This is a genomic window from Streptomyces sp. NPDC041784, assembly GCF_055591025.1.
Genome location: NZ_JBVJAB010000003.1, coordinates 470,321 through 527,991, shown reverse-complemented (window position 1 = coordinate 527,991; position 57,671 = coordinate 470,321). Strand labels below are relative to the sequence as shown.

Genomic DNA, 57,671 nt, shown 5'->3' with positions numbered 1-57,671 from the left:
GGGGCGGAACCGACCCTGATCCGGTCCAGCGCGCCGGGCATCTCAGGAGGTCCCTTCGGCCGGGGTCGCCACCGGAGCCTTGAGGTCCTTCTCCTCCGGCAGCTCCTCGACGTCGACGCCGCGTACCTGGGCCAGTTCGTGCTTGAGCGCGGCGAGTTCGGCGCCGCCGGCCATGTGGTTGGTGAGTTCCTCGAGGCTGACCTCGGTGCGGGAGGCGGAGAGTTCGAGGGTGCCCAGGCGCAGGACGCTGAAGTGGTCGCCGACCATGTAGGCGTGGTGGGGGTTGTGGGTGATGAAGATGACGCCGAGGCCGCGGTCGCGGGCGGCGGCGATGTACTTCAGCACCACGCCGGACTGCTTGACGCCGAGGGCGGCGGTGGGCTCGTCGAGGATGAGGACGCGGGCGCCGAAGTAGACGGCGCGGGCGATGGCCACGCACTGCCGCTGGCCGCCCGACAGCGTCCCGATGGGCTGTTCGAGGTCGTCCAGGACGATCCCCATGTTGCGCAGTTCCTCGTCGGCGGTCTTCTTCATCGCGGCGATGTCGAGGCGGCGGATCGGCCAGGGGCCCTTGGTCATCTCGGAGCCGAGGAAGAAGTTGCGCCACACCGGCATCAGGGGGACCGTCGCCAGGTCCTGGTAGACGGTGGCGATGCCCTTGTCGAGCGCCTCGCGGGGGCTGGAGAAGCGGACGGGCCGGCCGTCGACGAGGAACTCGCCCTCGGTGTGCTGGTGCAGCCCGGAGACGATCTTGATGAGGGTGGACTTGCCGGCGCCGTTGTCGCCGAGGACGCAGGTCACCTTGCCGGGGTACACCTTCAGGTCGACGCCGTGCAGGGCGCGGATGTTGCCGTAGGACTTGCCGGCGTTGCGCAGTTCGACGAGGGGGCTCTCCCCCGCCTCGGGGACGGTGTCCGCGAGGATCGCGCCGTGCGTTCCGGTTCCGTTGCTGGTGGTCATCGGGTCGGTCACCTCCGGGTCGCCGTGCGCTGGACCCACAGATTGATGAGGACGGCGCCCAGGAGCATGACGCCGAGGAAGGCCTTGAACCAGTCGGGGTTCCAGCCGGCGTAGACGATGCCCTGCTGCACCATGCCGAACATGAAGGCGCCGAAGACCGGGCCGATGGCCGAGCCGGCGCCGCCGGTGAGCAGACAGCCGCCGATGACGGCCGCGGAGATGTAGATCAGCTCCTGGCCGACGCCCTCGCCCGACTGCACGGTGTTGAAGGAGAACAGCTGGTGCATGCCGATGAACCAGGCGCCGAAGCCGACCAGCATGAACAGCGAGATCTTGGTGAAGGTGACCGGGACACCGACGGCCCGCGCGGACTCCTTGTTGCCGCCGACCGCGAAGATCCAGTTGCCGTACTTCGTACGGATCAGGACCCAGGTGGCCAGGGCCGCGAAGACCAGCCAGTAGATGATGGTGATCTTCACCTGGACGCCGCCGACGTCGAAGGAGGAGGCGAAGACCTTCTTCGCCTGGCTGAAGCCGTCCATGTCGCTGATGTCGTCGGTGGCGACGTTGGTGGTGACCAGCTTGGTCACCGCGAGGTTGACGCCCTGGAGGATCAGGAAGGTGCCCAGAGTGATCAGGAAGCTGGGCAGCCCGGTCTTGACCACCATCCAGCCGTTGAGGAAGCCGATCCCGAGGGACACCAGGAGGGCGGCGACGATGCCCACCCAGACGTTCATGGTCAGTTGATAGCTGAGCATGCTCGCGGTCAGCGCCGAGGTGATCACCGCGACACCGGACGAGAGGTCGAACTCGCCGCCGATCATCAGCAGGGCCACGGGCAGGGCCATGATCCCGATGGTCGAGGACTGGTACAGGATGTTGGCCATCGCGCTGGCCTCGCGCACCGGCGGGGCCGCGATCAGGAAGAACACGTACACCGCGACGGCGCCGAGGAAGACACCCACCTCGGGGCGGGCCAGCAGCCGGAGCGCGAGGGGACGTTGCGTGGTCCGGCCGTCCGTCTCCTTCGGGCCGGAGGCCGGCGGTGTGGTCACCGCCGGCTCAGCCTTCTGGGTCATGCTCATCACCGGGTGCCCTTCGCGGCGAACGCGGCGACCGCGTCGACGTTGGACTTGTCGACGAAGGCCGGACCGGTCAGGACGGGAGCCTCGCCGCCGCCCATGTAGTTGCCGTTGTTCTTGTAGAGCCACAGCGAGTCCACGGCGAGGTAGCCCTGGAGGTACGGCTGCTGGTCGACCGCGAACTCGACGGTGCCCTTGCTGATGGCGCTGGTCAGGTCCTTGTTGAGGTCGAAGGTGGCGACCTTCGCCTTGCTGCCGGCGTCGGTCACCGACTGACCGGCCGTCAGCGCGAAGGGGGCGCCGAGGGTCACGACGTAGTCGATGGCCTTGTCCTGGCTCAGCTTGGCGGTGATGGTCGACTTCACCGACGGCATGTCGGTGCCGTTGACGTACAGCACCTCGGTGGAGCCGGAGAAGGTCTTCTTCACACCGTCACACCGCTGGGTGAGGCCGATGTTGCCCTGCTCCTGGATGACACAGACGGCCTTCTTGGCGCCGGCCTCGTTGAGCCGCTTGCCGAGCGCCTCGCCCGCGACGGTCTCGTCCTGGCCGAAGAACTCCATCAGTCCGAGCTTCTGCCATTCGCTCACACCGGAGTTGAGGCCGACCACGGGTATCTTCGCGGCCGTCGCCTTGGCCACGACATCCTTGAGGGCGTCCGGCTTGGCGAGCGTGACCGCGATGCCGTCGACCTTCTGGTCGATGGCGTTCTGCACCAGGTTGGCCTGACCGCCCGCGCTCGGGTCGGCGGAGTAGATGAGCTTGACGTTGTCCTTGGCCGCGGCGGCCTCGGCGCCCTTGCGGACGATGTCCCAGAAGGTGTCGCCGGGCGACTGGTGGGTCACCAGCGCCACCGTCATCTGCGGGGTGCTCGCCTTGCCCGCGGAGGCGCCGTCCGCGCTCTCCTCGGACTTCTTCCCGCCCGAGCTGCTGGAGCAGCCCGCGAGGGTCAGGGCCACCGCTGCGGCCATGGCCACGACCGGGGCAATTCTGCGGGAACGGGGCGAAGAGCTGTCCATCTTTCCTGCACCTCACTGTGCGACGGGGGAAACCACGGGGAAAGGGGAGGCGATCTCGAGGATCAGTGGCCCGCTACTGCTCAGGGTGGGGCCATGGGGCCGGGTCCGCGACTGTTCGGGTGACGTGGACTCGGTTTGTGCGCTGTTGGGACGGGATCCAATCCCGTGGCGAGCCCACTGTCAATACTTTGTTAAGACATCATTTCACGAGCAGGTCCGAATGTAAGAACAAACCATTGACACAGAGGGCCGCGGGGACCTACACCTGAGAGACGCCACGGGTCGTACCGGGGCCGAAATCTACCCGCTGCGCACGGGCGTACCCCTCGTACGCGTGGACGATTCGGGGATGTTGGATCACAGCTCCGCTACGCGGCCGACGCAGGAGGTTCCCTCGATGGCGAAGACCGGTGAACGGACCCGCGCGGTGGCCGGTTCGGCGCTGGACGGCCTGCACTTCGGGCTCGACCGCTCCAGTCCGGTGCCGCTGTACTACCAGCTCGCCCAGCAGCTGGAGTCGGCCATCGAGCACGGGGCGCTCGCCCCCGGCAACCTGCTCGGCAACGAGATCGACCTGTCGACCCGGCTCGGCCTGTCCCGGCCGACGGTCCGCCAGGCGATCCAGTCCCTGGTCGACAAGGGCCTGCTGGTGCGCCGCCGCGGAGTGGGCACGCAGGTCGTGCACAGCCAGGTGAAACGGCCGCTGGAACTCAGCAGCCTCTACGACGACCTGGAGGCGGCCGGACAGGGGCCCGCCACGCAGGTCGTCCGCAACGAACGCGTCCCCGCCACCGCCGACGTGGCGGCCGCCCTGGGGATCGCGGAGGGCGCCGAGGTCACCCTCCTGGAGCGGCTGCGCTCGGCGCACGGGCAGCCGGTGGCGTTCCTGTGCAACTACCTGCCCCCGGCCCTGCTGGACCTCGACACGGCCCGGCTGGAGGCGACCGGCCTCTACCACCTGATGCGGCTGACCGGCATCACCCTGCACAGCGCCCGCCAGACCATCGGCGCCCGCGCGGCGAGCGCCGAGGAGGCCGCGCTCCTCGCCGAGCGGGAGGGCGCGGCCCTGCTGACCATGCAGCGCACGGCGTACGACGACACCGGTCGCCCGGTCGAGTACGGGACGCACATCTACCGCGCGTCCCGGTACGCGTTCGACTTCCAGCTGCTGGTCAGGACCTGAAGGCTGCCCGAGGGCTACCTCGGGGCCATCCGCAGCGCGCCGTCCATGCGGATCGTCTCGCCGTTGAGGTAGTCGTGGTCGACGATGGCCAGGGCGAGCTTGGCGTACTCCTCGGGGAGGGCCAGCCGGCGCGGGAAGGGCACGCCCGCCGCGAGCCCGGCGCGGAACTCGTCCGAGACGGTCGCCAGCATCGGCGTCTCCACGATGCCCGGGGCGATGGTGCACACCCGGATGCCGTACTGCGCCAGGTCGCGGGCGGCGGGCAGGGTCAGGCCGACGACGCCGCCCTTGGAGGAGGAGTAGGCGGCCTGTCCGATCTGGCCGTCGTAGGCGGCGATGGACGCGGTGTTGACGATCACGCCGCGCTGGCCGTTCTCGTCGGCCTCGGTCTCGGCGATGGCCTCGGAGGCGAGCGCGAGCACGTTGAAGGTGCCGATCAGGTTGATCTGGATCACCTTGGCGTACAGACCCAGGTCGTGGACGCCCTTCTTGCCGAGGATCCGGGCGGACGGACCGATTCCGGCGCAGTTGACGACCGTACGCAGCGGCACGCCCGAGCCGGCCGCGACGGCGACGGCGGCGCGGACCTGCTCGGGGTCGGTGACGTCGGCCGGGACATAGGTGACGCCGTCGACCTCGGGCGCCTTGTCGATGCCGTCCTTGAGGTCGAGGGCGAAGACCTTGGCGCCACCGGCGGCGAGGGCCTTCGCGGTGGCCGCGCCGAGGCCGGACGCACCGCCGGTGACAAGGGCGGCGGTGTGGGCGAGCTGCATCATCACTCCTTGCCGAGGACGGTGAGCACACCGCCCTCGTTACGGTCCAGCGCACGGGAGATGATCATGCGCTGGATCTGATTGGTTCCTTCGAAGATCTGCATGACCTTGGCCTCGCGCATATAGCGCTCGACGGGGAAGTCGCGCGTGTATCCGTACCCGCCGAGGACCTGCACCGCGTCCGTGGTCACCTTCATGGCATTGTCCGTGGCCACGAGTTTGGCGATCGAGGCCTCCCGTGTGAAGGGCAGGCCGAGATCCTTCAGCCGCGCGGCCGCGAGCGCGGTGGCCCGCGCCGACTCGATCGCCGCGCCCATGTCGGCCAGCACGAACGCCAGCCCCTGGTGCTCGATGATCGGCTTGCCGAAGGTCTCCCGCTCGCGGGCGTAGCGCACCGCGTGGTCGAGGGCGCCCTGGGCGAGGCCGCAGGCCACGGCGGCGATACCGAGCCGGCCGTGGTCGAGGGAGGCGAGCGCGATCTTCAGACCCTGCCCCTCCTCCCCGATGAGCCGCTCGGCCGGCACCCGGACGTCGTCCAGCCGCATGGTGGCGGTCGCCGAACCGGTCAGGCCCATCTTCCGCTCCGGCGGGTCGGCGCTGAGCCCCGGGGTGTCCGCCGGGACCAGGAAGCAGGAGATGCCGCGCGCCCGGTCGTCGGAGGTGCGGGCCATGACCGTGTAGAAGTCGGCGTACCCGCCGTGCGTCGTCCACGCCTTGGCGCCGTTGAGGACGTAGTGGTCGCCGTCGCGGACCGCGCGGGTCAGCATGGCCGCCGGGTCGGAGCCGGCGTGCGGCTCGGACAGGCAGTACGCGCCGAGCTGCTCACCGGCGAGCATGTCCGGCAGCCAGCGGCGCCGCTGCTCCTGGGTGCCGAACCGGGCCAGCGGGAAGCAGGACAGGGCGTGCACCGAGATGCCGACGGCGACGCTCGACCAGACCGCGGCGACCTCCTCCAGGACCTGGAGATAGACCTCGTACGGCTGGCCCGCTCCGCCGTCCTCCTCGGCGAACGGCAGTCCGAGCAGGCCGCTGCGCCCGAGGGTGCGGAAGACATCCCGGGGGAAGGCCCCGTCCGCCTCCGCGTCGGCCACTCGGGGTGCGAGTTCCTTGGCGGCGAAGGTGCGCGTGAGCTGGATGAGCTCGACGGCTTCCTCGGTCGGCAGGGCACGAGTGGCAGGCATGGTGACCTCCACGGTCAGTACTGGAAGTGATACTGGAGTGCGTACGCACGTATCATTCACAGTACTGCACCCAGGCGTGCCACAGCCAGCCGGGGAGCCCCGGCGGGAATCAGGCGGGAATCAGGCAGGGACGAGTCGGGGGTCGGGCGGGACGGTCAGGACGAGACGGCGTGCACGATCAGCGAGGCGAGCTGCTCGTAGGCCTCGGCGTCGGTCAGCCCGGTGCGGGCCTTCAGCTCGCCCTGCTGGATCTGGCGCATGGTCGCGGCGGCGACCTCGCCGACGAACGCGGTGTGCACGTCCCGGAAGGCGCCGCCGGACACACCCTCGGCGATCAGCTGGCGGACCCGCTCCGCGGCCATCCGCGTGTTGGCCTCGTAGACCTCGCGGGCGGGCGGGAAGTCCGCCACGTCGTCGAGGAAGCGGCGGGAGAGCGGGCGCAACTGCTCGGCGACGGCCGTGAGGTAGACACGGACGCGGTCGGACGGCTCGACGGTCTGCGCCACCCGCTTCTCGACGGCCTCGGTCGCCCCGCGGAAGTAGTGCTTGACCGCCTCCACGACCAGCCCCTGCTTGCTGCGGGCGAGCTGGTACAGCGTGGTCTTGGAACAGCGCAGCCGTACGGCGAGGTCGTCCAGGGTGAGGTCCGAGAACCCCTCCGCCGTGAGCAGCGCGACGAGTCGTTCCAGCAGGTCGGCCTGTCGGGCGGTACGGCGGGTGGACGGCATGGGCCCAGCGTAACCGCCCCCGCCGCACCCCGAGGGCCTTCGCCCCGGGCCGGTGCGCACCGTCGGTGGACGGAGTCCGGCCGGGCCACCGACGACGCCCCCGCCGGCGGGCCGATCGGCGCCCCGCCGCCCAACTGCCGGGCCAGGACGGCGTGCCGGGTTTCGTGAGCCGCCGGCAGGAGCCGGTCCCGGCGGGCGTACGCGCCCTGGGTGGTGGCGAGTACGCGACCGGGGTCAGGGCCAGGTCGGCCCGCAGACAGCCGCGGAGTTCGGCTCCGGTGTGCCGGACGCTGCCGTCCGGAAGGGTTCGCAGGGATGCCGCACGCCGAACACAGCGTCGGGTCCGACGGTTCTTCACCGTCGGACCCGACGCCCGGCACCGAGACCGCGAGGTCAGGCCGGCCGGTGAGGCACCGGCAGTCCCGTACGGCTCGTCAGGTCGGCGTCGGGCGATGAGCCGTCGTTCAGACGGTGCTCACACAACCGTTGACCTGGAGTTGCGCGGATGTGGCGAGCACCGCGTTCAACGCCAGGCTGACCTGAAGCGGGTTGGTCGGGAAGGTGGTCAGCGCGGCGCTCAGGGCCTGCAGGTTCTGCTGGAGCTGGAGAGTGAGCGCTACGCAGATCGGCGACGGTACGGGCCCCGTCGGGAGACACAGCTGAGCCTGGAGCTGTGCGACCGTGGCCTGGGCCGCGGTGATGGACGCCTGGGCCGCGACGACATTGGGCGGCGTGGCGACCAGAGCCGTCTGGGCGGCCTGGAGTTGCGTGGAGAGCTGAACGTTCAACTCGGCGCAGGTCAGCGCCGCGGCCCCGTCGGGCTTCGCGTCCTGAACGACACGCTTGGTGCTCTGCGGGGCCGTGGCCGCAGTGGCTGCCGGGGCGATGGCCAGGGCCAGGGAGGTCAGGGCCGCGGCCGCAGCGACAGCGGACCCGAAGCGCTTGAGAGATGGCATTCCGCGCCTTTCCTTGTGCGTGGGTGAGAAACCTGGTGGGGGTGTCCCCGTGTTCAAAAGGCCACGCAACGTGATCGACGGCAAGTCCAGCCGTCCTGCTCACTCCTGGCCGCGGCAGACTCCAGGAACCCATGATCGACGGAAAAGCCCAGTTCAGAAACGTGCGGAGCAGGCAATTCGAACCGACGCCGCCCGCTACGGTGGACGAGTGGCCCGAAGGGCACCATCACGGTCGGTCACATGACACCAGGCTGGTGACCGAATGTGACACGACAGCCCGGGAAATGACCAAGAGCCCTGTCTCACCGAAGTGAGACAGGGCTCTTGATCTGCGACCGTGAATGAACCACCAGTCGGGACGACAGGATTTGAACCTGCGACCCCTTGACCCCCAGTCAAGTGCGCTACCAAGCTGCGCCACGTCCCGGTGCGCTGTCGTCGCGGTGTTCGCCGCGTGATCGCGCGGACAGCACTTTACCCCACACCGGGCGCTGCCCCGAAGAGGGCCTCGGGGCGGGACAATCGTCGTATGGGCAGTGCAGCGGGCAAGGACAGTGGCCGGGCCGTCGGGACGCGGGACCGGGACGGCGAGGGGCGGGCGCGCAGCGCGCGGCCCCGGGACGGGCTGGGCCGGCCCCTGCCGTACGGCGCGGCGGGGGTGGAACGGCAGCCGGAGGGCGTCGTACGGCCCCCCGAGGAGACCGTCACGGAGGCACAGGCGCTGCTGGACTCGGGGAAGCCGTTCCACGCGCACGAGGTGTTCGAGGACGCCTGGAAGTCGGGGCCCGAGGCCGAGCGCACGCTGTGGCGGGGGCTCGCGCAGCTCGCGGTCGGTCTCACGCACGCGGCCCGGGGCAATGCCACGGGCGGTGCGCGGCTGCTGCGCCGGGGCGCCGGGGCGGTGACGGAGTGGGCGAAGACGGACGCGGGCCGTGCGCGGCCCCACGGGCTGGACCTCGCGGGGCTGGCCCGGTGGGCGCGGGAGCTGGCCGCGGAGGTGGAGCGGACGGCCGCGCCGGTGGACGCGGGGGCACGGGCGCCACTGCTGCGCGGCGACTCCTGACCCCGCCGCGCCACCTCCCTCGGCCGCCCTCCGCGGTCCTGGCGCGGTACCTGGCGCGGTCACTGTCAGTGGCGTAGGGCAGACTCGTGGTCGTGCGAAGGATTCATGTCATCGGTATCGGCGCGGGCGACCCGGAGCAGCTGACCCTCCAGGCGGTCGGAGCGCTGCGGAGCACGGACGTGTTCTTCGTCCTGGACAAGGGCGAGGTGAAGAGCGACCTGACGCGGCTGCGCCGGGACATGCTGGACACGCACCTGCCCGAGGGCGGGTACCGGGTCGTCGAGGCCCGGGATCCGGAGCGGGACCGGCGGGCGGGCGGCGCGGCCTACTCCCCCGCCGTCGACGACTGGCGCAGCGCCCGCGCCGGCATCTACGAGCGGCTGATCCGCGAGGAGCTGGGCGAGGACGAGAGCGGCGCGTTCCTGGTCTGGGGCGACCCGGCGCTGTACGACAGCACGCTGGGGATCCTGGAGGAGGTGCTGGCCCGGGGCACGGTCGCCTTCGAGTACGACGTCATACCGGGCGTCAGCAGCGTCTCGGCGCTCGTCGCCCGGCACCGCACGGGCCTGAACCGGGTGGCGCGGCCGGTGCAGATCACCACCGGCCGGCGGCTCGCCGAGGGCTTCCCGGAGGGGGTGGACGACGTGGTGGTGATGCTGGACGCACACCAGACCTTCCGGCAGTACGCCGGGGAGGACCTCGACATCTACTGGGGCGCCTACATCGGCACGCCGGACGAGATCCTGGTCGCGGGCCCGATCGCCGAGGCCGGCCCCCGGATCGAGCGGCTGCGCGCCGAGGCGCGCGAGCGCAAGGGCTGGATCATGGACACGTATCTGCTGCGCCGGCACCCGAAGGAGCGGTAGCCCCGAGGAGCGATGACCCCGAGGAGCAGCGGCCCCGAGGAGCGGTAGCCCGAGCGGCCCGCCGGGCATGCGGGCCCGGCCCGCCGGTGTGATCGTGACGTCGTGACAGTCGTCGAGGAGACCGCCCCGGCCGCCCCGCAGCCGCCGGTCCTGGACACGCGCCGCCGCAACATCGTCTTCGCGACGATCGTGCTGGGGATGCTGCTGGCGGCCCTGGACCAGACGATCGTGGGCACGGCGCTGCCGACGATCGTGTCGGACCTCGGCGGGGCCGCCCACATGTCGTGGGTGGTCACGTCGTACCTCCTCGCGGAGACCGTCGCGACGGTGCTGGTCGGCAAGTTCGGTGACCTGTTCGGCCGCAAGGTGGTCTTCCAGGTGTCGGCGATCGTGTTCATCACGGGGTCGTTCCTGTGCGGTCTGGCCACCAACATGTCGCTGCTGATCGCCTGGCGGGCCATGCAGGGCATCGGCGCGGGCGGGCTGATGGTGACGGCGATGGCGCTGATCGCGGACGTCATCCCGCTGCGCGAGCGCGGCAAGTACCAGGGCGCGATCGGGGCCGTGTTCGGCGTGGCGACGGTCATCGGGCCGCTCCTGGGCGGCCTGTTCACCGACCATCTGTCCTGGCGTTGGGCGTTCTACGTCAACGTGCCGATCGCGATCCTCGTCGTCTTCGCGGCGGCCCGCACCATCCCGGCGGTGAAGTCGGCGTCCCGGCCGGTCATCGACTACCTGGGCATCGCCCTGGTCGCTGTCGGCGCGAGCGCGCTGATCCTGGCGACGAGCTGGGGCGGCAACGAGTACGCGTGGGGCTCGGCCGTCATCGTCGGCCTGTTCGTGAGCGGGACGCTGGCCCTCGGCCTGTTCTGCGTGGTGGAGACGCGGGCGAAGGAACCGATGCTGCCGATGCGGCTGTTCGGCAACCCGGTCTTCACGGTCTGCTCGATCCTCAGCTTCATCGTCGGCTTCGCGATGCTCGGCGCGCTGACGTACCTGCCGACCTATCTCCAGTACGTCGACGGCGACTCGGCCACGGTGTCGGGTGTGCGCACGCTGCCGATGGTGGCCGGCCTGCTCATCGCGTCGATCTTCAGCGGCAACGTGGTCAGCCAGACCGGCCGCTACCGTCTCTTCCCGATCGTCGGCTCGCTGGTGATGGGGGTCGGCCTGTATCTGATGTCCCTGATGGGGCCGGGCACGGGCGCCTGGCTGGAGTCCCTGTACATGTTCGTGCTGGGCACCGGCATCGGCCTGTGCATGCAGGTCCTGACGATCGCCGTGCAGAACACCGTCGACTACGCCGACCTGGGCACCGCCACCTCGGGCGTCACCTTCTTCCGCACCCTGGGCAGTTCCTTCGGCACGGCCGTCTTCGGCACGATCTACACCAACACCCTCACCTCCCACCTGGGGGACGGTGTCGCCGCGGCCACCACGGCGGCGGGCGCCGGTGCCGACCCCGCGGCCATCGGCAGGGCCGCGACCAGCCCCGAGGGTCTGCACGGGCTGCCCGACCCGGTCGCCGCCCCGATCATCGAGGCGTACGCGGACACCCTCCACACGGTCTTCCTGTGGACCGTGCCGGTCGCCGCGCTCGGCTTCGTCGTCGCCCTGTTCCTCAAAGAGGTGCCGCTGCGCGACAGCGCGCGGTTCGGCTCCACGGACATGGGCGAGGGGTTCGGCCAGCCCTCCGGGGCGGACTCGCGGCGGGTCCTGGAGGCATCCGTCGCGAAGATCATCGGCGGTACGGACCTGGACACCGCCCGCCGGCTCGTCGAGGAGTCCGACACCCGTCTCGACATCGCGGGCGCCTGGGCCGTGATGCAGGTGGAGGTGTTCACCCGCATGGTCGGCCACGCGAGCCTGGGGCTGGTCGCCGCCCGCCGCCATCTGCCGCCCGAGGTGCTGCTGCCGGTGTTCGACCGCATGGTCGACGAGGGGTATCTGACCCGCCACGGCTCGCTCCTCTCCCACACGGAGGCCGGTGTGCGCGAGGCCGGCGTCATCACCGAGGCGTGGGGGCGCTGGCTGGAGGAGCGGGTGACCCAGGACATCGGCCGCCCGCCGGGCGACGATCTGCGCGCGGCCGTGGACACCATCTCCAAGCGGCTCCTGGTCGAGGACCTCAACACCGCTCTGCCGCAACGCCGGGCGGAACCGGAACCGGCCGTCCTCGCCCCGTAGGAGTCGGGGTCCGCGGGTCCGGCCCCTGTTAGCCTGCCCACTAGATCGATCCAGCCAGCGTCCCGCGCCCACACCATTGCGCACGCTTCTCGGGTGAGCGACACCCTGACGACCACCACACCCCGGCTCCTGGACGACTTCTCCCTGGAGATGACCGGCAAGGACGTGGCGCACCTGGAGGAGGCCCGGGCGGCGATCCCGCCGGGCACCCGGATCAACGTCACCTTCCTCGGCAACGAGACGCCCGAGCTGCGGCTCTCGGCCGCGCGGACGGCGGCACGGCTGGGCTTCGTCCCCGTCCCGCACCTCTCCGCGCGCCGGCTGCGCTCCCGGGCCGAACTGGCCGAGTTCCTCGCCGCGCTCCGGGAGGCCGGCGCCGCCGACCACGTCTTCGTCGTCGGCGGCGACCCCGCCGTCCCGCATGGCCCGTACGCCGACTCGCTGTCCGTGCTGCGCTCCGGGCTGCTCCAGGAGTACGGCGTACGGCACGTCGGCGTCAGCGGGTACCCCGAGGGCCACCCGGCGATCGGCGAGCGGGTGCTCTGGTCGGCGATCGAGGAGAAGGCCGCGGTGCTGCGGGAGCTGGGCCTGGCGGGCAGTGTGATCACCCAGTTCGGGTTCGACGTCGAGCCGGTCCTGGCGTGGGTGGAGAACCTCCGGGCGCGCGGGGTGGACCTCCCGGTGCGGGTCGGGGTGCCCGGCCCGGCCGGGGTGCGGCGGCTGCTGTCGTACGCGACGCGGTTCGGGGTGGGCACCGGCGCGGGCATCGCGCGCAAGTACGGGTTCTCGCTGACCAACCTGATGGGGACGGCCGGGCCCGACCGGTTCGTGCGGGACCTGGCCGAGGGGTACGACCCCGGCCGGCACGGAGACCTCGGGCTGCACTTCTACACGTTCGGCGGGATCGCCGCCACGGCGGACTGGGTGGCCGGGCGCCTCTGAAACCCGCCCCGGCGGGCCCGAGACCACGCGCGGCACGCCAGAGACCACGCGCGGCACGCCTGAACCAGTCGCGGTGTGCCCGAATCCACTCGCGACGCGCCCCTTGCGACGCGCCCGAACCCATCCGCGACCACCCTTGCATGTTCTATGCCATAGAGCATAATTACTGACCGGTAGCGCGTGCCCGGTCCGAGGTGCCCGCGCACCGGCGGAGGAGAGGTGTGCCGTGAGCCCGCGCAGGAGCGACAGCCGTGAGCGGATGGTCTCCAGTACCGCCGCCCTGCTCGGCGAGCACGGGGCGAGCGGGGTGAGCATCGACCGGGTGCTCGCCCACAGCGGCGCGCCGCGCGGCTCGGTGTACCACCACTTCCCCGGCGGGCGCGCCCAGCTGATCGACGAGGCGGTGGTGTTCGCCGGGGACTTCGTCGCCGAGCTGATCGACACCGCCGCGGAGGCCCCCGATCCGCTGCGGGCCGTCGACGCGTTCTTCACGCTGTGGCGGGAGCGGCTGCTGAACAGCGACTTCCGGGCCGGCTGTCCCGTGGTCGCGGTGGCCGTGGAGACCGACGACGACGCCCCGGAGCCCGCCCGCTCGGCGGCCGCGGCCTTCGCCCGCTGGCAGCGGGCGCTGGCCGCCCTGCTCGTCCGCCACGGCCTGCCGGAGGAACGCGGTCGGCGGCTGGGCGCGTTCGTCGTCGCGGCGGTGGAGGGCGCGGTGGTGATGTGCCGGGCCGAGCGGAGCACCGCCCCGCTCGACGCGGTCGCCGTGGAGATCCACGACCTGCTGGAGCACGCGCTGCGGACGGTGAACCCTAGCCCGTAGCCCGTAGCCCGTAGCCCGTAGCCCGTGGCCCGGTAGCCCATAGCCCGTAACCCATGGCGCCTCTTGCCCTTGGCCCCCGGCCTCTGGCCCATGGCCCCGGTCCGTCGGTCCGCCGCCCGGGCGTACTCGCTGTGAGACCCACCCCCTGCACCGCGTCCCCCTGCCCGAAGGAGTCGCCATGCCCACGCTCGACCGCCAGGACCAGGTCTTCGTCCTCGACCTCGGGGACGGGGAGAATCGTTTCCACCCGGACTGGATCACGGCCGTGGACGCGGCCCTGGACGAGGTGGAGAAGGCGGACGGGCCGCGCGCCCTGGTGACCGCCGCCACCGGGAAGTTCTACTCCAACGGCCTCGACCTGGAGTGGCTGTTCGCGCACGCCGACCGGCATCTGGACTATGTCGTCTCGCTCCACGAGCTGTTCGCCCGGCTGCTGAGCCTGCCGGTCGTCACGGTCGCCGCGCTCCAGGGGCACACCTTCGCGGCAGGCGCGATGCTCTCGCTGGCCCACGACGTCCGGGTGATGCGCGCCGACCGCGGCTTCTGGTGCCTGCCCGAGGCGGACATCAACATCCCCTTCTCCCCGGGCATGTCCGCGCTCATCCAGGCCCGGCTCGCGCCGCGCGCCGCACACGAGGCCATGGTCACCGCCCGGCGCTACGGCGGCCAGGACGCGCTGTCCGCCGGGATCGTGGACCACGCGGTCGGCGAGGACGCCGTACGCGCCGCGGCCGTCGAGATCGCCGCGGCGCAGGCCGGCAAGGCGGGCGAGACCCTGCGCACCATCAAGTCCCGTATGTACGCCCCGGTCCTCGCCACGCTGCGGGACCGGGAGAACCCGCTGGGCGACTGAACTCCCGCGCCCGGCACGCCCTTTCGAAAGGATCCACCGTGACCTCCACCGCCGACCTCGCCGCCCTGTCCGGCCTCGACCTCATGCGTCTCGTCCAGGCCGGGAGCCTGGGCGACGTGCCGTCCATCGGGCGGCTGCTGGGGATGCGCTTCGACGAGGTGGAGCACGGGCGGATCGTGATCTCGCTCGACACCCGGCCGGACTTCGCCAATCCCCTCGGCACCGTGCACGGCGGCATCGCCGCGACGCTGCTGGACTCGGTGCTGGGCTGCGCGATCCACACCACGCTCCCGGCCGGGACCGGGTACACCACGCTGGAGCTGAAGGTGAACTACATCCGGGCCGCCCGCACGGACGGGCAGACCCTGACCGCCGAGGGCAGCGTGATCCACGTGGGCCGGCGCACGGCCACCGCCGAGGGCAAGGTGCACGACGAGCGGGGGAAGCTGATCGCCCACGCGACCACCACGTGCATGATCCTTCCGGCGGACGGCTGATCCCGGCGCTATGGTCCCCCCATGGGTGCTGTGCGTGCCGTCCTGATCGACATCGACGGGGTCCTCACCGTCTCCTGGAAGCCGCTGCCGGGCGCGGTCGAGGCGCTGCGGGCCGTCCGGGAGGCGGGGTTCGGGGTCGCCCTGGTGACCAACACGACGTCCCGGACCCGCGCCTCGATCGCCGCGACGCTGGCGGAGGCCGGGTTCGCGGTGACGGCCGAGGACGTCCTGACCGCCCCGGCGGTCACCGCCGCGCATCTCGCCGAGCGGTATCCGGGGGCCCGGTGCGCGCTGCTGAACAGCGGTGACATCGCGGAGGACCTGGCGGGCGTCACCCTGGCCGACGACGACGTGGAGGTGGTCGTGGTCGGCGGGGCCGGACCCGAGTTCGGGTACGCGGCGCTGGACCGGGCCTTCGGCCACCTCCAGCGCGGCGCGCGGCTGGTGGCGATGCACCGGAACCTGTACTGGCGTACGGACGCGGGGCTGCGGCTGGACTCCGGTGCGTTCGTCACGGGCCTGGAGGCGGCCGCGCGGGTGGAGGCCGAGGTGACGGGGAAGCCGTCGCCGGCGTTCTTCGCGGCGGCGCTCGGGCGTCTGGGGGTGAACGCGGACGACGCGCTGATGGTGGGCGACGACATCGAGTCGGACGTCCTGGCGGCCCAGCGGGCCGGGATCACCGGGGTGCTGGTGCGCACGGGCAAGTACCTCCCGGAGACCCACCGCGCGGCGAGCGGCACACCCGACCACGTGCTGGACTCGTTCGCGGACCTGCCCGCGCTGCTGGGGCTAGCGCAGTAGCAACTGGAGGCCGCCCACGATCGTCGCGGCGATGACGAGCTGCTCGAAGAGCCGCTCGTTGATGCGGTGGACGGCCCATGTGCCGAGCAGCGCGCCCGGGACGACGAAGAGGGCGAGCGCGGCGTCGAGGAGCAGCGAGCGGCCGTCGATCAGGCCTAGGCCGGCGCTGAACGGCACCTTGGTGAGGTTGACGATGAGGAAGAAGAACGCGGAGGTGCCGAGGAAGCCGAGCTTGCGGAAGCCCGCGGAGAGCAGGTACATCGACATCACCGGGCCGCCCGCGTTGGCGACCATCGTGGTGAAGCCGCCGAGGACGCCGTAGGAGCGGGCTTTGACGCGGCCCGCGCGGCTGACCACCGCCTCGGGTCCGTCGGCCGCCTCGGCCGTGCGGCGGCGCCACACCGTGACGCCCGCCATCAGCAGCAGGATCGCGCCGATCGAGGTGCGGACGGCACCGTCGTCGGCCCACATCAGGAAGAGCGTGCCGAGGACCACGCCGGCGGCGACGGCCGGGAACAGCCGCCACAGGGTGGGCCAGTGGGCGTGGCGCCGGTAGGTGAGGACGGCCAGCACGTCCCCGGCGATCAGCAACGGCAGCAGGACGCCCGTGGAGGCGCGGGCCGGCAGAACCGCGGCGAAGATCGCGAGACTGACCGTGTTGGCCCCACTGACGGCTGTCTTGGAGAAGCCGACGAGGAGGGCCGCGAGGGCGAGGGCGGCGAACTCCCAGCCGGTGATGTGCCACAACGTCATCGTGTTCATGCGGAGACCGATGCTACGCACATCTAACGGCCCCCTGTAAGGACCGTCTCGCCAGTTGGCCCCGACGGACTGTCAGGGCCTCGGGGGCCTCGGGAGCCCCAGGCCCTCATGGTCCCGTTTGGGCTGTTTCGCCCTGGGCACCCGGGTGCCGACGGCGACAGGACGCGACCAGGAGGAGCATTCGTATGGCTGTCGTGAAGAGCCCCCTTCCCGAGCCGGCCCGGCAGGTCACCTTCGACGCGTTGCAGAGCACCCTGGTGGATCTCCTCGGGCTCTCCCTGATCGGGAAGCAGGCGCACTGGAACATCGTGGGCCCGCGGTTCCGCTCGATCCACCTCCAGCTCGACGAGGTGGTCTCGGCGGCCCGCGGTTACGCCGACACGGTCGCCGAGCGCGCCGCCGCGCTCGGGCTGCCGCCCGACGGCCGGCCCGAGACGATCGCCTCGGCGTTCACACTGCCCGGCCCGAAGGACGGCTGGATACGGGACGACGAGGTCGTCCAGGTGATCGCCGAGACGCTGGGCGCGGCGATCGGACGGCTGCGGGAGCGGATCGCGGCGACCGAGGAGGCGGACCCGGTCACCCAGGACCTGTTGATCGGCATCACCGCCGAACTGGAGAAGCAGCGCTGGATGTTCGAGGCGGAGAACGTCACCCGCTGAGCCGGGACAGCGCGGCCGACACCAGGGTGCGCGCCCCGGGCAGCAGCACGGACAGGTCCGGGGCGAATCGCGGACTGTGGTTCCCGGGCACGCCGGCGAGCTTCTCCGCCAGCTCCTCCCCGGGGGCCGCGTCCCAGACGGCGGCCGGGGTCGAGGTCACGTACCAGTAGTCGTACGGCACTCCCTCGGGCGCCAGGAGGGAGAAGTCCTCGCTGCCCATCGCCTGCCCGAAGTCGAACACCGAGTGCGCGCCGAGGAGTTCGCGGTGGACGGCGGCGATCTCCCTGTCCAGGGCGGGGTCGTTGACGGTGTTCGGGTAGCCGGGGATCACCGTGACCTCCGGCGGCACCGGGCAGCCCGCGGCGGCGCACTCGCCCTCGACGATCCGCCGGATCGCGGTGAGGACCCGTGCGCGCACCCGGGTGTCCTGGGTGCGCACGTTCAGTGCGAGCCGGGCCTCGGCGGGGATGATGTTGGGCTTCGTGCCGGCGTGGAACCGCCCCACGGTGAGCACCGCCGACTCGCCCGCCGCGACCTCCCGGGCGACGACGGTCTGCAGCCGGGTGACGACGTACGCGGCCGTCACCACCGGGTCGACGGTCGACTCGGGCCGCGAGCCGTGGCCGCCCACGCCGTGCACGACGACGTCGACGTCGTCGGAGGCCGACAGGGTCGGCCCGGGGGTGTGCGGGTAGAAACCGGCGAGCCCGGGTGTGACGTGCTGGCCGAACAGCACGTCGGGGCGCGGGAAGCGTTCGTGGACGCCGTCCGCGACCATCGCGGCCGCCCCGCCCTCGGCCTCCTCCGCGGGCTGCCCGACCACGACGAGCGTCCCGGACCAGGTGTCGCGGGCCGCGGCGAGCGCCTCGGCGGCGGCCGCGAGCCAGGTGACGTGCAGATCGTGGCCACAGGCGTGCATCACGCCGTCGACCGTGGAGGCGTACGCCAGGCCGGTCGCCTCGCGCACGGGCAGCGCGTCCATGTCACCGCGCAGCCACACCACCGGCCCGTCGCCGTTGGCGAGGACCCCGACCACGCCGGTGCGGGCGACGCCCTCCGTCACCTCGTACCCGGCCGCGCGCAGCCGCATGGCCAGCTTCGCGGCGGTGCGGTGCTCCTGGAAGGAGAGTTCGGGGTGGCGGTGCAGGTCCTGGTAGAAGTCCTCCAGGTCCCCCGGCTTCAGGTCCGAGGTGATCTCCCTGGCCAGACGGGCCACGACGGCCGGTTCGCTCATACCGCTTCCCTCTCCTGCTCCCTCGCCCGCACCTGCCCGACGGGGCCACGGTACGCGGGGGCACCCGCGCGTGGTCGGCCGAACGGTCGAGGAACCCGCCGGTGAACCCTGGCCGTTCGGCCGAGGTACGGGCGGACCCGCGCGGGCGAGGGTGGAGCGGGCTTCCTCCCCGGTCCGGCACCCGATGAACCCGGTCCTGGCCGCCTACGGCCTGGTGAAGAAGTACGGCTCCACCACCGGACGTGGCGCTGCCGCTGATGCCGGAGGGCGCCCCAGGCGCAGCGCGTGGCGGTCGCCCGCGCGCTGGTCGTCGCGCCGGACGCGGTCTTCGCGGACGAGCCGGCCGGCGCCCTGGACCAGCGCCATCCGTCAGAGGTTCAGTACGCGGGCGACCGTGCGCAGCACGCCGTCGTCGTTGTTGGACGGGGCGAGGTGGCGGGCCCGGCGGACGACCTCCGGGTGGGCGCCCGCCATGGCGAACGACCAGTCGGCGGCGTCCAGCATCTCCAGGTCGTTGAGGTAGTCGCCGAACACCATGGTCTGCGCGGGGGTGATGCCCAGCTCCCGCTGGAGCCTGCGCAGGGCGGTGCCCTTGTCGGCGGTGCGGTTCAGGACGTCCACCCAGTGCTCGCCGGAGACGACGACCCGGTGGGTGTCCGCGAAGGCGGCGAGCGCCGGGGCGGTGCTCTTCTCGACGGGCCCGAAGTCGAAGAGGGCGACCTTGATCACGTCGTCGTCGACGGCCCCGGCGTCCTCGACGACCTCGCAGCGCACGTAGTACTTCTCCACCTCGGCCAGGAAGGCCGGGTCGGACCGCTCGACGTACGCGGAGCGCTTGCCGCAGACCACGGCGCCGAGGTCGGCCCCGCCGGCCGCGAGCCGCCGTACGGTCTCGACGAGCCGGGTGACGACGGCCGCCTCCAGCGGGTCGGAACTCAGCTCCTTCCCGTCGCGCACCACGTGGGCGCCGTTCTCGGCGATGAACACCATCCCGTCGGCGACCTCGGCGAACTGGGCGGCCAGGGTGGCGTACTGCCGTCCGCTGGCCGGGCTGAACAGGATCCCGCGCTCGCGCAGTGCCGCGAGGGTGTCCCACAGTCCGTCGGGTACGCGCTTGTCGTCGTCGAGCAGGGTGCCGTCCATGTCGGTGACGATCAGACGGATGTCGACGGCGCCCGCCGGCGACTCGGGGACGGCCAGGCGGGGGACGTGAGAGTAGGGCATGTCCTGCTTCTTGTCCGGAGGTGATCGGATTTTCACCCTACCGGGGTACTGGTGAATCCCAGGACAGCGTTGATCATCCGGCGGCAGAATGGCAGCCGGACGGTCGGGCGCGAGAAGGGCGAGGAACGTGGGCGGGACACGGCTGGACACGAGCGTGGCGCACAACGCGCGGGTGTGGAACTACTGGATCGGCGGCAAGGACAACTACGAGGTCGACCAGCGGGTCGGCGCGCATGTCGCCGGGATGTTCCCGCTGATCCGGGACATCGCGCGCGCGGACCGCTGGTTCCTGGGCCGGGCGGTGCGGTTCCTGGCCGAGGAGCGCGGGATGCGCCAGTTCCTGGACATCGGCACCGGGCTGCCGACGGCCGACAACACCCACGAGATAGCGCAGCGCGTCGCGCCGGACTCCCGGATCGTGTACGTCGACAACGACCCGATCGTCCTGGCGCACGCCCGCACCCTGCTGACGGGCACCTCCGCGGGGGCCACCGACTACATCGACGCCGATGTGCACGACCCGGCGGCGATCCTGGAACGCGCCTCGGGGACCCTCGACTTCGGCCGGCCGGTCGCGGTGATGATGCTGGGCATCCTGAACTTCGTCCTCGACCACGACGCGGCCCGGGACATCGTGCGCAGGGTCATGGCCGAGGTCCCGTCGGGCAGTTGCCTGGTGCTGACCCACCCGACCCACGACCCCGAGGTGGGCGGCGAGGGCCAGATCCCGGCGATGAAGTTCTGGAACGAGAACGCCACACCGCCGATCACCGCCCGCGCCGGCACGGAGATCGCCGCGTTCTTCGACGGCCTGGACCTGCTGGAGCCCGGCCTGGTGTCCTGCTCCCGCTGGCGCGCCGACGACGACTCCGCCGCGGTGGTGCCGCAGTACGGCGCGGTGGCCGTGAAACCCTGACGGACACATACGGACGTACCGACCGTGGAGGACGTATGACGACCCTTGCCGACCCCGTCCCCGGCGGCCGCCCCGGCGATGTCGAGCGGGCCACCGCGCTCGGCGGGGAGCTGTCCGCGAGAGGTGTGCACGGGGTCGTCCTGTCCTACGTCGACACGGCGGGCGTGGGCAGAGTGAAGACGGTACCCACGGCCGGGCTGGCCGGGGCGGCCGCCTGGGGCGTGGGGATGTCCCCGGTGTTCGACACGTTCCTGGCGAACGACCACATCGTCACCACCGAGGTGCTGGGCTCCCCGGACGGCGATCTGCGGCTCTTCCCCGACCTGGACCGGCTGGTGGTGCTGGCCGGGCAGCCCGGGTGGGCGTGGGCGCCCGTCGACCGGATCGCCCAGGACGGCGCCCGGCACCCGGGCTGTTCCCGCACCTTCCTGCGGCGGATCGTGGCCGACGCGGCGCGGGAGCACGGCCTTCTCTTCAGGGCGGGCATCGAGATCGAGTGGGCGGTCGGCCTGGACTCCGCGCCCGCCGGGGAGTTCGTCCCGGCGACGACCGGTCCGGCGTACGGCGCGACCCGGCAGGTCGAGCTGAGCGAGTACACCGCCGAGCTGCTGGCGGTGTGCGCGGCCCAGGGCGTGGACGTCGACCAGATCCATCCCGAGTACGCGCCGGGCCAGTTCGAGATCTCCGTGGGCGCCCTGGACCCGGTGGCGGCGGCCGACCGCAGCGTCCTGGTCCGCCAGACGATCCGCGCGGTGGCCCGCCGGCACGGCCTCAGGGTCTCCTTCTCCCCCGCCGTCGCGGCCGAGGGCGTCGGCAACGGCGGGCACGTCCATCTCTCCGCCTGGCGCGACGGCGTCAATCTGCACGCCGGGGGCGGGCGGCGGCACGGGATGACGGCCGACGCGGAGGCGTTCGCCGCCGGGATCCTGGAGCGGCTGCCCGCCCTGACGGCGGTGACCGCGCCCAGCCCGGCCAGCTATCTGCGGCTCAAACCCTCCCAGTGGGCGGGGGTGTTCACCGCCTGGGGCCTGGAGACCCGCGAGGCGGCCCTCCGGCTGGTCCGGGGCACGGCCGGCCGGCGGGAGCAGCAGGCGAACCTGGAGGTGAAGCCCGTGGACCTGGCCGCCAACCCCTACCTTCTCCTCGGCTGTCTGATCATGGCCGGCCTGGACGGGCTCGCGCGGTCCGCCGTCCTGCCGGAGGAGACCACCGGCGACCCGGCCCGGCTCGGCGCCGCCGAGGCCTCGGCGCGGGGCGTGCGCCGGCTGCCGACCTCGCTCGCCGAGGCCGTCTCGGAGTTCCGTACCGACGACGTGCTGCGCCGCGCGCTCGGCCCGGTCCTCGCCGACGCGGTGACCGCCGTACGGCAGGGCGAGAGCGACGCGGTCGACGGGCTGGACGACGAACAGGTCTGCGCCGCCTACCGCTGGGTGTACTGACATGGCCGGCGGACCCGTCCACGAGGCGCTCGCGGAGCTGGAGCTGGTGGACCACCACTGCCACGGCGTGGTCACCGGGCCGCTGGACCGGCCGGGTTTCGAGGCGCTGCTCACCGAGGGCGCGAGCTGGCCCGGCGTCTCCTCCTTCGACACACCCGCCGGTGTGGCCGTACGCCGGTACTGCGCGCCGGTGCTCGGCCTGGAGCGGCACGCGCCCGCCGACGTCTATCTGGCCCGGCGGGCCGAGCTGGGCCCGCCGGAGGTGAACCGGCGGTTCCTCGCCGCGGCCCGCACCGGCGTGTTCTGCGTCGACACCGGCTTCGCGCCGCACCCGGTGACCACGCCCGCCGAGCTGGCCAAGGCGGCCGGCGGGGTCGCGCACGAGGTGGTCCGGCTGGAGTCGGTCGCGGAGGCCGTGGCGGCCCGGGGCGTCGAGGCGGACGGCTACGCCGACGCGTTCCGGGCGGCCGCGCTGGACGCGGTGCGCCTGCCCGGGGTGGTCGGGGTGAAGTCGGTCGCGGCCTACCGCACCGGCTTCGACCTGGACCCCGCCCGACCCTCGGACGCGGACGTCACCCGGGCGGCGCGGCGCTGGCTGGGGCGCGGCGGCCGGCTCGACGAGCCGGTGCTGGTACGGCATCTGCTGTGGACGGCCGTCGACCTCGGACTGCCGCTCCAGCTGCACACCGGCTTCGGCGACCACGACATCCGGCTGCACCGGGCGGACCCGACACATCTCACGGACTGGCTGCACCTCACGGCGGGCACGATCCCGGTGCTGCTCCTGCACTGCTGGCCGTACCAGCGGCAGGCCGGTTATCTGGCCGCGGTGTTCGAGCAGGTGTACCTGGACGTGGGGCTGACCCTGCACCACGTCGGCCCCGCGCGGGCCCGGGCGGTCCTGGAGGAGGCGCTGGAGATCACACCCTTCCGCAAACTGCTGTACAGCTCCGACGCCTACGGTGTCGCCGAGTTCTACGCGCTCGGCGCGCTGGCGTTCCGCCGGGGCCTGGGGGAACTGCTCCAGGACCGGGTCGACGCCGACGAGCTGGGCCTGCCCGACGCGCTGCGGCTGGCCCGCTGGGCGGCGGCGGACAACGCCCGCCGGGTCTACCGGCTTCCCGACGGACACTGAAAGTATGATCGAACAATGTCAGACATGACCGAGACCACGCCCGGTTGGCTGAGCCAGGACGAACTCGAACTGGCCCGTGCCCGGATGCCGATCCTGTACGTCGAGGCCGTGCCCGTGCGCGTCGACGAGAGCGGCGAAGTCAGCAGCATCGGCCTGCTGCTGCGCATCGGACCGGACGGCAACGTCAGCCGGACCCTGGTCTCCGGCCGGGTCCTGCACCACGAACGCGTCCGGGACGCCCTGCTGCGGCATCTGGAGAAGGACCTCGGCCCGGTGGCCCTGCCGCGTGTCCCGACCTCGCTCCAGCCGTTCACGGTGGCCGAGTACTTCCCGACCCAGGGTGTCACGCCGTACCACGACCCGCGTCAGCACGCCGTGTCGCTGGCCTACATCGTGCCGGTGTCGGGCGACTGCCGGCCCCGGCAGGACGCGCTGGACCTGGTGTGGTTCAGCCCGCAGGAGGCGGCCTCTCCGGCGGTGCAGAGCGAGATGCCGGGCGGGCACGGGTTCCTGCTGCGGCAGGCCCTGGCCCATGTCGGCCTCTCGGCCTCCTGACCGGGATGGTTCCTCGTCAGCGGACGCTGGTCGGCGCCGCGCTCAGCCGCCCCTGCACCCTCGTGGTGTGCAGGGGCTGCTGCTGCGGCGACGCCCGCAAGCACCCCGGCTACGACCACGCCTGGCAGCTGGAGCGTCTGCGCGCGGCCGCCGCGGACTCCGGCGGCGCCTTCGACGTGCGGACGACGGACTGTCTGGGCCCCTGCGACCAGGCGAACGTCATCGTCGTCCAGCCCTCCGCCGGCGGCCGCCGGGCCGGCGGCCGGGCCACCTGGGTCGGTTTCGCCATGGACGACGACTGCACGGACGAGATCCTCGCCTGGGCGGCGGCCGGCGGACCGGGTGTCGCAGCTCCTCCGGCGGCGCTGCAACTCCAGTTCGTCAAGCCACCCAGGGACGCGCGGGTGCGCAGCCGCCGCTAGGACGGATCGGTACAGGTTCTGGCGAACACCGCTGCGAACTGTTCGATTGGAGCTCGCCGATCTTGATGCCCTAGGTTGGCCCGATGGGGGCGACGACCGAACAACCGGTACGGGAACGCAAGCGCGGCGGGGCGGCCAGGTCGTCGGTGCTGATGGCACTGGGCACGGTGGTGTCCCGGGCGACGGGACTGATCCGGCAGGTCCTCCAGGGCGCCGCCCTGGGCACCGGCCTGCTGGCGACGACGTACAACACGGCGAACACCGTGCCGACCAGCCTGTACACGCTGTTGATCGGCGGCGCGCTGAACTCGGTGCTGGTGCCGCAGCTGGTACGGGCCCGGTCCACCCACGCGGACGGCGGCCGCGCGTACGAGCAGCGGCTGGTCACACTGGTCGTGTCGGTGCTGGCCGTGGGCACCGCGCTGGCGGTGTGGGCGGCCCCGCAGATCGTCGGCCTGTATCTGCGTGACACCCCGGACACCCACGAGGCCTACGAACTCACCGTGGTCTTCGCCCGTTTCCTGCTTCCGCAGATCTTCTTCTACGGCCTGTTCAACATGTACGGCCAAGTCCTCAACGCCCGCGAGAAGTTCGGCGCGATGATGTGGACTCCGGTCCTCAACAACATCGTGCTGCTGGGTATGTTCGGCGCCTACCTGGGGCTGATGACCGTGCCCGAGCGGGTGGCGGACATCACCGAGGCGCAGGTCCGGCTGCTCGGCATCGGTACGACGGCCGGCATCGCCGTGCAGGCGATCGCGCTCGTCCCCTTCGCCCGGGCGGCCGGGTTCCGCTTCCGGCCCCGGTTCGACTGGCGCGGCTCGGGCCTGGGTTCCGGGGTGCACGCCGCCAAGTGGACCCTGCTGTTCGTGCTGACGAACCTGGTCGCGCTGACCGTCGTCACGAACTACGCCAACGCGGCCGACCAGGCGCTGCCGGACGCCGGTGCGGGATACACGGCCTACACGTACGCGCAGACGATCTGGATGCTGCCGCAGTCGGTGGTCACCGTCTCCCTCGTGACCGCGCTGCTGCCACGGATGAGCCGGGCGGTGGCGGAGGGCCGGACGGCGGATCTGCGGGCCGACCTGTCGCGCGGGCTGCGGGTGAGCGGGGCCGTCATCGTGCCCGCCGCGTTCCTGTTCCTGGCGCTCGGCCCGCGCATCGCCACCCTGCTCTTCGCGCACGGCGCGGCGGACGCGGCCTCCGCCCAGCCGCTCGGGCACATGCTCCAGGCGTTCGGCCTGGGGCTGATCCCGTTCTCGGCGCAGTACCTGCTGCTGCGCGGCTTCCACGCGTTCGGCGACACCCGGACGCCGTTCTTCCTGGCGGTGTGGATCGCGGCGGTGAACATCGCCCTGGCCACCGCATGCCATCTGCTGCTGCCCGTGCGCTGGGCGGTGACCGGCATGGCCGGCGCCTACACGCTGTCCTACCTGGCCGGGCTCGCCCTCACCGTCCGGCTGGTGCGCCGGCGGGTGGGCGGGCGGCTGGACGACGGCGCGCTGCGGCGGACGTACACCAGGACGACGTGTGCCGCCGGCCTGGCCGCCGCCCTGGCCTGGGCGGCGGACCGGGCCTGCGCGGAGCGGCTCGGGGACGGCACCCTGCCCACCGCCGCCGCGCTGGCGGCGGGCGTCCTCACGCTGGGCCTGGTCTACCTCGGCCTGGCCCGGCTGCTGAGGGTCGGGGAGCTGCGCCGGGTGCGGTGAGCCGTCCGTCGGTCGGGTGATCGGCCGGCGTGGGCTGGGGTGGTGAGCCGTCAGGTAGTGGGGCTGCGTGGTGGGTCAGGTGGTGGGCCAGACCACCGGGAGGGCCAGCAGGCCGTGGAGGACCAGTCCGCCCGGGAGGTACTGCGGTGCGAAGCCGGGAGCCAGGTCCAGCGCGGGCAGCGTCTCGACCAGGGCCTCCAGGGCGATCCGGCTCTCCAGCCGGGCCAGGTCCGCGCCGAGGCAGGCGTGCGGGCCGTGGCCGAACGCGAAGTGGCTCGGCGGCCCGCTCCGGTCGAGCCGGAAGGTCTCCGGGTCCTGAACCGAGCCGGGGTCCCGGCCCTGCGCCGCGACCATGGCGTGCACCTTCGCACCGGCCGGGATCGCCACCCCGCCGAGGACCGTGTCCTCGGTGACCAGCCGGGGCGCGCCCTGGAGCGAGGGGTCGAACCTGAGCCCCTCCTCCACGGCGGCGGGGATCAGCCCGCGATCGGCGACCACCGCCTCCCAGAGCGTGCGGTCCCGCAGCAACTGGTGGACGGTGTTGGCGATGAGGTGCGTGGTGGTCTCATGGGCCGACGGCAGCAGGTTCAGGACGGCGGCCACGGCGTCGTCGGGCGTGCAGACCGGGTCGCTCTGCGCGGCCGCCGCGGCGAACACGCTGACCAGGTCGTCGGCCGGCCGCCGGCGCCGGTCCTCCAGCAGGGCCCGGACGTACGCCTCGAACTCCAGCACGCTCTTGGCGCAGCGCAGCTGCTCCTCCGGGGGCAGCGGGAGGACCTGCATGAGGAGCCAGTCGTTGTTCCACGCCTTGACCGTGTCCCGGTCCTCGGGCGGTACGCCGATGAGGTCGCAGATCACGGCCAGCGGCAGAGGCTGGGCGAACCGGGAGAGGAGGTCGGCGCCGCCCTCGTCCCGCAGATCCCGTACGAGCGCGGCGGCGGTCGCCCGGATCGCGGGTTCACGGCGTTCCAGGGCGCGCGGGGAGAACTCCGCGTCGACGAGGGCGCGGAACCGGGCGTGCTCGGGAGGGTCGGCGTTGAACGGCGGGACACGGTAGTAGACCGAACCGGAGAGCAGTTCCCGGCACTCGTCGGTGAAGCCGTACGCGCCATGGGTGTTCGTCCGGCTGGTGAAGCGGACCGGGTCCGTCAGGACGGCGGCGGTCTCCTCGCGTCCCGTGACGACCCAGGGACCCTCCCCGGTCATCGGGCAGACCGGGGCGTCCCGGCGGGCGACGCGGTAGGCGTCGTGCGGGTTCGCCGTGAAATGGGGGTTGGCGAGGTCGAACGGCTTGGCGGGATCGATGCCGGCGGTGGGCGGGGGCTGGTCGCTCATGCGGGTGTCCTTCGCGGTCGGTGCGGGGGCGGGGTGGGGCGGAGTACGGGGGCGGGGTGGGATACCTCCTGGCGACGGATGAACCGTCAGAGACTCCGTTCCGCAAGCCAGTTCTCGATGGCGGCGGTGGTCAGCGGCAGGTTGTGCTCCATGATCGTGAAGTGGTCGCCGGGGGTGGGGTGGGCGGTGTGCGGGAAGGGCCAGGACGCCCGCCAGCCCTCGTCCTCGAAGCCCTCGTCCTGGTGGGGCATGGGGTCGGCGGCGCTGAGGAAGAGCGTCGGGGCCTTCACCGGGCGCAGCTCGCACTGCTGCATGAACAGGGCGTTGTAGCGGCCCATCGCGGTCAGCTTCACGCCGTTCAGGGCGAGAGGGCCGAGGAGGCGTTCCCGGGAGTCCAGGCCCTCGTTCATCGCGATGGTGGTCTTCTCCGAGAACTGGTGCGTGGCCTGGAACGTGTCGAGCAGGACCACCGCCTCCGGCGCCAGGCCGGCCTCCTCGGCCCGCCGGGCGAGCGCGTAGGCGATCAGGCCGCCCATGGAGTGCCCGAGCAGGACGAACGGCTTGCCGCCCGCGGTCTCGCGGAGCTTCGCGAAGTGCGTCTCCACCAGGCCGTCGAAGGTGTCCGCCACCAGCTCGCCCTCGGCGTAGCCGGGGTTGACCAGCGACAGGACGTCCCGGCTGCCCTCGAAGTGCTGCGCCATCATGCCGTACTGGATCGGTCCGGCCGTGGCGGTGATCGCCGGCAGGCACACCAGCTGGGTCCGGCTGCCGTCACCGGTGGCCATCCGCACCGGCGGCAGGGCGTGGTCGGCCGCGTCCTCGATGCCGAAGGACGGGCGGAGCCAGCCGGCGGCCTGGATGAGGTCCATGCCGGCGGTCCCGGTCCGGCCAAGGGCGTAGGCCTGGTGGTAGAGGGCGGTGATGCTGTCCAGGGGGTCGGCGGGATCGGCGGGGGCGGGATCGGCGGGCGGTTGGGGCGCGGCTTCCCGGGGGGTCTCCGACCCCGGGGCGGGGGCGGGCGCGGGGCCGGATCCGGGCTTCGGGGCGGTGCCGTCGTCCAGGAGTGCGGCGAGACGGTCGGCGAGCCGGGACGTGGTGGAGTACTCGAAGGTCGTCGTCGCCGGGAGCCGCAGGTCGAGCAGGGTGCCGAGGCGGTCCCGCAGGGCGATGCCCGCGATCGAGTCCATCCCGAGGCTCAGGAACTCCACGTCCCCGTCGACGTCCGCGCTGTCGTGGCGCAGTACGGCGGTCAGCTGGTCGCGGACGAGCTGGGCCAGCAGCGCGGCACGCTCCCCCGGCGCGGCGTCCCGCACCCGGCGGGCGGCGGCGCTGTCCACGGGTGCGGGCCGGGGCCGCTCACGGGGTTCGGGCCGGGCCGCCGGCATCGGGCGGAGCCCCGCGGCGGGTACGGCACGCAGGGTCAACTGTCCGACGGAGGCGACCGGTTGGCCGATGCTGCCCGCGAGGTGGACGCCGAGGGCCTCGGGGCCGTGGGCGGTCAGTCGTACGCGGAGCGTGGTGGTCGGCGCCGAGTGCAGCCGGATCTCGGACCAGGCGAACGGCATCCGGACCGGAGCGTCGCCCCCGCCCTCGCCCTCGCGCTCGCCCGCGCCCTCGCCCGCGCCCTCCGCGAAGAGGTCACCGGCCGGGTGCAGGGCGGCGTCCAGCAGCGCGGGGTGCAGGGCGAAGCCGTCCACCGGGCCGGTGGTCTCCTCGCTCAGGGACACCTCGGCGAAGACCTCCGTCCCGCGCCGCCAGACGGCCCGCAGACCGCGGAAGGCGGGGCCGTAGGCGTAACCGCGCTCACCCAGCGCCTCGTAGAAGCCGCTCAGCGGGAGGGCGGAGGCGCCCGGCGGCGGCCATGCGCCGGAGAGGTCCGCGAAGCCGGGGTCGACGGCGTCGGCCTCGGCGGGCTCCGGGGCGACGACCGCCCGCGCGTGGCAGATCCATCCGGTCCCGGTGTCCTCGGCGGCGGACTCGGCGCGGGAGTGGACGCTCAGGGCGCGCTCCCCCGACTCGTCGGGCGGGCCCACCTGGACCTGGACGTGGACCGCGGCGCCGGAGTCCAGGAACAGCGGTTCGCGGAGGGTGAGTTCACGGATGCGGGGGCAGCCGGAGGCGCGGCCCGCGTGCAGCGCCCAGTCGACGAGGACGCTGCCGGGCAGCACCACGCTGTCCAGGACCGTGTGATCGGCGAGCCAGGGGTGGGCGGTCCGGGAGAGCCTGCCGGTGTGGACGACGGTGTCGCTGTCGACGGGGGCGAGCGCGCCGGCGAGCAGCGGGTGGCCGGTGACCGTGAGTCCGACGCCGCCGGCGTCCTCGGTGCGCTCGGGCGCGTCCAGCCAGTACCGCTGCCTGCGGAAGGCGTAGGTCGGCAGGTCCACCGGCCGGCCGCCCCGGAAGGTGTGCGTCCAGTCGACCGGAATCCCGTGCGCGAATGCCTCCGCGAGGGAGGTCAGCAGGGCCTCCCGGCCGTCCTCGTCGCGCCGGAGGGTCCCGGTGACCACGGCGGCGGCGGTGCGGCCGGTGGTGTCCTCCAGGGTGTGCTCGATCGCGGTGGTCAGCACCGGGTGCGGGCTGACCTCGACGAACACGTCGTGTCCGGCGGCGGCGAGGGCCCGCGTCGCCCGGTCGAACCGTACGGTCTCCCGGAGGTTGCGGTACCAGTACGCGGCGTCGGCCGTCCGGCCGTCCAGCAGGGCGCCGGTGACCGCCGAGTACATCGGCAGGTCGCCGGGGCGGGGCACGACCGGGGCGGCCAGGTCGAGGAGCGCGGCGCGCAGCCGTTCGACCTGCGGGGTGTGCGAGGCGTAGTCCACGGGGATGCGGCGGGCCCGCACACCGTCGCGTGCGCACGTCTCCATCAGCTCGTCCAGGGCGGCCGGCTCCCCGGCGACGACGGTGGCCGTCGGCCCGTTGACGGTCGCCACGGTGATCCGCTCGCCCCAGGGGGCCAGCAGGTCCGTCGCCTCGTCGACGGGCAGGGCGAGCGAGACCATGCCGCCCCGGCCGGCCAGTTCGCGGCCGATGAGACGGCTGCGCAGGGCGACGATCCGGGCGGCGTCCTCGACCGACAGCACCCCTGCCACGCACGCCGCCGCCAGCTCGCCCTGGGAGTGGCCCACGACGGCGGCGGGCTCCACGCCGTGCGCGCGCCAGACCTGGGCCAGGGACACCATGACCGCCCACAGCGCGGGCTGCACCACGTCGACCCGGTCCAGGGAGGGCGCGTCCGGGCGGGCCCGCAGCACGTCGAGGAGGTTCCAGTCGGTGTGCGGGGCGAGGGCGCGGGCGCACCGGTCGACGGACGCGGCGAACACCGTTGAGCCGTCGAGGAGTTCGGTGGCCATGCCGGCCCACTGTGACCCCTGGCCCGGGAAGACGAAGACCGGTCCGGACCGGTCGGCCGACGCCGCGCCCCGGGCCGTGCCCGTCGCCGGTTCGCCGCGGCTCACCGCCGCGAGCCGGTCCAGGAGTTCGTCCCGGGTCCGTCCGGTCACGACGGCGCGCTGCCCGAACGACGACCGGGTGGTGATCAGCGAGCGGGCGATGTCGGCGGGGTCCGCCGCCGGGTCCGCGCTCACCCACTCGTGCAGCCGACGGGCCTGTTCGCGCAGGCTGTCGGGGTTCTTCGCGGAGATCACCCACGGCACGGGGCCGCCGTCGGTGTCCGGTTCCGCCGGCTCGGCGGGCAGTTCCTCCAGGATCACGTGCGCGTTCGTGCCGCTGATCCCGAACGACGACACCGCGCCGCGCCGGGGCCGGTCCTCCGCCCGGGGCCAGGGCTGGGTGTCGTCGGCCAGGCGCAGCGCCCCGGCCGTCCAGTCGATGTCGGTGGCGGGCCGCTCGACGTGCAGGGTGCGCGGCACGACGCCGTGGCGCATCGCCAGCACCATCTTGATCACACCGGCCACACCCGCGGCGGCCTGCGTGTGCCCGATGTTGGACTTCACCGACCCCAGCAGCACGGGCCGGTCCGCCGGACGGTCCTGCCCGTACGTCGCCAGCAACGCGCCCGCCTCGATCGGATCACCGAGCCTCGTCCCCGTACCGTGCGCCTCCACCACGTCCACCTCGGACGCCGCCACCCCCGCACCCTCCAACGCCGCCCGGATCACCCGCTCCTGCGCCGGACCGTTCGGCGCGGTGAGGCCGTTGGACGCGCCGTCCTGGTTGAGGGCGGAGCCGCGCAGCAGGGCCAGCACCCGGTGTCCGTTGCGGCGGGCGTCGGACAGCCGTTCCACCACCAGCATGCCGACGCCCTCGGCGAACCCCATGCCGTCGGCGCCGGCGGAGAACGCCTTGGAGCGGCCGTCGGGGGCGAGGCCGCCGACACGGCTGAACTCGACCATCGGCCGGGGCGTCGACATCACGGTGACGCCGCCGGCGACCGCGAGCGTGCAGTCCCCCTGCCGCAGGGCCTGGGCGGCCAGGTGCAGCGCGACCAGCGACGAGGAGCAGGCGGTGTCGACCGTGATCGCCGGGCCTTCGAGGCCGAGGGTGTACGCGATCCGCCCGGAGGCCACGCTGTTGGCGCTGCCGTTGCCGAGGTAGCCCTCGAAGCCACCGAGCAGGTTCGGGAACCGTGCGGCGTAGTCGTTGTAGATCAGTCCGGCGAAGACGCCGGTCGGTGTGGAGCGCAGGGTGGCGGGGTCGATGCCCGCGCCTTCGAGGGCCTCCCAGGTGGTCTCCAGCAGCAGCCGCTGCTGCGGGTCCATCGCCAGCGCCTCACGGCCCGAGATGCCGAAGAACTCGGGGTCGAACTCGGCCATGTCGTGCAGGAATCCACCGACCCGCTCGAAGCGGTCCCCGGCGGTGTCGGGTCCGCCCAGCTCGACCCGCCAGCCACGGTCGGCGGGGTACTCGCCCATGGCGTCCCGCCCGTCGGCGAGCAGCCGCCACAGCTCCTCGGGCGAGCGCACCCCGCCGGGGAAGCGGCAGCTCATCCCGACGATGGCGATCGGGTCGTCGTCGACCGCGGAGCGGACCGGCGCGGCGGTCGCGCCATCGTGCGCGCCGCCGTGCGCGCCGCCGTGCGCGCCGCCGTGCGCGCCGCCGTGCGCGCCGCCGTGCGCGCCGTCGTGCGTGCCGTCGTGCGTGCCCTGCGGTACGAGTCGTGCGGCGAGGGCGGTGGCCAGCGCGGCCGGGGTCGGATGGTCGAAGGCGAGGGTCACGGGGAGGCGCAGGCCGGTCGCGCCGGCGATCCGGTTGCGCAGCTCGACGGCGGTGAGGGAGTCGAACCCGAGGTCCCTGAACGCCCGGTCGACGGGCACCGCGTCGCCGTCCTCGTGGCCGAGCACAACGGCGGCCTGGGCGCGCACCAGATCGGTCAGCGTCCGCTCGCGGTCGGCCGGGGACAGCCCGGCCAGCCGTGCGCGCAGCCCGCCACCGGCGCCGGTGGCGGTGTTGACGGCCGAGCGCCGGACCGCCGTACGGACCAGCCCGCGCAGCAGCGGCGCCGGGTCGCCCTGGCGGCGCAGGGCCGCCAGGTCCAGTCGGACGGGCACGGTGAGGGCGCGCGGGGCCCGTACGGCCGCGTCGAACAGGGCGAGGCCCTGGTCGGTGGCGAGCGGACGGACGCCGAGGCGGCGCATCCGGTCCAGGTCGGCGGCGGTCAGGTCGCCGGTGAGGGCGCTGCGGTCCGCCCACAGCCCCCAGGCGAGCGAGTGCGCGGGCAGGCCCTGGGTGTGCCGGTGCCGGGCGAGCGCGTCCAGGAACGCGTTGGCGGCCGCGTAGTTGCCCTGGCCCGCCGCGCCGAGGACACCGGCGGCCGAGGAGAACAGCACGAAGAACGACAGGTCCCGGTCCCGGGTCAGCTCGTGCAGATGCCAGGCCGCGTCCGCCTTGGCCCGCAGGACGCTGTCCAGCCGCTCCGGGGTCAGCGCGGTGACCACGCCGTCGTCGACCACGCCGGCCGCGTGCACCACACCGCGCAGTCCGGGCAGTCCGTCGAGCAGGGCACCCAGCGCGGCGCGGTCGGCCACGTCGCAGGCCACCACCCGTACCGTGGCGCCCGCCTCGGTGAGGTCCGCGACGAGCGCGGCGGCTCCGGGGGCATCGGCTCCCCGGCGTCCGGCCAGGACGAGGTCGGTGACCGCGTGGCGGGTGACGAGGTGGCGGGCGACCGCCGAACCGACGACACCGGTCCCGCCGGTGATCAGCACGGTGCCGTCGAACCCTTCCGCCGTGGTGCCCTCGAAAGCGTCCGCCGGGGTGCCCTCGAACGCGTCCGCCGGAGTGGTCAGCACCGCCTTCCCGGTGAGCCGCGCCTGGCTGAGCCGGCGGAAGGCCTCCGGGGCCCGGCGCGTGTCCCACGCGGTCACTGGCGGCGGCGCCAGCACGCCCCGCTCGAACAGCTCGGCGAGCAGCGCGAGCATCTCGCCCAGGCGGTCCGCGCCGGCCTCGCCGAGGTCGAACGCCCGGTACCGCACGCCGGGCCACGCCGCGGCCACCTCGTCGGCGTCGCGCAGGTCCGTCTTGCCCATCTCGACGAACCGGCCGCCCCGGGGCAGGAGCCGCAGCGAGGCGTCCACGAACTCACCGGCCAGGCAGTTCAGTACGACGTCCACGCCCCGGCCGTCGCTCTCGGCGAGGAACCGGTCGGCGAACTCCCGGGTGCGCGAGGAGGCCACCCGGGCGGCGGGGACGCCGGCGCCGTGCACCGCGGGCCACTTGGGCTCGCTCGCGGTCGCGTACACCTCGGCGCCGAGGTGCCGCGCCAGCTGCACGGCCGCCGTACCGACACCGCCGGCCGCGGCGTGCACCAGCAGCGTCTCTCCGGCGCGGATCTCGGCGAGGTCCACGAGCGCGTAGTACGCGGTCAGGAACACCGCGGGCACCGCGGCCGCCTGCGCGAAGGTCCAGCCGCGCGGCACCCGGACGAGCAGCCGGCGGTCGGCCACCGCCACCGGTCCCGCGTACGCCCCGGACAGCAGCCCCATCACCCGGTCGCCCACCGCGAGTCCGGTGACCCCGGGGCCGACCTCCAGCACCACGCCGGCGCCCTCGCTGCCGAAGAGCCCTTCGGTGTGCGGGACCACGCCCAGGGACACCAGGACGTCCCGGAAGTTGACGCCGGTCGCCCGCACCGCGACCCGCACCTGGCCCGGGGCCAGGGGTTCCTCGGCGCGCGGGGCCTGGATCAGCCGCAGCGCGTCCAGGGTGCCGCCGGCGTCGAGGTCCAGGCCCCACGCCCCGCTCCCGGCGGGCACGGCCAGCGCCCTCGCGTCCGACGACGCGGCCCGCCCGAGCCGCGGCACGGACAGCGCCCCGTCCCGTACGGCGATCTCGGGTTCACCGGCGGTCCGGGCCGCCGCGAGCACCAGCGCCGGTGGCGTCACGGCGTCCAGGTCGACCTGCGCGAACCGGTCCGGGTGCTCCGCGCACACGGAACGCCACAGCCCGCGCACCGCGGCCGTCACCACATCGCCCCGCTCCCCCGGTACGACCGCCGCCGCGCCCCGGGTCACCAGCACCAGCCGCGCCGCCTCCAGCTCGGCACGGGCCAGCCACTCCCGTACCGTCCCGAGCACCGCGGCCAGCCGCTCCCGGGTCGCGGCCGGGACGTCCTCGGCGTCACCGGCCGGCGGACAGGGCAGCAGCACGGTCTCCGGCAGCGGCTCGCCCGCGCGGACGGCGGCGGCCAGGGAGGCGACGTCCGGGTGGAGGGATGCGGTGTCGACCCCGGGCAGGGGGGTACCGATCACGGCCACGGTGCCGGTTGTCGTGCCGGTGCCGGACGCCGTGCCGGTGCCAGTGCCGGACGCCGTGCCGGTGCCAGTGCCGGACGCCGTTCCGGTGCCAGTGCCGGATGTCGTGCCGGTGCCGAACGCCGTCGGCGTCTCGGGTGAACCGGCGCGCAGGGGGACCCAGTTCAGCTCGAACATCGAGTCCGCCGGGAGCGCCGCGGCCGGCGTGTCGGCGGTGAGCGGACGCAACGCGATCCCGTCGAGCGTGACCACCGGCAGCCCCGCGAGGTCGGTCATCACCAGGGAGAACGTGTCCGGGCCGGTCGGCGACAGGTGGACCCGGGCGACCGTCGCGCCGGTGGCGTGGACGCGCGCGCCGGTGAACGAGAACGGCAGCATCCGCTCCGCCGTGCCGTCGAGCAGTGCCACGAGCCGGGTCTGCAACGCCGCGTCCAGCAGCGCCGGGTGCACCCCGAACCGTCCGGCGGCGGCGACGTCCGGCTCCGGCAGGGCGACCTCGGCGAACATCTCCGCACCGCGCCGCCACACGGCCCGTACGCCCCGGAAGAGCGGCCCGTAGGTGTAGCCATGGTCCGCCAGCCGCTCGTAGAACCCGTCGAGGCCGACCGGCTCCGCGCCCGCCGGTGGCCACGCGGCGGACGGGAGGGTGGCCGCCTCGGACGTGGGGCCGGTCCCGGAGGGGACGGCGGTCAGGGTGCCGGTGGCGTGGCATACCCAGTCCGCGCCCTCGTCGGCCCGCTCCGCCAGATGCGGGCGGGCGTGCAGACGTACGGCGCGCAGCCCGTGCTCGTCTGCCGCGTCGACCCCCAGCTGGAGGTCGACGGCGGCCCCGTCGCCCGGGATGCCGAGCGGGGTGTGCAGCACGAGTTCGTCCAGCAGCTCCGCGCCGACGAACTGGCCCGCGCGCAGGACGAGTTCGACCATCGCGGCACCCGGCACGACGGCTCGTTCCAGCACCGCGTGCTCGGCGAGCCATGGGTGGGAGCTGGTGGACAGCCGGCTCGTGAACAGGAACCCGCCGTCCTGCGCCACGCTCACCCCGGCCGCGAGCAGCGGGTGCCGCAGCACCGACAGGCCGGTGCCCCGCAGGTCGGCGGCGCCGTCGGCCGCGAGCCAGTAGTGCTTGCGCTGGAAGGCGTACGTGGGCAGGTCGACCGGCGGCGCGGCGGCGAGGACCGCCGACCAGTCGGGAGTGACGCCGTGGGTCCAGAGGGTGGCGAGGGAGGTGAGGAACTGGGTGGGGCCGCCGTGGTCGCGTCGCAGGGTGCCCACGGCGTGCACCGGGGCGTCCGTTGCGTATCCGGTTTCCTCGATCGCGCCGGTCAGCACCGGGTGCGCGCTGACCTCGAGGAACAGGGTGTGCCCCTCGCCGATCAGCGCCTCGACGGTGTCATGGAAACGGACCTGTTCGCGGAGGTTGCGGTACCAGTAGTCGGCGTCCAGCGACTCGCCCGCGACGGGAGCGGCCGTCACGGCCGAGTACATCGGGATCACACCGGCACTCGGCACGATCGGAGCCGCCAGCTCCATGAGCCGCTCGCGGACCCGCTCCACGTGCGGGGTATGGGAGGCGTAGTCCACCGCGACCATGCGCGTCCGCATCCCGGCGGCCTCCGCGTCCACGGACACCTGGTCCAGCCCGGACGGGCTGCCGGCCACCACCGTGGACTCCGGCCCGTTGACGGTGGCGATCCACACCCCCTCACGACCCGCGACCAGCTCACCGACCCGCGCGGCAGAGGCGGCCACCGACAACATCCCACCCCGACCCGCCAATTCACCCGCGATGACCCGGCTCCGCAACGCGACCAGCCGCGCCCCGTCCTCCCACGACAACACACCCGCCACACACGCCGCCGCGATCTCCCCCTGCGAATGCCCCACCACCGCGGCCGGAATCACACCGGCCGAGCGCCACACCTCCGCCAACGACACCATCACCGCCCACAACGCCGGCTGCACCACGTCCACCCGCTCCAGCGCGCCGCTCTCGGAGGGGTCGCGGAGGACGTCCAGGAGGTCCCAGTCGACGTGCGGGGCCAGGGCCTGGGCGCACCGGTCGACGGACTCGGCGAACACCGGTGATCTGTCGAGGAGTTCGACGGCCATCCCGGCCCACTGCGCCCCTTGGCCGGGGAAGACGAACACCACCCCGGTGTCGGTCTCGCCCTCGGTCTTCCCGCTCGTCACCGGTGCGGAAGGCTCACCGAAGGCGATCGCGTCCAGCCCGGCCAGAAACCCGTCCCGGTCCTGCGCGACCACGACCGCGCGGTGTTCCAACGCCGCCCGCCGCGTGGCCAGCGACCGTGCGACGGCGACCGAGGAATCGTCACCGGCGGCGACGGACTCGCGCAACCGTGCCGCCTGCGCCCGCAGCCCCGCCTCGGACCGCCCCGACACCACCCACGGCACCGCGTCCGCGCCGGTGAGGACCGGGGTCCGGACGGCGGTGTCCTCGGCCGGGGCCTCGACAGCCGGCGGGCCCTCCACGATCACATGGGCGTTGGTCCCGCTCACGCCGAACGACGACACCGCGGCCCGCCGCGCCCCGTCGGTCTCGGGCCACGCGGTGTGCTCGGTCACCAGCCGCACGGCACCGGAGGCCCAGTCCACGTGCGGGGTCGGCTCGGACGCGTGCAGGGTCGCGGGAACGCTGCCGTGGCGCATCGCCATGACCATCTTGATCACACCGGCCACACCCGCGGCGGCCTGCGTGTGCCCGATGTTGGACTTCACCGACCCCAGCAGCACGGGCCGGTCCGCCGGACGGTCCTGCCCGTACGTCGCCAGCAACGCGCCCGCCTCGATCGGATCACCGAGCTTCGTCCCCGTACCGTGCGCCTCCACCACGTCCACCTCGGACGCCGCCACCCCCGCACCCTCCAACGCCGCCCGGATCACCCGCTCCTGCGCCGGACCGTTCGGCGCGGTGAGGCCGTTGGACGCGCCGTCCTGGTTGACGGCGGAACCCCGGACGACCGCCAGCACCTGATGCCCGTTGCGCAGGGCGTCGGACAGCCGCTCGACCAGCAGCAGCCCCACACCCTCCGCCGCGCCCATGCCGTCGGCATCGGCGGAGAACGCCTTGCAGCGGCCGTCGCGCGACAGGCCCTGCTGCTTGCTGAACTCGGTGAAGAGGTCGGGGCCGGACATCACGGCGACCCCGCCGGCCACCCCCAGGGAGCACTCGCCCCGGCGCAGGGACTGCACCGCCAGATGCAGCGCCACCAGGGACGACGAGCACGCCGTGTCCACCGTGAGGGCGGGGCCGGTCAGGCCGAAAGTGTAGGCGATGCGTCCAGAGGCGACGCTTCCGGCGACGCCGGTCATGGCGTGGCCCTCGATCTCCTCCGGGACCGCGGGCAGGCGGCCGCCGTAGTCGTGGAAGCTGGCGCCGACGAAGACACCCGTCCGGCTCCCGCGCAGCGACGCCGGGTCGATGCCGGACCGCTCGAAGAGTTCCCAGGAGGTCTCCAGGAGCAGCCGCTGCTGCGGGTCCATCGCCAGCGCCTCACGCGGCGAGATCCCGAAGAACCCCGCGTCGAACTCGCCCGCGTCGTGCAGGAAACCGCCCTTGGCCGTGTACGAGGTGCCGGGCCGGCCGCCGTCCGGATCGACCAGCGAGGCCAGGTCCCAGCCACGGTCGGTGGGGAACCCGGAGATGCCCTCCCCGCCCGTCGACACCAGCTCCCACAGGGCCTCGGGCGAGGACACACCGCCGGGGTAGCGGCAGCTCATCCCGACGATCGCCACCGGCTCGTCGGCCGCCGACTCCACCACCCGCAGTCGCGCCCGAGTCTCCTGGAGTTCCGCGGTGACCCGCGTCAGGAAGTGACGGAGCTTCTTGACGTCGTCCATTACTTGCTCCATGCGATGAGTCGGCTGTTCGGGAAGAGGGCGTGCCACGAGGGGGCGGCGGCGCGGAGAGACGAAGACAGTGGGGACAGGCGGAGGTCGGGGGACGGCGCGCGTCAGGAGATCCCGAACTCCTTCTCGATGTAGGCGAACAGCTCGTCGTTGCTGGCGGCTTCGAGTTCCTCGTTCAGCCGCTCGGCGTCCACGGTGGTCTCCGCGTGCGGTTCGTCGGCGCCGGGAGCCCGCGACTCCTCCGGGCCGGTGTCGAAGAGCAGCGCGCCGAGGTGGCCGACGAGGTCGTTCACCGTCGGGTGGTCGAAGATCACGGCGACCGGCAGCCGGAGTCCGGTGAGCCCGCTGAGCCGGTTGCGGAGTTCCACGGCGGTGACCGAGTCCAGTCCGAGTTCAAGGAACTTCCGCCCGGTACTGACCGTTTCGGCCGAGTCGTGTCCGAGGACGGCGGCCACCTGTCCGCGGACGACGTCCAGGAGCTGCCGCCTGCGCTCGCGCGGCTCCGCGTCGGCGAGCCGGTCCCGCAGGGCGGTGACCGTCGCGTCGCCGGCCTCGGCCCGGTCTTCGGCGAGTGCCTGCCGGGCCTCGGGAATCTCGTCGAGCAGACGGCTCGGCCGGACGGCGGTGTAGGCGTGCGTGAACCGGGCCCAGTCGACGTCGGCCACGACGGTGGCCGGTTCGCCGCCGCCCAGCTCCGCTTCCAACGCGAGGATCGCCGACTCCGGCGGCAGCAACGGCAGTCCGTGCCGCAGCCGCAGCTCGGCCACCGCGTCGCCGTCGGCCATCCCGCCCTGCGCCCAGGGCCCCCAGGCCACAGAGGTCGCGGTCAGCCCCCGCGCGCGGCGGTAGCGGGCGAGCGCGTCCAGATAGGCGTTGGCGGGCGCGTAGTTGCCCTGCCCGCCCATCCCGATGGTGCCGGCGACGGAGGAGAACAGGACGAACGCGGACAGCTCCCGACCGTGGGTGAGTTCGTGCAGCCGCCACGCGGCACCGGCCTTGACCCGCAGTACGGCGTCCACCTGATCGGGCGTCAGGGTCTCCACGGCCGCGTCGTCCAGTATGGCGGCCGTGTGGAACACGGCGGTCAGCGGACACTCGGCCGGGATCGACGTCAGGAGGTCGCGCAGCGCGGCGCCGTCCGCGATGTCGCACGCGGCCACCGTCACCCTGGCCCCGGTCCGGGCCAGCTCGGCCGCCAGCTCGGCGGCACCCGGTGCGGCGTCGCCACGTCGGCTGACGAGCAGCAGGTGCTGGGCGCCCCGCTCGGCGAGCCGTCGGGCGAGCCGGCTCCCGAGCGCTCCGGTACCGCCGGTGATCAGTACGGTTCCAGGGCCCGGCCGCCAGTCGCCGGCGCCTGGCGCGCCGCCGGGTCGGGCCCGGACGAGCCTGCGCCCGAGGGTCCCGGTGGGCCGCACCGCGACCTGGTCCTCGGGACCGCCGGCCGCGAGGACCGCGCACAGCCGGCTCACGACCGGCCGGCTCACGACCGGCCGGCTCATGACCGGCCGGTCCAGGTCCGCCGGCAGATCGATCAACCCGCCCCACTGGCCGGGCAGTTCCTGTGCCGCGACCCGGCCCAGGCCCCACACCGACGCCTGGGCCGGGTTCGTCAGGGGGTCGTGGTCGCCGACGGACACCGCGCCCTGGGTGACACACCACAGGGGTGCGGCGAGGTTCGCGGCCGCCATTCCCTGGATCAGCGAGAGCGTCCGATGGAACCCGGCGCCCGGGAGGACATGGGGTGTCTCGTCGTGGGCGGGAGCGGAAGCAGCGACGGGGGTGGAGGCAGGTGCGGGGGCGAGGGCCAGCAGCGAGACCACTCCGGCCGGAGACGGCTGCGCGGCGAGTGCGTCGGCCCACCGTCCCGGGTCGTCGGGCGCCAACAGCGTTTCCACCACGGCCCCTTGTCCGCGCAGTCCCTCGACGATCGCCTCGTACGGCGCACCGCCCACCTGGTCCGCGGCGACGGCCACGAGCCAGGTGCCGGACAGGCCGGCCGGAACGTCGTCGGGCAGGGGTGTCCAGCCCTCCCGGTACCGCCAGGAGTCCGACGCGGTCGTGCCGCCGCCCGCCGGGGGCGCGGCCACTGCTGCGGCCGCGAGCCAGTAGTGCTTGCGCTGGAAGGCGTACGTGGGCAGGTCGACCGGCGGCGCGGCGGCGAGGACCGCCGACCAGTCGGGAGTGACACCGTGCACCCAGAGCTGGGCGAGCGACATCAGGAACTGCCGGCCTCCGCCCTCGCCCCGGCGCAGGGTGCCTACGGCGTGCACCGGGGCGTCCGTTGCGTAGCCGGTTTCCTCGATCGCGCCGGTCAACACCGGGTGCGCGCTGACCTCGAGGAACAGGGTGTGCCCCTCGCCGATCAGCGCCTCGACGGTGTCATGGAAACGCACCTGCTCACGGAGGTTGCGGTACCAGTAGTCGGCGTCCAGCGACTCGCCCGCGACGGGAGCCGCCGTCACGGCCGAGTACATCGGGATCACACCGGCACTCGGCACGATCGGAGCCGCCAGCTCCAAGAGCCGCTCACGGATCCGCTCCACGTGCGGGGTGTGGGAGGCGTAGTCCACCGCGACCATGCGCGTCCGCATCCCGGCGGCCTCCGCGTCCACGGACACGGCGGCGAGTGCGGACGGGCTGCCGGCCACCACCGTGGACTCCGGCCCGTTGACGGTCGCGATCCACACCCCCTCACGACCCGAGACCAGCTCACCCACCCGCGCGGCAGAGGCGGCCACCGACAACATCCCACCCCGGCCCGCCAGTTCACCCGCGATGACCCGGCTCCGCAACGCGACCAGCCGCGCCCCGTCCTCCCACGACAACACACCCGCCACACACGCCGCCGCGATCTCCCCCTGCGAATGCCCCACCACCGCGGCCGGAATCACACCGGCCGAGCGCCACACCTCCGCCAACGACACCATCACCGCCCACAACGCCGGCTGCACCACGTCCACCGGCTGCAAGACGTCGTCGTCCGCGGTCTCCCGCAACACGTCGAGAAGATCCCAGTCGACATAGGGGGACAGCGCCCGCGCGCACCGGTCGACGGACTCGGCGAACACCGGTGATCTGTCGAGGAGTTCGGCGGCCATGCCGATCCACTGCGAGCCCTGGCCGGGGAACACGAACACCACACCGGCCTCCGGACCGTCGGCGGCCGTCCCGCTGATCACGTGCGTGGCAGGGTCTCCGGAGGCGATCGCCGCGAGCCCGGCAAGGAGTCCCTCCCGTTCCTCCGCGACCACCACGGCCCGGTGCTCCAAGTCCGCCCGCCCGGTGGCCAACGACCAGGCGACGGCCCCGGAGGGATCGTCGCCGGAGGACGCGAACTCGCGCAGCCGCCCGGCCTGCTCCCGCAGCCCCGCCTCCGACCGCGCGGACACCAGCCACGGCACGACCTCACCACTGCCACCGCCATCGCCACTGCCCCCGCCACCGTCACCGGCACCGTTGAAGAGCCCGCCCAGGGCTGCGGGCCTGGGCTCAAGCGCCGGCGCGGCCTCGATGATCACGTGGGCGTTGGTCCCGCTCACCCCGAAGGACGACACCGCCGCCCGCCGCGCCCGGCCCGCCTCGGGCCAGGCCGTGTGCTCGGTCACCAGCTCCAGCGCACCGGCGTCCCAGTCCACGTGCGGCGACGGCTCGTCCACGTGCAGGGTCGCGGGAACGCTGCCGTGCCGCATCGCCATGACCATCTTGATCACACCGGTCACACCGGCCACGGCCTGCGTGTGCCCGATGTTGGACTTCACCGAGCCGAGCAGCACCGGCCGCTCGGCCGGGCGATCCTGTCCGTACGTCGCCAGCAGCGCCTGCGCCTCGATCGGATCGCCGAGCGAGGTCCCCGTACCGTGCGCCTCCACCACGTCGACCTCGGATGCCGTCAGACCCGCGTTGGCCAGGGCCTGCCGGATCACGCGCTCCTGGGCCGGGCCGTTCGGCGCGGTGAGGCCGTTGGACGCGCCGTCCTGGTTGAGCGCCGAGCCCCGGACGACCGCGAGCACCTGATGCCCGTTGCGCCGCGCGTCGGACAGCCGCTCCACCAGCAGCATCCCCACGCCCTCCGCCCAGGCGGTGCCGTCCGCCGCCGCGGCGAAGGGCTTGCAGCGGCCGTCCGGGGACAGTCCGCGCTGATGGCTGAACTCGGTGAAGATCCCGGGCGTCGTCATGACGCTGACCCCGCCGACCAGCGCCATGCCGCACTCGCCGTTGCGCAGGGACTGGACGGCCAGGTGCAGGGCGACCAACGAGGAGGAACAGGCGGTGTCCACGGTGATGGCCGGCCCGGTCAGCCCGAGGGTGTAGGCGATCCGGCCGGACGCCACACTGCCCGCGGCACCGGTGAAGAGGTAGCCCTCGGTTCCCTTCGTGTCGGTCGCGCCGCTGCCGTAGCCTTGCGGGACGAAGCCGACGAAGACCCCCGTCCGGCTGCCGCGCAGCGACTGCGGGTCGAGGCCGGCGCGTTCCAGGGTCTCCCAGGACGCCTCCAGCAGCAGCCGCTGCTGGGGGTCCATGGCCAGTGCCTCGCGCGGCGAGAGCCCGAAGAAGCCGGCGTCGAACTCGCCCGCGTCGTGCAGGAACCCGCCTTGGTGGACGTAGGAGGTGCCGGGCCGTGTGGGGTCGGGGTGGAGGAGCGCATCGAAGTCCCAGCCACGGTCCGTCGGGAACCCGGAGATCACCTCGTCCTGCGACAGCAGCAGCCGCCACAGGTCCTCAGGCGACCGGACCCCACCGGGGTAGCGGCAGCCGATGCCGACGATCGCGATCGGTTCCCGCGCCGCGACAGACGCGGCGGCCCCGGGCACGGGGGGTACGGCGGGCACGGCGGGTACGGCGGGTACGGCGGTGTCCGTGCCGAGCACACGGTCCGGGCCGAGGACACGGTCCAGGAGGTGTTCGGCGAGCGCGAGCGGCGTCGGGTGGTCGAACACGGCGGTCGGCGAGAGGATGACGCCCGTCGCGGCGACCAGCCGGTTGCGCAGCTCGACACCGGTCAGCGAGTCGAAGCCGGCCTCCCGGAAGGCCCGCCGGACCTCCACGTCACCGGCCGACGCCCAGCCCAGCACCGCCGCCGCCTGCCGGCACACCTCGTCCAGGACGACCCGCTTCCGCCGGGCGTCGGTGCCCGCCTCGGCCACCCTGCGCGGGAATCCCTCGGGTGCCTCGGCCACGGGCGCGGACGGCAGATCGACCCGGACATCCGACGCCGACCCGACGGAGACCGACCCTACGGACGCCGACCCGACGGGTGCCAGCCAGTACCGGTCGCGCTGGAAGGCGTACGTGGGCAGATCGACCGGCGGCGCGGCGGCGAGGACCGCCGACCAGTCGGGAGTGGCACCGTGCGCCCACAGCGCGGCGAGGGACATGAGGAACCGGCGGCCCCCGCCCTCGCCCCGGCGCAGGGTGCCGACGGCATGCACGGGGACGTCCGTTGCGTAACCGGTTTCCTCGATCGCGCCGGTCAGCACCGGGTGCGCGCTGACCTCGAGGAACAGGGTGTGCCCCTCGCCGATCAGCGCCTCGACGGTGTCATGGAAACGCACCTGCTCACGGAGGTTGCGGTACCAGTAGTCGGCGTCCAGCGACTCGCCCGCGACGGGAGCCGCCGTCACGGCCGAGTACATCGGGATCACACCGGCACTCGGCACGATCGGAGCCGCCAGCTCCAAGAGCCGCTCGCGGACCCGCTCCACGTGCGGAGTGTGGGAGGCGTAGTCCACCGCGACCATGCGCGTGCGCATCCCGGCGGCCTCCGCGTCCACGGACACCTGGTCCAGCCCGGACGGGCTGCCGGCCACCACCGTGGACTCCGGCCCGTTGACGGTGGCGATCCACACCCCCTCACGACCCGCGAGCAGCTCACCCACCCGCTCCACGGACGCGGCCACGGACAACATCCCACCCCGGCCCGCCAGTTCACCCGCGATGACCCGGCTCCGCAACGCGACCAGCCGCGCCCCGTCCTCCCACGACAACGCACCCGCCACACACGCCGCCGCGATCTCCCCCTGCGAGTGACCGACCACGGCCGACGGAACGACCCCCGCGGCCCGCCACACCTCCGCCAACGACACCATCACCGCCCACAACGCGGGCTGCACGACGTCCACCCGCTCCAGCGCGCCGCTCTCGGAGGGGTCCCGCAGCACGGCGAGGAGATCCCAGTCGACGTGCGGGGCCAGGGCCTGGGCACACCGGGCGACGGACTCGGCGAACACCGCCGAACCGTCGAGGAGTTCGCTCGCCATCCCGGCCCACTGCGCCCCCTGGCCGGGGAACACGAACACCACACCGGCACCGCCCTCCCCCGCGACCGCGCCGCTCACCACCTGACCGGCGGGCTCACCGGAGGCAACCGCCGCCAGGCCGGCCAGGAACTCCTCCCGGTCCCCGGCCACCACGACCGCCCGGTGCTCCAGCGCGGCCCGCCGGGTGGCGAGCGACCAGCCGATCGCGGCCGGGGCGTCCTCGCCCGCGGCCACCAGCTCGCGCAGCCGCCCGGCCTGGGCCCGCAGCCCCGCGGCCGACCGGCCCGACACCACCCACGGCACGACCTCGTCGGCCCGCACCACGGGGGCGTACCCGGAAAGCCGTGAAGGCCGTGAAGGCACGGCCTCGGCGGGAACGCCGGCCGACGGGGCCTCTTCGACGATCACATGCGCGTTGGTCCCGCTGATCCCGAAGGACGACACCGCCGCCCGCCGCGCCCGGCCCGCCTCCGGCCAGGCCGTCTGCTCGGTCACCAGCTCCACCGCGCCCGCGGCCCAGTCCACCCGTGGCGACGGCTCGTCGACATGCAGGGTGGCGGGCACCACGCCGTGCCGCATGGCCATCACGGTCTTGATCACACCGGCCACGCCCGCCGCCGCCTGCGTATGGCCGATGTTGGACTTCACCGACCCCAGCAGCAGCGGCCGCCCGGCCGGACGGTCCTGCCCGTACGTCGCCAGCAGCGCCTGCGCCTCGATCGGATCGCCGAGCGAGGTCCCCGTACCGTGCGCCTCCACGACGTCCACCTCGGACGCCGTCAGACCCGCGCCCGCCAGCGCCTGGCGGATCACCTGCCCCTGGGAGAGGCCGCTGGGCGCGGTGAGGCCGTTGGACGCGCCGTCCTGGTTGACCGCGGAGCCCCGGACGACCGCCAGCACCTGATGCCCGTTGCGCCGCGCGTCGGACAGCCGCTCCACCAGCAGCATGCCCACGCCCTCGGCCATCCCCGTGCCGTCGGCGGCGGCGGCGAACGCCTTGCAGCGGCCGTCGTGGGAGAGTCCGCCCTGGCGGCTGAACTCGGTGAAGATTCCCGGGGTGTTGAGCACGGTCACCCCGCCGGCCAGGGCGAGTGTGGACTCGCCGCGCCGCAGCGACTGCACCGCGAGATGCAGCGCCACCAGGGAGGACGAGCACGCCGTGTCCAGGGTGATGGCGGGGCCGGTGAGGCCGAGCGTGTAGGCGATGCGGCCGGAGGCGACGCTGGTGGTCTTGCCGGTGAGGAGGTATCCGTCGAGCGCTTCCGGAGCCTCGTGCAGGCGTGGCCCGTACTCCTGGTCCATGGTGCCGACGAAGACGCCGGTCGGGGTGGAGCGCAGGGTGGCCGGTTCGATGCCGGCGCGTTCCAGCAGCTCCCAGGAGGTCTCCAGGAGCAGCCGCTGCTGCGGGTCCATCGCCAGTGCCTCACGCGGGGAGAGACCGAAGAAGCGGGCGTCGAACTCGGCCGCGCGGTCCAGGAATCCACCGCCCTCGGCGACCGTACGGCCGGGTCCCTCCGGGGCGCGCAGGCGTGCCAGGTCCCAGCCGCGGTCCTCGGGGAACGCGGTGATCGCGTCCTGCCCGTCGGCGACGAGTCGCCACAGGTCCTCCGGGGACTCGACGCCGCCGGGCAGACGGCAGCTCATCGCGATGATGGCGATGGGTTCGTCGTCCGCGTCCGGTGCGCGGTGCGCGGCGCGGGCCGGGTCCTCGTCGGCGGTGAGGTGGTCGGCGAGCCTGGCCGGTGTGGGATGGTCGAAGAGCGTGGACGTGGTCAGACGGGTGCCCAGCGCGGTGCTGAGCCGGTTGCCCAGGTCACCGAGCATGATCGAGTCGAACCCGAGGTCCTTGAACGTCCGCCACGGGTCGATGTCGTCGGCCGTCGCGTGTCCGAGTACGGCGGCGGCGTGGGCGCGGATCCGCCGGGCCACGTCGACGACGTCCGACGCGGCGGGTGCGGCCGGTGAGGCCGGTGTGGCAGACGGGTCGGCCGGCAGAGCCGATACGGCGGGAACGGCGGGTGCGGCACCGGCCGGCTCCACGGCCGTCGTACCGGACGTCTCGAACCAGTGCCGGCGGCGCTGGAAGGCGTACGTCGGCAGATCGGTCCGCCGCGCACCCGTGCCGTCGAACACCGCGACCCAGTCGACGTCCGCGCCGTGGGCCCACAAGTGGCCCAGGGAGAGGTGGAGTTGCCGGCTGCCGCCCTGGTCCCGGCGCAGGGTTCCGGTGGCGGTGACGGTGGTGCCGGTGGCGTGGCCGGTCTCCTGTACGGCGTTGGTCAGGACCGGGTGCGGGCTGACCTCCAGGAACAGGGTGTGGCCCGCCTCGACGAGGGCCTCGACGGTGTCGTGGAAGCGGACCTGCTCGCGGAGGTTGCGGTACCAGTAGCCCGCGTCGAGCGACTCGCCCGCGACGGGACCGGCGGTGACGGTCGAGTACATCGGTACGTCGGCGGTGCGCGGGCCGATCGACGCCACCTGCCGCAGGAAGTCGTCCCGGATCTGCTCCACGTGCGGGGTGTGCGAGGCGTAGGCGGAGGCGACGGTCCGGGTGCGGTGCCCGGCCGCCTGCGCGCGGGCCACGACCTCGGCGAGTCCTTCCGGGCTGCCGGCCACGACGGTGGCGGCGGGGCTGTTGACCGCGGCGACCCATACGTCGTCCCGGCCCCCGAGCAGGACGTCCGCCTGTTCCGCGGAGGCGTCCAGGACCGCCATGCCACCGCGGTCGGTCAGGTGCCCGGTGATCCGGCTGCGCAGGGCCACCAGGCGGGCGCCGTCGTCGAGCGAGAGCGCGCCGGACACACAGGCGGCGGCGATCTCGCCCTGCGAGTGCCCGACGACCGCGGCGGGGGTCACGCCGAGGGAGCGCCACACCCGGGCCAGCGAGACCATCACGGCCCACAGCGTGGGCTGGAGGACGTCCACCCGGTTCAGCGCGCCGCCGTCCGTGGTGTCCCGGAGTACGGCACGGAGGTCCCAGTCGGTGTGCGGGGCCAGCGCACGGGCACACTCCTCGACGGACTCGGCGAACACCGCCGAGGTGTCCAGGAGTTCGGCGGCCATGCCGAGCCACTGCGCCCCCTGCCCGGGGAACACGAACACCACACCGGCGCCGGTGCAGGTCTCGCCGGGGGCCGTGCCGTCGACGACATGGCCGGCGGGTTCACCGGCGGCGATCGCCGCCAGGCCGGTCAGGAACCCCTCTCGGTCCCCGGCCACCACGACCGCGCGGTGCTCCAGGGCGGCCCGGTGCGCGGCGAGGGACCAGCCGACGTCCGTGAGGGGGGCGTCACCGGCGGCGGCGAGGTCACGCAGGCGCGCGGCCTGGCCGCGCAGTCCGTCCGGGGACCGGGCGGAGACAACCCAAGGCAGCGCCCCTTGGGTGAACGCGACGGCGGGCACGGGGACTTCGGCAAGTACCGCGGCCTTGGCAAGTACCGCGGCCTCGGCAAGTACCGCGGCTTCGGCAGGCCCCGAGGCCTGGGCAGCCGCCGTGGCCTCCACCGCCGAGCACGCCGTGGCTTCCGCCGGCGCGGCCGCCGTTGCTTCCGCTTGCGCAGGCGCCTCGGCGACGATCACATGGGCGTTGGTCCCGCCCACCCCGAACGCCGACACCCCGGCGATCAGCGGCGCGTCCGGGCTCGGCCAGTCCGAGAGGTCGGTCTGCACCCGCAGGTGCCAGTCGTCCAGCGGGATCGCGGGGTTGGCGGTGCGGAAGTTCAGGCTGGGCGGAAGCCGGCGGGCCCGGAGGGAGAGCAGGACCTTGATGAGTCCGGTGATGCCGGCCGCGCCTTCGAGGTGTCCGACGTTCGTCTTGACGGAGCCCACCCGCAGCGGGAGGTCCGGGGAGTGCGCGGAGCCGACGGCCTCCGCGAGCGCGGCCGCCTCGACGGGGTCGCCGACCGCGGTGCCGGTGCCGTGGAGCTCGACGTACTGCACCTCGGCGGGGCCGATGCCGGCCGCGGCGCAGGCGCGGCGCAGCACGTCCGCCTGGGCGGCCCGGGTCGGGGTGGTCAGGCTGTCCCCGCCCCCGTCGTTGTTGACCGCGCTGCCGCGCAGGACGCCGTGGACGCGGTCGCCGTCGGCGAGCGCGCGGGCGAGGGGTTTGAGGAGGACGAGTCCGCCGCCCTCGCCGCGGACGAACCCGTTGGCGCGGGCGTCGAAGGTGAAGCAGCGGCCGTCCGGGGAGAGTCCGCCGAAGCGCGCCGCGCTCAGGGTGCCGTCGAAGGCGAGGTTGAGGTGGACGCCGCCGGCGACGGCGGTGTCGCACTCCCCGGTGCGCAGGCTCTGGCAGGCGGCGTGCACGGCGACGAGTGACGAGGACTGGCCCGAGTCGATCACCATGCTGGGGCCCTGGGCGCCGAGCAGGTAGGAGAGCCGGTTGGCGATCATGCCGCGGTTCAGGCCGGTGAGCGTGTGGTGGGTCACGGCGTCGGTGCCCTGCCGTCGCAGCAGGGTGGCGTAGTCGTCGCCGATGGCGCCGACGAAGACCCCGGTGCGCTGCCCGGCGAGGTGCTCGGGGGTCAGGCCCGCGTCCTCGAGGACCTCCCAGCCGATTTCCAGGACCAGCCGTTGCTGGGGGTCCATGGCCGCGGCCTCGCGTGGGGAGACACCGAAGAATCCGGCGTCGAACAGGTCCGTTCCGTCGAGAAAGGCACCGTGGTCGAGTGCGGGGTCCGGGCCGGTGCCACGGGGGCGCTCCCAGCGGCCGGGCGGGACCGATGTGACGGAATTCTCGCCCTCGCTCAGCAAATGCCAGAATTCTCCGGGAGTGCGTGCACCCGGTAACCGGCAGGCGATACCGATCACCGCTATCGAGCCGTCGACGGCATGCTCCCGCGACGCGGCAGAGACTCTGGACAATTGAGGCACCTTCCCCCGACGCCTTGAACTCACTCACCCTGGCCCTCACCGCGAAGAGAAGCCGGAGTCACACGAGCAGAAAGCCGGCCGCACTCAGTGCCGACTCGATAAACGCACACGATCGTCCGAATGATGTGCGCATAACCTGATCTCCACCTGTTCCGGACGGATGGCGGTAGCCCGGAAAAGTTGATCAACTCAGCCGAACGTACCTCAGCCGACAGCGGGGTGCAACCATGTTCATGGCATCCCGGCTGCCGGTAAGCAGCCGGTAAGAGGCGGGTCGCGGGACCCCCACCGAGCGCCGTCCGGCCGAAGGATCTCTTCCGAATCCGTGGATCATGTGCCTAGACTGGCGCCGCACCACAGAGGATTGGCCGGACTCGGACGGGGGAAAGTCGAGTGGCAGCTGGAAGACTCTTGCGGGCACACAACTGCGCTTACCGCGCGGTCACGCGAAGAGGCATGACCTGACGATAGTCGGCGGCCGGCGTCTTTAGGACGCCCTCCGCACGGAGTTCCATGGAACTCCTCCACGGAGATGCCCCGCTCGTCCCTTTTCACAATATTCAGCCGGTCTCGGCGGTGATGCGCCGAGCCGTGCACGGTCATGCCCGTTCTCAGCTCCCGATGGATACCGGGAGTATTCGCCGCGCCTCTCTGCGGCAATTCCTGGGAAAGCCCTTCCAAAAAACGACATCATGCCGAAGAAGGGGAATTCAGTCCTATGACCGCACCCTTAGTCAGTCTGGACGTACTGGAACCGGAGGCGATTCGCCGGTCGGTGGACGCGGCGCTCTCGGACTTTCTCACGGAGAAGGACGACGGCGCGGTCCAGCCGCAGCTGCCGTATCTCTCCGGGCTGGTCCGCGACTTCCTGTCGGGCGGCAAACGCATCCGCCCGCTGCTCTGTGTGACCGGCTGGCGGGCCGCCGGCGGCGACGGGGACGACGCCGAGTCGGTGTTCCGGGTCGCCGCCTGCCTGGAGATGTTCCACGCCTTCGCGCTGATCCACGACGACGTCATGGATCTCAGCGACACCCGTCGCGGCCGCCCGACCGTGCACCGCACGCTGTCCGCGGACCATGCCGCGTGCCGGGGGCCGGACGAGGTCGAGTGGTTCGGCATGAGCGCGGCGGTGCTGCTCGGCGACCTCGTGCTCACCTGGTCCGACGAGCTGCTGCACTCGGCCGGGCTCGCGCCGGCGCAGCTGGAGGCGGTGCTGCCGCTCGTCTCGCAGATGCGCACCGAGCTGATGCTGGGCCAGTACCTGGACCTGCACGCCACCGGCGGTCTGACCGACGACATCGACGCCACGCTGAACGTCTACCGGTACAAGACGGCGAAGTACACCATCGAGCGCCCGCTGCACGTCGGCGCGGCCATCGCGGGCGCCGGCCCCGCCGCCATGGCGGCCTGCACCTCGTACGCACTGCCGCTCGGCGAGGCGTTCCAGCTCCGGGACGACCTGCTCGGGGTGTACGGCGATCCGCTGGTGACCGGCAAGTCCCGGCTCGACGACCTGCGGGCCGGGAAGAACACCACGCTCACCGCGCTCGCGCTGCGCGGCGCCGACGCCGGTCAGGCCGCGCTGCTGCGCCGGCTGCTCGGTGATCCGCTGCTGGACGAGGAGGGGGCGGCCGTCGTACGCGGTCTGTTCGAGACCACCGGTGCCCGGGAGACCGTCGAGCGGATGATCGACGACCGGCAGCGGCAGGCCCTGCGCGCGCTCGACCACGCACCGTTCACCTCGGACGCCGTAGGCGCCCTGAAGCGAATCGCCCGTATGGCCACTGCGAGGGACTCATGACCACGGACATCTCCACGCCCGGCACGACGACCGTGCTCCCCGACGATCCCGCGCCGCCCGGCATGATGCGCCACTGGAAGGCGGCCACCGCCCGGTTCGCCGAGGCGTTCGAGCGGCACATCGTGGACGCCCCCCGGATGGTCCCGATGACGGACACCGAACTCCGGGAGGTCATCGACGCCTGCAACAAGGCGGTGGCGCCGTTCGGGAAGTCGGTCTCCGACGAACGCTGGATCTCCTACATGGACGTCGTGCGGTGGTCGCAGAGCGCCCGCCACATCCAGGACATGGAGGCGTTCAAGGCCGTCTGCATCCTGAACTGCGTCACCTTCGTGTGGGACGACATGGATCCGGCGCTGCACGACTTCGACGTCTTCCTCCCCGAACTGCGCGCGATATGCGCGAAGTACTACAGCGAGGAGGACGCCTGGTTCGCCTACGAGGGCGCCCGGGCGTTCGTCACCAGCGACCACATGTTCCGCGACTCCCCCATCAAGGAGGTGCTCTGCACGACCTCCCCGGAGCAGTACTTCCGGTTCCGGGTCACCGATGTGGGTGTGGACTTCTGGATGAAGATGTCCTACCCCATCTACCGGAACGCGGAGTTCACGGAACACGCCAAGTCGGGCCTGGCCGCCCGGATGACCACCCGGGGCCTCGCCATCGTCAACGACTTCTACTCCTACGACCGTGAGGTGTCGCTGGGGCAGATCACCAACTGCTTCCGGCTGTGCGACGTGTCGGACCAGGCCGCGTTCGAGGAGTTCTTCCAGCGGCGCCTGGACGACATCGTCGAGGACGTGGAGTGCATCAAGTCCTTCGACGCCATCACCCGGGACGTCCTGATGGACCTGATCTACGGCAACTTCGTCTGGACCACCAGCAACAAGCGGTACCGCGCGGCCGTGAACGACGTCAACTCTCGTATCCAGTAAGGAAGCGGGTCCGTGAATCCGGCAAATCCGGCAAAGGTTTCCGACACACCGGCCCGTTCCTGGTCGTTGGGCGCCGCCCCGGGAGCGGTGCCCCTCCTGGGGCACGCGCTCGCGCTCTGGCGTCGCCCGCTGGAGTTCCTGGCCTCCCTGCCCGCCCACGGGGACGTGGTCGAGATCCGGCTCGGCCCGAGCCGGGCCTATCTCGCCTGCCATCCGGAGCTGGTCCACCATGTGCTGGTCAACCCCCGGGTCTTCGACAAGGGGGGCGTCTTCGACAAGGCCCGGCAGCTGCTGGGCAACAGCCTGTCGGTGTCGCGCGGCGACGACCACCGCTTCCAGCGCCGGCTCATCCAGCCGGCGTTCCACTCCACCCGGATCGCCGCGTACACGGCGGCGGTCGGCGACGACACCCGCAGGGCGATCAGCTCCTGGCGGGCCGGGCAGACGCAGGACGTCAGCGAGGCGATGCACGCCCTGCTCATGCGGGTCGCGGCCCGGACGCTGTTCTCCACCAGCGCCGACGAGGCGACCATCGAGGAGGCCCGGCACTGTCTGCGGACCGTCTCGCAAGGCATCTACCAGCGCACGGTGGCGCCGCTGGGCATCATGGAGAAGCTGCCCACCCCGGGCAACCGGCGCTACGACCACGCCAACGCCCGGCTCCGCGAGATCGTCGACACGATGATCGGCGAGCGCCGCCGGTCCGAGGACGACCACGGCGACCTGCTCTCCACGCTGCTGCGCGCCGAGCATCCGGAGAGCGGGCAGCGGCTGACCGACGAGGAGGTCCTCGACCAGGTCGTCACCTTCCTGGTGGCGGGCAGCGAGACCACCGCGTCGACCCTCGCGTTCGTCTTCCATCTGCTGGGCGCGCACCCGGAGGCGGAGCGGCGGGTGCACGCCGAGATCGACGCGGCGGTGGGCGACCGGTCCCCGGTCTTCGACGATCTGCCGAAGCTGGAGTTCACCCGGGCCGTGATCACCGAGGCGCTGCGGCTGTATCCGCCGTCCTGGATGTCGATGCGGGTGGCGGCGGTCGACACCGAGCTGGGCGGCCATCGGGTTCCGGCTGGCACGATGGTCGTCTACAGCGCCCACGCGCTGCACCACAACCCCGAACTCTTCCCGGATCCGGAGGAGTTCGTCCCGGAGCGCTGGCTGGGCGAGCGGGCCAAGGAGGTGCCGCGCGGGGCGCTGCTGCCGTTCGGCGCGGGCAGCCACAAGTGCATCGGAGACGTCCTGGCGCTCACCGAGACCGCGCTGATCGTGGCCACGATCGCGAGCCGCTGGCGGCTGCGTCCGGTCCCCGGCAGCACGCTGCGGCCGGAGCCGAAGGCGACCCTGGAGGCCGGCCCGCTGCCGATGATCTGCGAACCACGGGGAACAGCCGCTCGCGAGGGGATGGACGACGCATGAGTACGAGGACCCCGCCCCAGCGGACCGCCACGCCTCAGTGGCGGTTCGGTACGGCGCCGGGCGGTCTGCCGCTGATCGGGCACGCTCTGCTGATGGGCCGTCGGCCGCTGGAGTTCCTGGCCTCCCTGCCGGCCCACGGTGATCTGGTGGAGCTGAGGCTGGGGCCCAAGAGCGCCTATCTGCCCTGCCATCCGGAGCTGGTCCAGCAGGTGCTGCTCAACGCGCGGGTCTACGACACGGGCGGGCCGGTGAAGGAGAAGGCGCGGCCGATCCTGGGCAACGGGCTGATCACGTCCGACTGGGCGGATCACCGCAGACAGCGGCGGCTGGTGCAGCCCGCGTTCCACCCGGCCCGGCTGCCCACGTACGCCGAGGTGATGCGGGAGGAGTGCGAGGCCGAGGCCGGGGCGTGGCGGGCCGGTGAGGTCATCGACGTCAGCAACGCGATGCAGGCGCTGACTGCCCGGGTCACGGCACGGGCGCTGTTCTCCACGGAGATCGCGGGCCACGCGGTCGCCGAGATCCAGTACTGTCTGCCGGTCATCGTGCAGGGCGCGTACCGGCAGGCCATGGATCCGACGGGGCTGTTCGCGAAGCTGCCGCTGCCGGCCAACCGCCGTTTCGCGCAGGCGCTGACGCGGATGCACCGGCTGATCGACGGGATCGTCGGGGACTACCGCAGGGCGGACGGCGACCGGGGCGATCTGCTGTCGGCGCTGCTCACCGCCGAGGACACCGAGACCGGCGGGCGGCTGACCGACCAGGAGATCCACGACCAGGTCATGACCCTGCTGCTGGCCGGGATCGAGACCACGGCCAGCGCCCTGGCCTGGTCGTTCCATCTGCTCGGTGGGAATCCGCGGGCCGAGGAGGCCCTGCACACCGAACTCGACGAGGTGCTGGACGGGCGGCCCGCCGCCTACGCGGACATCCCGCGACTCGACTACACCCAGCGGGTGTTCACCGAGAGCCTGCGCCTGTATCCGCCCGCCTGGCTCTACACCCGCACGACGACCGAGCCGACGGAGCTGGCGGGACGGCCGCTGCCGGTCGGGGCCGACATCCTGATCAGCCCCTACGTCCTGCACCACAACGCGGACCTGTTCGCGGATCCGGAGTCCTTCGATCCCGACCGATGGCTCCCGGAGCGGGCGAAGGACGTGGCGCGCGGCCACTATCTGCCGTTCGGGGCGGGCAGCCGCAAGTGCATCGGGGACGTCTTCGGCATGACGGAGGCGACGCTGGCGCTGGCCTCGCTCGCGTCGCGCTGGCGGCTGCGTCCGGTGCCGGGCACGGTGGTCGATCCGCGGCCGCACATGAGTCTCAGTGCCGGTCCGCTGCCGATGGTGCCGACGCCACGATGAGCGGTGCGGATCGGGTCCGACCGGGGGGTTGCCCGCCGGTCGGACCCGTCGTGTGTGCCTACCCGCCGGCGACGGGGGTGAAGGTCACCGGCAGGTGGTGCACACCGCGCAGCATGAGGCTGGGGCGCCAGGTGAGGTCGGCCGGTTCGGTGTCGAGCGCCAGGTCGGGGCAGCGTTCGAGGAGCGTCCGGAAGGCGACGGCCGCCTCCAGGCGGGCCAGCGGGGCGCCGAGGCAGTGGTGCACACCGTGGCCGAAGGCCAGGTGGCCGCGCGTGTCGCGCCGGATGTCGAACCGGTCCGGTGCGGGGAAGTGCCGGGGGTCCCGTGAGGCGGCGGCCAGGACGACGGCGACGGGCTCCCCGGCGGGGATGCGGGTGCCGGCGATGTCGACCTCCTCCTTGGTGAACCGGAAGGCGGCGGTCTCCACGGATCCGTCGAAGCGGAGCATCTCCTCGACCGCGTTCTCCAGGAGCCCCCAGTCGGCCCGGAGCGCCGCGAGCTGGTCGGGGTTGCGCAGCAGCGCGAGGGTGCCGCTGGAGATGAGGTTCGCCGCCGTCTCGTATCCCGCGACGAGGAGGAGGAACGCCATGCCGAGCATCTCCTCGGCGGAGAGCTGGTCGCCGTCGTCGTCCATGGTGCGCACGAGCGCGCTCAGCAGGTCGTCGCCGGCCGTGGTGCGTTTCGTTTCGATCAGCTCGGCGAGATATCCCGTCATCGCCTGCGCGGCGGCCATCGCGGCCTCGGGTCGGCTGAAGTCGGTGCTTTCGAGATACCAGTGGTGGAAAGTCTTGCGGTCGGCCGCCGGAACTCCGAGAAGTTCACAGATGACGGCGAGAGGAAGGGGAAGTGCGAAAGCCTCGACGAGATCGGCCCGGCCGAGCGGAAGCATTTCGTTCAGCAGTTCGTCGGTCATCTGCTGAATTCCGGGCCGCATCGCCTCGATTCGGCGCGGAGTGAATGCCTGGGCGACGAGTTTGCGCAGCCGGGTGTGCTGCGGCGGGTCCGTCTGCACCATGTTGAGGCCGATGGCGTTCCCACCGTCGTCCTGCCAGGCGGCGGAGTGGCGGATGTCGTTGCTCAGCCGGGGGTCCGCCAGCGCGGCCCGGGCCTCCGCACGCCCGACGACCAGCCAGTACGCGCCGGACGCCGCGGTCCGTACGCGATGCACCGGCCCCTGGGCGCGCAGTCGCGCGTACACCGGATAAGGATCCGAGACAAAGGCCTCGCCGAGCGCCGAAAGATCTTCGGAAATGGACGTGGACATAGCGATTCGTATTCCCCCTGGCTCGAATGGCTGTGTACGCCCTGACCATACCCAGGAAACAAGTGATCGTCTACGGTCCCGGGAAATGCGATGAATTACTCCGCATCGCGGTGATGAAGATTCCTCATCCGCCGTTGTTTCCCCCGGGGACGGGCCGTCCGGCCCCCGGACAACGAAGAAGGGCCGTGTCAGATTCCTCTGACACGGCCCTCCGACTCACGCTTCCGCAAGTCGGGACGACAGGATTTGAACCTGCGACCCCTTGACCCCCAGTCAAGTGCGCTACCAAGCTGCGCCACGTCCCGTTGCCCGTCTGACCTGGGGTTTCCCCTGGCCGAACGCGCATGGAAACAATACCGCACTCGGGTCGGTGGTCGCGCACCCGTTTATCGGGGTCCGGACGGCGTCACTCCCCGGCCGGCAGCCCCAGCTGCGGATACGCCTCCAACAGCTGCGCCGGGGCCGCCTGCCGCCAGGAGTCGGCGAGGATGTCGCGCAGCTCCTCCTCGTCCTCGACGGCGGCCAGCCGGGCTCGTACCCAGGCGAACTGGGCCTCGTGGTCCGCGATCCAGAACTTCTCGGGCTCGGCGAGCACCAGTTCGTCGCGCTCCTCCTTGGGGCAGCGCACCGCGAGGGATGTCTCGTCCTCCGGCAGGGTGGCGAACATCTTCCCCGCGACCCGGAACGTGGGCATGCTCCAGGCGATCTTCTCCGTCGTGTCCGGCAGGGACAGGGCGACACGGCGTACGTCTTCGGCGTCGGGCATGCTTCGCACGGTAGCCGCTGCCACTGACAGTCACTCCACACCGACGGCGGCGACGTGTTTGTAGTACAGGCTGGTCGGCCGGAGCACGCCGTCGGGGCTCGCCGCGTAGT

The 57,671-nt window shown here is 72.9% G+C and carries 35 protein-coding genes, 2 tRNA genes and 2 pseudogenes (1 of these 39 cut by a window edge); 21 read left to right on the top strand and 18 right to left on the bottom strand.

The genetic code is table 11. From position 1 onward, the window contains the following. Positions 1-42: 42 nt before the first annotated feature. Genes ACZ6D7_RS09005 through ACZ6D7_RS08995 form a run of 3 tightly spaced genes read right to left on the bottom strand, consistent with a single transcriptional unit; the run spans position 43 to position 3,061 of the window. On the bottom strand, positions 43-960 hold the full coding sequence (locus ACZ6D7_RS09005; protein WP_469485737.1) for an ATP-binding cassette domain-containing protein: 918 nt from the start codon (positions 958-960) through the stop codon (positions 43-45). A gap of 8 nt (positions 961-968) precedes the next feature. Next, on the bottom strand, positions 969-2,045 hold the full coding sequence (locus ACZ6D7_RS09000) for an ABC transporter permease (RefSeq protein WP_469485735.1): 1,077 nt from the start codon (positions 2,043-2,045) through the stop codon (positions 969-971). Then, positions 2,045-3,061 (bottom strand): sugar ABC transporter substrate-binding protein, encoded by a 1,017-nt coding sequence (locus ACZ6D7_RS08995; protein WP_469485732.1) that lies wholly within the window; start codon positions 3,059-3,061, stop codon positions 2,045-2,047. Before ACZ6D7_RS08995 ends, ACZ6D7_RS09000 begins: the two co-directional genes overlap by 1 nt. A 397-nt stretch (positions 3,062-3,458) precedes the next feature. Here ACZ6D7_RS08995 and ACZ6D7_RS08990 point away from each other — a divergent pair, with 397 nt between their 5' ends. Beyond that, positions 3,459-4,244 (top strand): GntR family transcriptional regulator, encoded by a 786-nt coding sequence (locus ACZ6D7_RS08990; RefSeq protein ID WP_469485730.1) that lies wholly within the window; start codon positions 3,459-3,461, stop codon positions 4,242-4,244. Between the two features lie 14 nt (positions 4,245-4,258). Here the strand turns inward: ACZ6D7_RS08990 and ACZ6D7_RS08985 are convergent, their stop codons facing one another. From ACZ6D7_RS08985 to ACZ6D7_RS08965, 5 genes are all read right to left on the bottom strand, one after another. After that, entirely contained in the window at positions 4,259-5,017 is a 759-nt protein-coding gene (locus ACZ6D7_RS08985) for an SDR family NAD(P)-dependent oxidoreductase (protein WP_469486060.1), read from the bottom strand. A gap of 2 nt (positions 5,018-5,019) precedes the next feature. After that, on the bottom strand, positions 5,020-6,198 hold the full coding sequence (locus tag ACZ6D7_RS08980) for an acyl-CoA dehydrogenase family protein (protein ID WP_469485727.1): 1,179 nt from the start codon (positions 6,196-6,198) through the stop codon (positions 5,020-5,022). Between the two features lie 155 nt (positions 6,199-6,353). Next, positions 6,354-6,926 (bottom strand): TetR/AcrR family transcriptional regulator, encoded by a 573-nt coding sequence (locus ACZ6D7_RS08975; protein WP_469485725.1) that lies wholly within the window; start codon positions 6,924-6,926, stop codon positions 6,354-6,356. 464 nt (positions 6,927-7,390) lie between these two features. Further along, positions 7,391-7,882, bottom strand: a complete 492-nt coding sequence (locus ACZ6D7_RS08970) for a hypothetical protein (protein WP_469485722.1) — start codon at positions 7,880-7,882, stop codon at positions 7,391-7,393. 353 nt (positions 7,883-8,235) lie between these two features. Beyond that, positions 8,236-8,309: transfer RNA gene (locus ACZ6D7_RS08965), tRNA-Pro, on the bottom strand. Positions 8,310-8,411: 102 nt separating this feature from the next. On the opposite strand from ACZ6D7_RS08965, the gene ACZ6D7_RS08960 reads away from it, so the two are divergent. The 8 genes from ACZ6D7_RS08960 (at position 8,412) to ACZ6D7_RS08925 (ending at position 15,914) form a co-directional block, all read left to right on the top strand. Then, positions 8,412-8,945 (top strand): DUF309 domain-containing protein, encoded by a 534-nt coding sequence (locus ACZ6D7_RS08960; protein ID WP_469485720.1) that lies wholly within the window; start codon positions 8,412-8,414, stop codon positions 8,943-8,945. Between the two features lie 92 nt (positions 8,946-9,037). Beyond that, complete coding sequence (gene cobF / locus ACZ6D7_RS08955) at positions 9,038-9,811, top strand: precorrin-6A synthase (deacetylating) (RefSeq protein WP_469485718.1); 774 nt, start codon at positions 9,038-9,040, stop codon at positions 9,809-9,811. 102 nt (positions 9,812-9,913) lie between these two features. Beyond that, positions 9,914-11,998, top strand: a complete 2,085-nt coding sequence (locus ACZ6D7_RS08950) for an MDR family MFS transporter (protein WP_469485715.1) — start codon at positions 9,914-9,916, stop codon at positions 11,996-11,998. Between the two features lie 150 nt (positions 11,999-12,148). Further along, positions 12,149-12,940, top strand: coding sequence for a methylenetetrahydrofolate reductase (locus ACZ6D7_RS08945; RefSeq protein WP_469486057.1), 792 nt, complete (start codon positions 12,149-12,151; stop codon positions 12,938-12,940). Between the two features lie 226 nt (positions 12,941-13,166). Next, positions 13,167-13,763 carry a TetR/AcrR family transcriptional regulator gene (locus ACZ6D7_RS08940; protein WP_469485713.1) on the top strand — a complete coding sequence of 199 codons (597 nt, stop codon included), beginning with the start codon at positions 13,167-13,169 and terminating at the stop codon, positions 13,761-13,763. Positions 13,764-13,941: 178 nt separating this feature from the next. Further along, positions 13,942-14,616: an enoyl-CoA hydratase-related protein gene (locus tag ACZ6D7_RS08935; RefSeq protein WP_469485710.1), complete on the top strand. Its 675-nt coding sequence runs from the start codon at positions 13,942-13,944 to the stop codon at positions 14,614-14,616. A gap of 83 nt (positions 14,617-14,699) precedes the next feature. After that, positions 14,700-15,113, top strand: coding sequence for a PaaI family thioesterase (locus ACZ6D7_RS08930; RefSeq protein ID WP_469486053.1), 414 nt, complete (start codon positions 14,700-14,702; stop codon positions 15,111-15,113). Between the two features lie 21 nt (positions 15,114-15,134). Continuing rightward, positions 15,135-15,914: an HAD-IIA family hydrolase gene (locus tag ACZ6D7_RS08925; protein ID WP_469485707.1), complete on the top strand. Its 780-nt coding sequence runs from the start codon at positions 15,135-15,137 to the stop codon at positions 15,912-15,914. Here ACZ6D7_RS08925 and ACZ6D7_RS08920 read toward each other — a convergent pair. Beyond that, positions 15,903-16,676: a sulfite exporter TauE/SafE family protein gene (locus ACZ6D7_RS08920; protein WP_469485704.1), complete on the bottom strand. Its 774-nt coding sequence runs from the start codon at positions 16,674-16,676 to the stop codon at positions 15,903-15,905. The genes ACZ6D7_RS08925 and ACZ6D7_RS08920 overlap by 12 nt on opposite strands. 185 nt (positions 16,677-16,861) lie before the next feature. Here ACZ6D7_RS08920 and ACZ6D7_RS08915 point away from each other — a divergent pair, with 185 nt between their 5' ends. Continuing rightward, a complete protein-coding gene (locus ACZ6D7_RS08915; protein ID WP_469485702.1) occupies positions 16,862-17,338 on the top strand; it encodes a Dps family protein in 477 nt (158 codons plus the stop codon). Here ACZ6D7_RS08915 and ACZ6D7_RS08910 read toward each other — a convergent pair. After that, a complete protein-coding gene (locus ACZ6D7_RS08910; protein WP_469485698.1) occupies positions 17,328-18,572 on the bottom strand; it encodes an amidohydrolase in 1,245 nt (414 codons plus the stop codon). The genes ACZ6D7_RS08915 and ACZ6D7_RS08910 overlap by 11 nt on opposite strands. Positions 18,573-18,845: 273 nt before the next feature. On the opposite strand from ACZ6D7_RS08910, the pseudogene ACZ6D7_RS08905 reads away from it, so the two are divergent. Then, positions 18,846-18,945 (top strand): annotated as a pseudogene (locus ACZ6D7_RS08905) (ABC transporter ATP-binding protein); the annotation flags it as partial. On the opposite strand, the gene ACZ6D7_RS08900 reads toward ACZ6D7_RS08905, so the two are convergent. Then, positions 18,942-19,796: a Cof-type HAD-IIB family hydrolase gene (locus tag ACZ6D7_RS08900; protein ID WP_469485696.1), complete on the bottom strand. Its 855-nt coding sequence runs from the start codon at positions 19,794-19,796 to the stop codon at positions 18,942-18,944. The pseudogene ACZ6D7_RS08905 and the gene ACZ6D7_RS08900 sit on opposite strands and share 4 nt — an antisense overlap. Before the next feature lie 88 nt (positions 19,797-19,884). Between ACZ6D7_RS08900 and ACZ6D7_RS08895 the strand changes: the two genes are divergently transcribed. The 6 genes from ACZ6D7_RS08895 to murJ all read left to right on the top strand — a co-directional run bounded on the left by ACZ6D7_RS08895 (position 19,885) and on the right by murJ (position 25,975). Beyond that, a complete protein-coding gene (locus tag ACZ6D7_RS08895) occupies positions 19,885-20,712 on the top strand; it encodes an SAM-dependent methyltransferase (protein WP_469485692.1) in 828 nt (275 codons plus the stop codon). Between the two features lie 35 nt (positions 20,713-20,747). Next, positions 20,748-22,151: a type I glutamate--ammonia ligase gene (locus tag ACZ6D7_RS08890; RefSeq protein WP_469485690.1), complete on the top strand. Its 1,404-nt coding sequence runs from the start codon at positions 20,748-20,750 to the stop codon at positions 22,149-22,151. A gap of 1 nt (position 22,152) precedes the next feature. Continuing rightward, positions 22,153-23,286 (top strand): amidohydrolase family protein, encoded by a 1,134-nt coding sequence (locus ACZ6D7_RS08885; RefSeq protein ID WP_469485687.1) that lies wholly within the window; start codon positions 22,153-22,155, stop codon positions 23,284-23,286. 24 nt (positions 23,287-23,310) lie between these two features. Further along, on the top strand, positions 23,311-23,841 hold the full coding sequence (locus ACZ6D7_RS08880; protein WP_469485685.1) for an NUDIX hydrolase family protein: 531 nt from the start codon (positions 23,311-23,313) through the stop codon (positions 23,839-23,841). Positions 23,842-23,846: 5 nt separating this feature from the next. After that, positions 23,847-24,263, top strand: coding sequence for a (2Fe-2S) ferredoxin domain-containing protein (locus tag ACZ6D7_RS08875; RefSeq protein WP_469485682.1), 417 nt, complete (start codon positions 23,847-23,849; stop codon positions 24,261-24,263). 83 nt (positions 24,264-24,346) lie between these two features. After that, positions 24,347-25,975, top strand: a complete 1,629-nt coding sequence (murJ, locus tag ACZ6D7_RS08870; RefSeq protein WP_469485679.1) for a murein biosynthesis integral membrane protein MurJ — start codon at positions 24,347-24,349, stop codon at positions 25,973-25,975. Positions 25,976-26,050: 75 nt separating this feature from the next. Here murJ and ACZ6D7_RS08865 read toward each other — a convergent pair whose 3' ends face one another. The 3 genes and pseudogenes from ACZ6D7_RS08865 to ACZ6D7_RS08855 all read right to left on the bottom strand — a co-directional run bounded on the left by ACZ6D7_RS08865 (position 26,051) and on the right by ACZ6D7_RS08855 (position 49,952). After that, positions 26,051-27,310 (bottom strand): cytochrome P450, encoded by a 1,260-nt coding sequence (locus tag ACZ6D7_RS08865; RefSeq protein ID WP_469485678.1) that lies wholly within the window; start codon positions 27,308-27,310, stop codon positions 26,051-26,053. Between the two features lie 128 nt (positions 27,311-27,438). Continuing rightward, positions 27,439-38,787 (bottom strand): annotated as a pseudogene (locus ACZ6D7_RS08860) (SDR family NAD(P)-dependent oxidoreductase); the annotation flags it as partial. A 203-nt stretch (positions 38,788-38,990) separates the two neighbouring features. Then, positions 38,991-49,952 carry a type I polyketide synthase gene (locus ACZ6D7_RS08855; RefSeq protein ID WP_469486050.1) on the bottom strand — a complete coding sequence of 3,654 codons (10,962 nt, stop codon included), beginning with the start codon at positions 49,950-49,952 and terminating at the stop codon, positions 38,991-38,993. Positions 49,953-50,733: 781 nt separating this feature from the next. On the opposite strand from ACZ6D7_RS08855, the gene ACZ6D7_RS08850 reads away from it, so the two are divergent. The 4 genes from ACZ6D7_RS08850 (at position 50,734) to ACZ6D7_RS08835 (ending at position 55,531) form a co-directional block, all read left to right on the top strand. Further along, the gene (locus ACZ6D7_RS08850) at positions 50,734-51,816 is read left to right on the top strand and encodes a polyprenyl synthetase family protein (protein ID WP_469485675.1); all 1,083 of its coding nucleotides are present in this window, start codon (positions 50,734-50,736) and stop codon (positions 51,814-51,816) included. After that, a complete protein-coding gene (locus ACZ6D7_RS08845) occupies positions 51,813-52,751 on the top strand; it encodes a terpene synthase family protein (RefSeq protein ID WP_469485672.1) in 939 nt (312 codons plus the stop codon). The genes ACZ6D7_RS08850 and ACZ6D7_RS08845 overlap by 4 nt, the downstream gene beginning before the upstream one ends. Positions 52,752-52,838: 87 nt before the next feature. Beyond that, positions 52,839-54,167, top strand: a complete 1,329-nt coding sequence (locus ACZ6D7_RS08840; protein ID WP_469485670.1) for a cytochrome P450 — start codon at positions 52,839-52,841, stop codon at positions 54,165-54,167. After that, positions 54,164-55,531, top strand: coding sequence for a cytochrome P450 (locus ACZ6D7_RS08835; protein ID WP_469485669.1), 1,368 nt, complete (start codon positions 54,164-54,166; stop codon positions 55,529-55,531). The genes ACZ6D7_RS08840 and ACZ6D7_RS08835 overlap by 4 nt, the downstream gene beginning before the upstream one ends. A 58-nt stretch (positions 55,532-55,589) precedes the next feature. Here ACZ6D7_RS08835 and ACZ6D7_RS08830 read toward each other — a convergent pair whose 3' ends face one another. The 4 genes from ACZ6D7_RS08830 to ACZ6D7_RS08815 all read right to left on the bottom strand — a co-directional run. Beyond that, complete coding sequence (locus ACZ6D7_RS08830; protein ID WP_469485666.1) at positions 55,590-56,795, bottom strand: cytochrome P450 family protein; 1,206 nt, start codon at positions 56,793-56,795, stop codon at positions 55,590-55,592. 231 nt (positions 56,796-57,026) lie between these two features. Further along, positions 57,027-57,100: transfer RNA gene (locus tag ACZ6D7_RS08825), tRNA-Pro, on the bottom strand. A gap of 101 nt (positions 57,101-57,201) precedes the next feature. Then, positions 57,202-57,561, bottom strand: coding sequence for an MmcQ/YjbR family DNA-binding protein (locus ACZ6D7_RS08820; protein ID WP_469485663.1), 360 nt, complete (start codon positions 57,559-57,561; stop codon positions 57,202-57,204). Between the two features lie 30 nt (positions 57,562-57,591). Continuing rightward, on the bottom strand, positions 57,592-57,671 hold the end of the coding sequence (locus ACZ6D7_RS08815; RefSeq protein WP_469485660.1) for a GNAT family N-acetyltransferase. It continues 451 nt past the right edge of the window; 80 of the gene's 531 nt are visible here — the last part of the coding sequence; its start codon lies off the right edge, out of view; it ends in the stop codon at positions 57,592-57,594.

Coding starts and splice junctions, on each gene's coding strand:
- ACZ6D7_RS09005 (WP_469485737.1), bottom strand. CDS start 960: ATGACCACCAGCAACGGAACCGGAACGCACGGCGCGATCCTCGCGGAC.
- ACZ6D7_RS09000 (WP_469485735.1), bottom strand. CDS start 2,045: ATGAGCATGACCCAGAAGGCTGAGCCGGCGGTGACCACACCGCCGGCC.
- ACZ6D7_RS08995 (WP_469485732.1), bottom strand. CDS start 3,061: ATGGACAGCTCTTCGCCCCGTTCCCGCAGAATTGCCCCGGTCGTGGCC.
- ACZ6D7_RS08990 (WP_469485730.1), top strand. CDS start 3,459: ATGGCGAAGACCGGTGAACGGACCCGCGCGGTGGCCGGTTCGGCGCTG.
- ACZ6D7_RS08985 (WP_469486060.1), bottom strand. CDS start 5,017: ATGCAGCTCGCCCACACCGCCGCCCTTGTCACCGGCGGTGCGTCCGGC.
- ACZ6D7_RS08980 (WP_469485727.1), bottom strand. CDS start 6,198: ATGCCTGCCACTCGTGCCCTGCCGACCGAGGAAGCCGTCGAGCTCATC.
- ACZ6D7_RS08975 (WP_469485725.1), bottom strand. CDS start 6,926: ATGCCGTCCACCCGCCGTACCGCCCGACAGGCCGACCTGCTGGAACGA.
- ACZ6D7_RS08970 (WP_469485722.1), bottom strand. CDS start 7,882: ATGCCATCTCTCAAGCGCTTCGGGTCCGCTGTCGCTGCGGCCGCGGCC.
- ACZ6D7_RS08960 (WP_469485720.1), top strand. CDS start 8,412: ATGGGCAGTGCAGCGGGCAAGGACAGTGGCCGGGCCGTCGGGACGCGG.
- ACZ6D7_RS08945 (WP_469486057.1), top strand. CDS start 12,149: ATGACCGGCAAGGACGTGGCGCACCTGGAGGAGGCCCGGGCGGCGATC.
- ACZ6D7_RS08935 (WP_469485710.1), top strand. CDS start 13,942: ATGCCCACGCTCGACCGCCAGGACCAGGTCTTCGTCCTCGACCTCGGG.
- ACZ6D7_RS08930 (WP_469486053.1), top strand. CDS start 14,700: ATGCGTCTCGTCCAGGCCGGGAGCCTGGGCGACGTGCCGTCCATCGGG.
- ACZ6D7_RS08925 (WP_469485707.1), top strand. CDS start 15,135: ATGGGTGCTGTGCGTGCCGTCCTGATCGACATCGACGGGGTCCTCACC.
- ACZ6D7_RS08920 (WP_469485704.1), bottom strand. CDS start 16,676: ATGAACACGATGACGTTGTGGCACATCACCGGCTGGGAGTTCGCCGCC.
- ACZ6D7_RS08915 (WP_469485702.1), top strand. CDS start 16,862: ATGGCTGTCGTGAAGAGCCCCCTTCCCGAGCCGGCCCGGCAGGTCACC.
- ACZ6D7_RS08910 (WP_469485698.1), bottom strand. CDS start 18,572: ATGAGCGAACCGGCCGTCGTGGCCCGTCTGGCCAGGGAGATCACCTCG.
- ACZ6D7_RS08900 (WP_469485696.1), bottom strand. CDS start 19,796: ATGCCCTACTCTCACGTCCCCCGCCTGGCCGTCCCCGAGTCGCCGGCG.
- ACZ6D7_RS08895 (WP_469485692.1), top strand. CDS start 19,885: ATGGCAGCCGGACGGTCGGGCGCGAGAAGGGCGAGGAACGTGGGCGGG.
- ACZ6D7_RS08890 (WP_469485690.1), top strand. CDS start 20,748: ATGACGACCCTTGCCGACCCCGTCCCCGGCGGCCGCCCCGGCGATGTC.
- ACZ6D7_RS08885 (WP_469485687.1), top strand. CDS start 22,153: ATGGCCGGCGGACCCGTCCACGAGGCGCTCGCGGAGCTGGAGCTGGTG.
- ACZ6D7_RS08880 (WP_469485685.1), top strand. CDS start 23,311: ATGACCGAGACCACGCCCGGTTGGCTGAGCCAGGACGAACTCGAACTG.
- ACZ6D7_RS08875 (WP_469485682.1), top strand. CDS start 23,847: ATGGTTCCTCGTCAGCGGACGCTGGTCGGCGCCGCGCTCAGCCGCCCC.
- murJ (WP_469485679.1), top strand. CDS start 24,347: ATGGGGGCGACGACCGAACAACCGGTACGGGAACGCAAGCGCGGCGGG.
- ACZ6D7_RS08865 (WP_469485678.1), bottom strand. CDS start 27,310: ATGAGCGACCAGCCCCCGCCCACCGCCGGCATCGATCCCGCCAAGCCG.
- ACZ6D7_RS08850 (WP_469485675.1), top strand. CDS start 50,734: ATGACCGCACCCTTAGTCAGTCTGGACGTACTGGAACCGGAGGCGATT.
- ACZ6D7_RS08845 (WP_469485672.1), top strand. CDS start 51,813: ATGACCACGGACATCTCCACGCCCGGCACGACGACCGTGCTCCCCGAC.
- ACZ6D7_RS08835 (WP_469485669.1), top strand. CDS start 54,164: ATGAGTACGAGGACCCCGCCCCAGCGGACCGCCACGCCTCAGTGGCGG.
- ACZ6D7_RS08830 (WP_469485666.1), bottom strand. CDS start 56,795: ATGTCCACGTCCATTTCCGAAGATCTTTCGGCGCTCGGCGAGGCCTTT.
- ACZ6D7_RS08820 (WP_469485663.1), bottom strand. CDS start 57,561: ATGCCCGACGCCGAAGACGTACGCCGTGTCGCCCTGTCCCTGCCGGAC.